Genomic DNA, 57671 nt, shown 5'->3' with positions numbered 1-57671 from the left:
CGGAGATCTACGCCGATGCGCAGGAGACCAGCTGGAAGGGCGATCCGTTGCCCGTCGAGATCACGAAGACGCTGGTCCGGCCTTCCACGCGGCTGTCGATGGCCCTGGTCGGAGGTGGTGGTCAGGCCGTCAAGCTCCGCCCGGCGACCGCGGAGGACCTGAGGACTTTGTCCTGGTACGCCCAGCCGCGGGCGGGCTTCGGTCCAGCGCAGGCGGTGCTCGATCCGGTCACCCAGCAGGTCACCGTGCAGGCTCAGCTCACCAATGCGGGCAGTACCGTGACCGAGGTCCGGGCCGGCGTGTTCGTCGACGGGCACGCCACCAGCACGATCCGGGGCGTCCGGGTCGCGGGCAACGGTTCGCGGACTGTCGAATGGACGGTGCCGGCGACCGAGGTACCTGATCAGGACTTCCAGCTCGCGGTCGGTGAGCTGGGTGGTCCTCGGGGCCGGTCGGTGCGGGTGGTCCAGCCGCGGTCGCTGGTCGACCTGGTGCGGGAGTTCCGCCGATCCGGTGCGGTATCGCCGTCCGCGGGTGCGGGCTTGCAGGCGCAGGCTCTGCGGTCCGAGGCCGCTCTGCATCGGGGCGACGTGACCGGGCGGCTCCTGGCTCTGCAGGAGTTGCGGCTGACCCTCTATGGTTCGGCGGTCACCGAGGTGACGGCTGCGGCCCGCGCTGCTCTCGACGAGGTGCTGGCCACACGGCTCGGTACTCCGCAGGGGTTGCTCTCGCTCGCGCTGAAGGTGCGCGAGGCTGCGGACGACGGCGCTGTCGAGGTCGCGTTGTCCGGCATGCTGAGCGCTGAGGTCCGGGCGGCGGTCTCTGCGGCGGTCAAGAAGGATGCCGCGGGGATGGAGGCTGCACTCAATCGGTTCACCGCGTTGGTCGAGGGTGGATCGATCCCCGGTGACGTCGCGGCCGAGCTGTTGGCGATCGGCGAGACCCTGGCCGCTGGACCGCGGACGATAGAGGCGGCGACGGCGCAACTCGTCAGCGGCGCGTGCCTGCGGACCGATCACACCGGCTACACCGGCAGTGGGTTCGTGGCTTGTCTGAAGGCGAAGGGCAGCGGCGTGCAGTTCAACGCGCCGGTGTCCGCCGAGGGGCTGTACTCGGTCCGGATCCGCTATGCGAACGCGATGGGGACCACCCAGACCATGACGCTGACCAGCGGGACCCGGTCGGTACAGGTCCAGCTGCCGACGCTGGCGAACTGGGACACCTGGTCGGACCACCAGGCGAGCCTGCCGCTCGGCCCGGGGACGCCGTTGACCTTCGCGTTCGGACCGGCCGACAACGGAAACGTCAACCTGGACTCGATCACGCTGGAGGCCGATCCAGGCGTCGTCACGGCAGCCTGACCCCGCTCGCCGGCCCGCCGATTCGGGGTGGGTCGGCGGGTTGGTTCGGGTTGAGCCGGTGGGCTTGGGACAATCCTTCGGGTGAAGTCGTCGGGGAGCGTCTGGTTCGTCTACGGAGTCGCTGTTGTCGTCACGTTCCTGATCGGGCTGGTCGCCTTCAGCGTGTTCGTGCTGTCCAAGGTCTTCGGGGGCTCCGCGCCCGAGGACCGGCCACCGGTGCCCGAGGTGACGTCCGCCGTTCCCTCGCCGACCGTCTCGCCGTCGGTCAAGGTGACCGAGGCGAAGGTGTACGCGGTCCGGCCGGTCGTCTCGAATCGCCGGCAGGTGGTGCTCGTGGTGGCGACCCCGGTCGGGTGTACGCAGTACCTGCGAGCCAGCACGTACGCCGAGGGCCCGGGCGCCGTGGCGGTACGGGTGACCCAGCTGGCCGATCGGGTCGGCTGCAAGTGGGAGCGTCGCCCGGTGCTCGCCACCGCGCGGACCCCGATCGCGGGGCGCGCTGTCATCGTCAACGACGCGGTGTGGACCGCCGACTCGGACGGGCGCTACGTACCGGCGCTGAAGTCGGGCGGGAACCCACAGCAACGCACGTCCGCCTCGCTGCAGCCGCACTAGCCCTCTTGCTTTGGTTCAAGGCATCTTGGTCAGGCCTTCGTGGCGGACGGTCCACGTCTTGGGGAAGCCCGGAGCACGCGTGCCGTCGTCGCCGTCCCAGCCTGCTGCCATCAGGGCGATCGCGGTGAGGAGGCCGCCGTTGCCGGGGAGGTAGAGCGGTAGGGACGGGTTCTGGCGGTTGTGCCCGTTGGCGAGGAACGTGTTCTTCCCGGCCGTCAGCAGCAACGCGTCGACCGCGGTCTCCCGCTCCCCCAGCCGCGCGGCCGTCATCGCGATCATCGGGTAGTCCCAGCCCCACGTACTGCCCCAGTCCCAGTCGGCCAGGACCGCGGCCAGGGTCCGCTGCATCGTCGGCTGGTCGATGTATCCGGTGTCCGGGACGACGCCGAGCGCGGCGAGCATCGACGGGTGGTCGGTCCGGATCGTCCAGGGCTCGCCGTCGATCGCGGCATACGTGTCACCTTGGAGCGGGGGTGGGGCGAGGTTGTCGGCCACCGCGGTCCAGCGGGGATCCGGGGCGAGGCCCAGCGCGGTCCGCCAGTCCTGCGCGACCTGGAGCGCCCAGCGCCAGTACGCGAGCTCGAACGTCGGGTTGACCAGGCCGGCGCGCAGCTTCCCGTACGACTCCTGCGCCGGGATCAGCGGTGGACCGAGCTGGAAGCGCCCTGCGACCGGGGTCGCGAACGACGCCATGAACTCGGCCGACGCGAACACGAGGTCGCCGTACCGCTCCAGGGCGGACTCGTCGCCGCTCCGGCGGATCAGCTCGGCCAGGTAGATCGGCGCCGGCTGCTGCCAGACCAGGAACGGCCCGATACTGCTCGGACTCTCCCGCCCGTCCGGGCCGACCTGCTTGGGCCACCGCGCCCCGGCGTACCCTTGCAGGCGCGCCGTCGCCTCGGCTTCCGGCAGGATGCGCTGGTACCAGCCGAGGCTGCGTTCGAGCAGCTCCGCCCTTCCCCACAACGGGAAATGGGCACCGTGCCACCAGTGCATCTCCAGGTGGAACCGGCCGCGCCAGCTGTTGCACGTCAGCCCGGTCTCCTGGGGAGGCAGCGAGCCGGCGCAGTTGATCGCGGTGAGGTACTGCGACAGGACGACGCGCCGTTCCAGCTCGGCGCCTCGCTCGTCCCCGCTGTCCAGCTCGACCGCGGCCCCCGATTCCCAGAACCTCTGCCAGTACGCCGTCGAGGCCCGCTCGATCTCCTCGTACGACGGGACGTGGGAGGCCGTCGGCGCGAACCCGATCCGCAGGACCAGCTCGTCGGTGGTTGCCGCGAGCACCAGTTCGTGGTCCCCCGTGATCGTCAGCCCGGCCGACGACGACGCCGCGATCGACACGGCGTACCGCGTCTCGTCGAGTGCCCGCTCGACCACCCAGCCGCCGTCGACCTCGCGGACCGTGGACGTGTGCGCCTCGGGACGGGTCCAGTCGGCCGCGTTACCCCAGGCGGCGGACCCGTACGGGAAGGCGATGCGGACTCCGAGACCGTTGCTCAGGGCCCCGGATCGGATGTGTACAGCGAGCACATCTTCGGCTGGGTGACAAAGCGTCCGTACCTCGACCGGTGCGCCGCCGACCGCGAAGGAGCTGGTGATGATCCCGGTCCACATGTCGAGTCGCTGCCGGGTGGGGCCGGTGGACGGTTCCTCGGTGAAGCCGATCCTGGCCAGGTCGAGGCGATGCGGGTTGGCGCGGAGCCATTCCTCGGCGATGCTCTGCTCGGCATCGACCGAGGACGCGAGCTCCTGCTCACCGGTCAGGTCGACGTACGGAACGGGGCCGGTCGGAGTCGCGTAGATCCGCCGAGCGTCGTCGAGCCGGTACTCGGTGCCGGTCGGCAGACTGTGCCAGCCCCAGTTCGACAAGGTGCCGAGCAGCGTGCCCGGCGGGGTACCGGGCTTGGCGTCGCCGGGCCGGGGCGCGACGGGGTACCGGTCGGGCATCGTCTGCAGGCCGGTTACGTCGACGGTGAAGCACAGCTCGCCGTTGCCGACGGACAGCGGCGACTCGGGATCCACGCTGTGCAGTTCGACCGCGTGCCGATCGACCAGGGCACGGCGGTCGATGGCGGTCTGGTGCCGCCCGGCGGCCCCGGCCGCTCGAGGGATGGTCGAGCGGCCGGGGAGCTGTTGATCGGCGGGACTCGCCTGATCGGCAGGACTCGCCTGATCAGCAGGAGTCACTTGATCGCCGAGTTGAGCCCTTTGAGGAAGCGCTTCGCGCCGTCGGCCGGGGACAGCCGGTTGAACAGCACCTCCGCGTTGACCCGCTCCAGGATCTTCACGCTCTCGGTCGACCCGGTCGGCCCGATCACCAGCGCCGGACCCACCTTCGGCGTCACCGCCGCGATGAAGTCACCGGACGCGGCCTCGTCCTTCGGCAATGAGCTCTTCACCGCCGCGAGTACGTCGGAGTTCGCCGGGATGCCGCGGTTGGCCAGCGTGATCTTGCCGGCCTCGGGGCTGTTCACCAGGAAGTCGAGGAACTTCGCCGCCTCCTTAGGGTGCTTGGTGCGCGCGCTGATCGTGTAGATCTGCGACGCCTGCAACCACATCCCCGGCTTCGTCGCCGCGCTCTCCCCCGGCGCCCGGAGCAGCCGCAGCTCCGACCCGGACGCGGACCGCAGCGAGCCGAGCTGGTTCGTCCAGTCCAGCTGCATCCCGGCCAGGCCGCGACCCATCAGCGTCTGCTCCGGCGACGGCTGACCCGCGAGCTCCGACGTCATCGCGGCCGGCGGCGCCGCTCCGGAGTCCCGCATCGCCGTGGTCATCGTGAACCAGTCGGTCAGCGTCTGCTCGGTCAGCCCGATCTTGCCGTCCTCGGTGTACAGCGACTCACCGCGCTGCCGGGCGAACAGGTCGAGCGCGTCCGAGCTGGTCGGGTCCTCCGATCCGTACGTCCCCTTCGGCGCCGCTTTGCCGACCTGCTGCGCGATCCGCTGGTAGTCGTCCCAGGTCCAGGTGTTGTCGTCCGGCAGCGGGACCCCGGCCGCCTGGAACACCTTCGGGTTCACCACCACGCCGAACGCGTTCACACCCGTCGGGACGCCGTACTGCTTGCCCTCGAAGTTGCCGTTGGACAGCGCGGCCTTGTCGATCTTGTCGGTCTTCAGCTCGCCGGACACCTCGGCCAGGTCGAGTAACGCACCACGGTCGCCGTACTCCCGCGGGTACGCGCCGCCGAGCGTGATCACGTCCGGCGCGTCGTTCGCGGCGACCCCGGTCGCGAGCTTGTCGAAGTACCCGTTGAAGTCGCTGTACTCGGGCTTGACGGTGATCCCCGGGTTCGCCGCCTGGAACGCGTCGATCGCCTTCTGGGTCAGCTTCGCCCGGTCCTCGTTGCCCCACCAGGAGAACCGCAACGTCACCGGTCCGCCGGCCTCGCCACCGCCGCCGGAGTCCCCGCCGCCGCAGCCGGGCAGCGTCAGCAGGACGCCGGCCAGCGCGAGCGCGGTCAGCCGGCCGCCGAGCCCGCGGTACCTCGTGGTCGTGAGTCTCATGCTCGATTCCCTTCCCCGCGCAGGCGGGATCACTTGAGGCCGGTGGTCGCGATACCCCGGGTGAGGTAGCGCTGGCCGGCCAGGAAGAAGCCGAAGATCGGCACCAGGGCGACGATCGACATCGCGAACAGCGGGCCCCACGAGGTCTGGCCCTGCGCGTCCATGAACGAGCGCAGCGCCACCGGCACGGTGTACTTGTCCGGGTCGGTGAGGAAGATCAGCTGGCTGAAGAAGTCGTTCCAGGTCCAGATGAAGGTGAACACCGCCGACGTCGCCAGCGCCGGCAGGCACAACGGCAGCACGATCCGGCCGAAGATCCGGAAGTGCCCGCAGCCGTCCAGCCGGGCCGCCTCGTCCAGCTCACGGGGCAGGCCGCGGATGAACTGCACCATCAGGAACACGAAGAACGCGTCGTGCGCGAGGAACTTCGGCACCACCAGCGGCAGGATCGTGTTGATCCAGTCCAGCTTCGAGAACAACACGTACTGCGGCACGATCAGCACGTGCACCGGCAGCATGATCGTGCCGAGCATGAGGGCGAACCACAGCTTCTTCAGCGGGAACTCGACCCGGGCGAACGCGTACGCCGCGAGCGAGCAGCTGAGCAGGTTCCCGACGATCGCCAGCACCGCGATCAGCGCCGAGTTCAGCAGGTAGTGCTCGAACGGGTGCGCGAGCGCGCCCCAGCCCTCGGTGTAGTTGCGGAAACTCGCCTCGCTCGGGAACAGCCCGGGCTCGCGGAAGATCAGCTCGGTCGGCTTGAACGAGCTCGACACCATCCACAGCAGCGGGTACAGCATCACCAGGCCGAAGCCGATGATCAGCAGGTGCCGGGTGAACCGGCGGATCCGGTCGTCGGGCTGCGCGGGGCGGTCGGCCCGGCGCACCCGCAGCGTTTCACTCGTCACCGTAGAACACCCATCGCTTGGCGAACAGGAAGTTGAGCGCGGTCAGCGTCGCGATGATGACCAACAGCAGCCAGGCCATCGCGGACGCGTAGCCCATGTGGAAGGAGCCGAAGCCCTCCTCGTACAGGTAGAGCGTGAACAGCAGCGTCGAGTCCGCCGGGCCGCCGGAGCCGCCGCTGATCACGAACGCCTGGGTGAAACTCTGGAACGCGCCGATCACCTGCAGCACCAGGTTGAAGAAGATGATCGGGGTCAGCAGCGGCAGCGTGACGTGCACGAACACCCGCCACCTGCTCGCGCCGTCGACCGCGGCGGCCTCGTAGTACGAGGACGGGATCTGCCGCAGCCCGGCCAGGAAGATCACCATCGGCGCGCCGAACGTCCAGCCGTTGAGCAGCACCAGGGTGCCCAGCGCGAAGTCCGGATGCGCGATCCAGCTCTGGCCCTCGATCCCGACCTTGGCCAGGACGTCGTTCACCAGGCCGTCCTGGCCGAAGATCTGCCGCCACAGGATCGCGATCGACACGCTGCCGGCCAGCAGCGACGGCAGGTAGAACACCGAGCGGTAGAAGCTCAGGCCGCGGATCCCCTGGTTCAGCACGATCGCCAGCCCGAGCGCCATCACCAACTGCAGCGGCACCGAGATGAACACATACTGGAACGTCACCCACAACGACTTGTGCAGCCGGTCGTCGGACAGCATCTCGGCGAAGTTCGCCAGCCCGACCCACTCCGGTGGCTTGAGCAGCGAATAGTCGGTGAAGGCCAGGTACAGCGACGCCAGGATCGGCCCGATCGTGATCGCGACCAGGCCGACCAGCCAGGGCGCGAGGAACACGTAACCGGTGACCCCGTCGCGAACCCGCCGGCTGTACCGCGGCCGGTCGGCGCGATCGGGCCCCGGCGGCGCGGCCGTCTCGGGGGGAACTCGGCGGCGGAGCACGGTCGTCGTCCTGCTCACGCGACACCTCCTGATCGGATCTGCGCGCGGCCGGACATATCGAACAGCCCAGTTCGACCAGCTGGGTCGAACAGGCCGGATCGAACGGCCCAGGTCGAACGGGCCGAAGTCGAACAGGCCGAGACGATCGGTCCTGGTCGAACAGCCCGGGTCGAACTGGCCCGGCCGGCAGGCGAGGGAGCGGCCCTCGCCGTCGCGAGTAACCGGTTTCTAGCAGGCCGCTTTGAAACGTGTCAACGGTTCGGGCGGCGTTGGTTGAATCTTTCGCCAACGAAAGATTTCGGTGAGTGCGCGGCTGAGAGACCGGTTTCCCAGATCGCCGTCGCCGGGTTATGGTGACGAACCGGCAAGCTAGGTCGGCGACCAGCCGGCCCGAGAACGCCGGTCGTGCGTCAGCGGCATGCCACGGGGTCGCGATGCATCGCGGGGCCGCAATTCGTCACCGGGTGGCGGTGTGTCTCCGGGTGGCGGTGCATCGTCAGGTCGCTGTGTCGTCAGGTCGCTGTGTCGTCGGGTCGCTGCGTCGCCCGATCGCGGTGCATCGCCGGGTCGGCGGTGCGTCGCGGGGTCGCGCTGCGTTGTGGGGTTGCTGTGTTGTGGGGTCGAAGGGTGGGGAGTGGCGATGAGCGAGAACGGTCGGCCGACGGCCACCATCCGGCGGGTCGCGGAGGCCGCCGGCGTCTCCCGGGCGACCGTGTCCCGGGTGATGAACGGCCGCTCCACGGTCGCGCCGGAACTGGCCGCGCGGGTCCTCGAGGCCGCCCGCGCCCTCGACTACGCGCCGAGCCCGGTCGCCCGCAGTCTCGCGCTCGGCCGGACCGCGACGATCGCGCTGATCGTGCCGGATCTGGCCAACCCGATGTTCCAGGACGTACTCCGCGGCCTCAGCCAGGCCGCCGGCGAGGACGGCCACCGCCTGATCGTCGCCGAGTCGAACGAGAACGTGGCGAACGAGGAGGTCCTCGCGGTCGAAGCCCGGCGCCGCTGCGACGGCATCGTGCTCGCCTCACCCCGGCTCCCGACCGAAGACCTCGAACGGCTCGCGCCGTTGCTGAGCCCGCTGGTACTGATCAACCGCAAACTCCCCGGCACCGGCGTACCGTCGCTTTCGGTCGACCACGGCGCCGGCATCGGCGACCTGGTCGCCCACCTGCTGTCACTCGGCCATCGGCGGATCGCGTACCTGTCCGGTCCCTCAGCCAGCATCTCGAATCAGGACCGCGTCGACGCACTCCTCCGCCTGTCCGCGGAAGGCAGGGAGTTCGAGCTCGTCCAACTCGCCTGCGGCGCAACCTTCGAGAACGGCCACGCGATGGCGGGCGCCGTCGTCGAAACCGGCGCCACGGCCGTCGTCGCCTACAACGACATGGTCGCCTTCGGAGCCCTCAGCGGCCTCCACGAACTAGGCATCCCCATCCCGGGCCGCCTGTCCATCACCGGCTTCGACGACATCCCCTTCGCCCGCTACACAACCCCACCCCTCACCACCGCCGCCGTCCCCAAGAACGTCCTCGGCCACCAAGCCTGGACCCAACTCTCCAACCAACTCCACAACAACCCCACCCAGAACCAAGCCACCTTCCGCCCCCGCCTCCTGGTCCGAGGCAGCACCGGCCGAGCCCCCACCCCCTAACAAACCTCCAGACCGCAGCCCGAGGTGCGCCCTGCGGCTGATCCTCGGCTTTCGGCTGCACACCCGGCCGCCCGAGCAAGCATTCAGCCGATCCCCACCCCCACGGCCGACCCGCCTGACCATCCGACCCGAGCCGTACCTCCCGCCCGGCAGCACGTCTCCATGCGACCTCGTGACCTCGCTCTGAAGGCACGCTCGACCACCCGAGCCCGCGCGCTGCCGCACCTGCACCAGGTTGTCTTGTTGAGCAGCGCTCGCCCAACGTGGCCCGTCAACCCAAGCCTCGACATCACCCGGCCCGCTCAGTTGTCGGAGCCGCACTCACCAATCGATCCGCGCCCTCCATCCACACCCGTGGGCTAGCCCTTCAGCCACACCCCTCTGGCACGCAAGCGGAGCCTGCGCCCCCGGCGGGCCTCACCTCGCTGAGTGGCCGGGTACCCGACGCACCTCCTGCGTGCCTCAACTCCTGCCTCGGCGTACCACCTGCCTGCACACGCCCGTGCCCGACGTACTACCCGCGTGCGTACGTGCCCGCCCGGCGTACCACCTGCCTACACACGCCCGTGCCCGACGTACTACCCGCGTGCGTACGTGCCCGCCCGGCGTACCACCTACCTGCACACGTGCGTGCCCGACGTACTACCTGCGTGCGTAGGTGCCCGCCCGGCGGACTACCTGGATGCACTTGCGTGTCTAGCCGTATGTCGGGGCCGCGGAGGGGCGTTCCGGGCGGCCTGAGGCTGGCTAGCTGCTCAGTCGGTCAGTCGGTCAGTCGGTCAGTCGTGTGACCGTGCTGATCGTCGCCATGCGACACCCGGAGAGGGTGGTTCGCAGCGTGCTGCACGCGGATGGTGCTGGTCGTCGGTTTCGGTTGGATGGGTGGGCGGTCAGCGGCCGGTGGAGCCGTCGATCAGTTCACGCAGGATGTCGGCGTGGCCTGCGTGCCGGCCGGTTTCCTCGATCATGTGGGTGAGTGCCCACCGGAGGCTCGGTGCTTTCCGCCCTGGCTGGGAATGCGGAACCGGTGCGGCGAGATCGGTACAGGTGTCGAGTAGTTCGTTCACCTGATCAACCGTCTTCCGATAGCGAGCGACGACATCGTCCACGCTGTCCTCCGGTACGGCGTGGAACGTCGAGGGCCAGTCCTTCACATCGTCGCCGAGGAAGAGCCAGCTCTCGACGGCCGTCAGGTGATTGAGCAGGCCGAGCAGATTCGTCCCCGACTGCACAGCCGCGGCCCGCGCCTCCACCTCAGGCGCACCCTCGACCTTCCCGGCAACAGACGTCCGCAGGTAGTCGAGAAACCCACGCAACGTCTCGACCTCAGTCTGCCCAGTCCGCGGCGGCGGCGTATCCCGCCGACGACGAGTCCTACCCGGCATCCAACTCTCCTCGCTCCACGCTCACGCTGCGCTCGCCCACTCACCCGGCTGGTGCGCGGCGCTCACTCGTCCAGCCTCTGCGCTTGCTCTACCTGCGGCTCAGTCTCACCGCAATCCCCCGCAACCGCACGAATACTTGCGATTCCAGCAAACCATCGGCTGCGAGCTCGGCGAGCTGATCCCCGCCGGTCAGCGCCGGCACGACGGCTTGTCCGCCCGACGGCACGACGGCACGACCCGGCGGCACGACGGCTCGGCTCGGCGGGAGGCACGGCGGCACGGCGGCACGGCGGCACGGCGGCACGGCGGCAGATTTAACAAGGCCGCCCGGTCGCGATGGTGGTCGGGACCGTGGGCGCGACACCCGCGCGTCGCCGACCTCGCGAACGCGCCGCGGCCGACCTCGTGACGCCAAGGCGATGCCTGGGGCAACGCGCGAGAGCCGAAGAGGTGGTTGGGTGTCGGTGTGGAGTCTTTGATTGCCGTCCTGGGGACCTTGCTGGGCGCCATCGTGGGTGTTGCCGGTACCTATCTGACTCAACGGAGCTCCTACCGGCGCGAGTCGGAGGAACGGCTGGCTACTGCTCGGCGGCATGCGTACGTCGACTTTCTTACTGCTGTTCACGACCTCTACACCCAGGTCGTCGAGCTGCGCCGGGTGCATCGGGAGGATGGCAGGACGCGGCAGGAAACCGTCGCCGAAGTTCGGCTCTTGTCAGCGCGGGAGGCGCAGGCTCGGCTGGAGAGTCTTCGGTTGCTGGCCAGTGAGCTGCCGGCGTCGCGGGCTGCCGCGTTGTGGGATCACCTCCGAGGTGACGGTTTGATGCGGGGGCAGGATCTCGAGGGACAACGGTTCCGGGCGTGGCGCGATACCTACTGGCTCTCGCGTCGGCGATTCATCGACGCCGCCCGCCTCGACACCGGTCTCGACGAACTCGACTGGTCCCAAGCCGCCGCCGGCCCGTCCCGGTCCGCCTAGCGCACGTGAACGTCCCGGTCCGTGCAGCGCACGTAAACCGTCCCGGTCCGTGTAGCGCACGGGAACCAGCCCGGTCGTGTCGCGCGCCTGGACCAGCCCGGTCCGGCCAGCGCACGTCAGCTCAGCAGGCCGCTCAGGTGGGATCGCCCTCTGCGGCCGAGTTCAGTGCGCTGGGCAACCAACAGCTCCGGCCAGGACGGATCCTGGCCAGTTCAGGTCCGGGTGAGTTGGAGTCTGGTCTGTTCAGGCTGTGGTGGGTTCGACGGGCTGCGGCAAGTGGCTCGCACGCGCTCGCCGGGGCCGGGAACACGCCGGACTGGTCGGGTTGGATCCGGCGAACTCCTTGGTCGGGGTCTGAGCGGCTTGTTGGAGGTGCCGGTGCTGGGTGCCTCCTGCCGGGTGGTTGCTTCCCGGCGTGGGGATTGCTCGGGCGCGGTGGGCAGGGTGGAGCGTGCGGCCGGCTCGGGGCGGGCGGTGCCGAGGGTCGCGTTGGGTGGTCAGGGTGTTGTGGGTGGGGGTGGTCTTGGGGGTTTGGTGCGGGTGGGCGGGCGGTTCCGGTGGGCTGGGTGGCTGGTTGCCGTCGCAGTGGTGGCGGCGGTTGTGGCGGCAGGCCGGCGGTTCGCGGCGGGGCGCGGGTTGGCCGTGTCCCTGCGACCGCCGGTGGGGCGTGCGTTCGCGGTGGGGCGCGAGGCGGCCGTGCGGTTGGTACCGCCGGTGGGGCTCGCGTTGGCGGTGGGGCGTGGGGTGGCCGTGCTCGTCTCACCGGCCGCGGGTTGTCGGTTGGCGGTCGGTTGTGGGGTGGGTGGGCGGTTTGGTGCTGGGGTTGTGGGGGTTGTCCAGGGGCCGGTGGTTGCTCGGGGGCGGCCTTGGTGCATTTCCAGGATGTAGTTGCCGCGGTGGACTTGGTGGTGGTCCTGCTTGCAGAGCAGGGCGAGGTTGGTGAGGGCTGTCTTGCCGCCGTTGGCCCAGTGGATCAGGTGATGAGCCTCGCACATGGCTGGTGGGGCGCCGCAGATCACGCAGCCGCGGTCGCGGGCGTTGAGGGCTTGGCGGAGGGCCGGGGTGACGAAGCGGTGCTGGGTACCGAGGTCGAGGGGTTCGGAGTTCGCGCCGAGGACGAGCGGGATGATGCCGGCGTCGCAGGCCAGGCGACGGACTGCTGCTGCCGAGAGGGTGTTGCCGTGGGCAAGGTCGCCTGTACCGGTGCCGCTGATCAGGTCGTCCAGGCTGATCGTCACGGTCACATGCGGGCGGATGCCGCCGTGGGAGGGGACGGCTGTACCGGTCGCGGCGGCCGTCGTGAGGATTGCGGTCAGGGCGTCGGCCTGGCGCTTACCGCGGGAGCGGGGATCGCGGCGGCCCTCCGGGGTCTGGTGGGGTTTGGCGCCGGCGAAGATCAGCGTTTGCAGGAGCTCGCCGTTGTCGCCGGCCAGGTAGCCGCCGAATTCGATGCCGAGGGCCCCTGGTTTGAGCCAGAGGTCCTCGGCGTCGTGGGCGCGGTCCTCGTCCGGCTCGCGGCCGTCCGGGTCGAGGGTGTCGCGGACCTTGCGGCCGAGGCGGCGGAGGTCGGCCGGGTTCAGGACGGCGGCGGCCTTCACCAGCTCGGATTCGGCGACGCGCAGGGTTTCCACCGGAACCTTCGCGGCCGTCGGCACCTTCTCCAACGCCGCCACGATCGCCTCCCCCTGCGCAGGATGGAGCTCCCCAGGACCAAGGTCAGCGTCAGCAGAAGGCAACGCGGCCCGAACCGCGTCGTACTTGGGCAACGCCAGCGCGAACCGGAGATCCCGCCGGACCTCCCGAGGATCCAGCCGATGCCGCGTCGCGATCAAGGTGGCAGTGTCGCGCGCACCGACCTCGGCTGCGTGACCGCGGGAATCCAGCTCGGCCAGAAGCTCCAGCCGGTACGTCTGCAGCCGGGCGATCTCGGCTTGCACGGCGTCGAGCGTGGACAGCAACTCGCCGCCACTCATCGACCAGCCCGGCCGCCCGCAGATCCCCTTCATGCCGACCAAGCTAACCAAGCCCACCGACAGTTCCTGCCCGAAAACCCCTTCCCAGCAAAGGATTCCGCGAATTGTCCGATTCCGGTCAGTAGTCCGTGCTCAAGGTGAGCTTGCTCCATCGGTCGATCTCCGCGCGCTCCGCCTCCAGTACGCCGGTTACCGCCCCAAGGGCATCGGACCCGAGCAACAAGAACGCAGGCAGCTCACCTGATTCGACAGCTGTGATGATCGCCGCTGCGGCCTTGGCCGGGTCCCCTGGTTGCGTGCCGTGGACGGTGTCGTTCTCCTTGCGCCGTGGGCCGGCCGTGGCCGCGTAGTCGGCCAGCGCCTCGGCCGACTGGGTCAGCGAGCGCCCGGCGAAGTCGGTACGGAAGCCACCCGGTTCCACCACGGTGACCGTGAGGCCGAGCGGCTCGACCTCCTTGCGCAGGGAGCCCGACATCCCTTCCAGGGCAGCCTTCGAGGCGGCGTAGTACCCCGAGCCAGGCGGGCAGATCCGGGCCCCTATCGAGGACACGTTCACGATCGCCCCGGTACGCCGTGCGCGCATCCCCGGCAGGACCGCCTTGATCACGGCCACGGCACCGAAGAAGTTCGTCGCGAACAACTGCTCGACGTCGGCCTCGTCCGCCTCCTCGACGGCCGCGCGGTACCCGTAGCCGGCGTTGTTCACCAGCACGTCCACCCCGCCGAACCGCGACTCCGCCTGCGACACCGTGGCCGCGATCTGGCCGCGGTCGGTCACGTCGAGCGGCAACGCCAGGGCTGTCTCCGGGTACTCTGCGGCCAGGCTGGCGAGCGTACCGGCGTCGCGGGCCGTGACGACCGCCTGGTGGCCGGCCGCGAGGACCGCTTCGGCGAGGGCGCGACCCAGGCCGGTGGAACAGCCGGTGATCAACCACGTGCTCATGTTTCGGGGTCCTTCCGATCCGGGACGATGCGACGGCACCAGCCAACCAGCCACCCCGGGCGGCCGGGAGTACCCACCCTTCCCGGTACTGCCAGACCCCCTCAGGAGCACCCCGAAATCGGCTCTTGACGGCGGCCGGGAACGGCGGAACATCGGCAGTAAGGGCGTCACTCGGGTTGTGACGCGTTGGCTGGAGGTGTTCCCCATGATCGAGCGACATGAGTTGCGGTGGGGCGGTATCGCCGGGTTGGCGTTCGTCGTCCTGGCCCTGCTCGGGAAGTTCCTGCCCGGCACCGCGCCGGGCGTCGACGAGCCGGCGGACGCGATCAGGAACTACCTGGTCGACGGCCGCGCCTCGATCCTCACCGGGGCGCTGCTGTGGAGCGCCGCGGCCGGGTTGATCATCTGGTTCGCGGCCGCCTTCGCCGAGGCGCTGCGGGAACGGGACGAGCGCAGCGACCTGCACATGGCCGTGCTGGCCGGGTCGGTCCTGGTCGGCGCCGCCATCTTCGTGAACGCGGCGGCGAGCGCGGCCGTGGCGTACGGCGTCGAGAACCGGCAGCCCGCGATGACGGTGATGATGTACCAGTGGTCGGCCGTCATCACCACGCTGATCGGATTCGCCGCGGTCCTGCCGCTCGCGGCCGCCGGGCTCGGGGTACTGCGGACCCGCCTGATGCCGAACTGGCTCGGGTACCTCGCGCTGGGTGCGGCCGTGGTGTCGTTCGCCGGTGCGTTCGGGGTGTTCGAGACCGACGGGACGTTCGCGGCCGGTGGCACCCTGATGACCACGGTGCCGCTGCTGGTGGCCGCCGTCTGGATCACCTGCGCCAGCGCGTACATGGTCCGCGAGCAGCTGCCCGAGATCAGGACCGGCGAGGCGGCGATGCCCCAGACGTAGAAGCCAGCAGACTCAGCGGACGACCGGGGCCAGGCAGCTGCTCGGCAGGTCGAACCAGCGCAGGTGGTCGAACTCGCTGTTGACGTGGCCCTCGGCCTCGGTCCCCGCGTACCGGCACGCGGCCAGCAGGTCGCGGGCCTCGGCCAGGTACTCCCGCAACGCCGACTCCGGCGCGGTCGCCCCGTGCCGCGGGTACCGGAGGCTGCCGTCGGCGTCGTACCCGACCTGGGACAGCCGCAGCGGCGGTTCGACCGGACCACGGTGGTGCCGCCACAGGCCGTTGGACGGGTCGAACCGGTAGTCGCCGAGCAGCCGCCAGCCGTGCCGCGCGACCAGCTGGACCGCCTCGACGACGTAGGCGAACACGGCCTCGGAGATGAAGTAGTTGAAGTTCACCCGGACCCAGCCCGGCTTGATCCCCTCACACCCGTGCTCGATCTCCTCGGCGAACTCGTGCGACCGTTCCAGGTCGATGCCGAGCAGGGTGTGCCCGTACGGACCCGCGCACGAGCAGCCGCCGCGGGACTGGATCCCGAACAGGTCGTTCAGCACCGCGACGACGAAGTTGTGGTGCAGGTAGCGCCCGGACGGTGCCTTCACCACGAACGACACGATCGACAGCCGCTCGGAGTCCAGGTTGCCGAGGATCTCCAGGTTCGGCTCCTGCTTCCACGCGGCCACGGCGCGGCGCAGGTACGCGTCCTCGTGCGCCCGGATCACGTCAATCCCGACCGCCTGCTTCAGCTGGAACACCAGGCCGGCCCGGATCGACCCGATGATCGCGGGCGTGCCGCCTTCCTCGCGATGGACGGGGTCGTCGAGGTACCGGTGCTCGATCGGATTCACGTACGCCACCGTGCCGCCACCCGGTACGTCGGGGACGCGGTTGCGCAACAACTCCCGCCGGGCCACCAGGACCCCGGGCGTCCCGGGACCACCGATGAACTTGTGCGGACTGAGGAAGATCGCGTCCTTGTACGCCAGCGGGTCCCGGTCGCGACCGCCGTACATGTCGATCTCCACGTACGGCGCGGCCGCGGCGAAGTCCCAGAACGACAACGCGCCGTACCGGTGCAGCAGCGCCGAGACACGGTGGGTGTTGCTGACGATCCCGGTGACGTTGCTGGCGGCCGAGAAGGAGCCGATCTTCAGCGGCCGGGCGGCGTACTCGGTCAGCTTCGCCTCGAGCATCGGGATGTCGATGTGCCCGTCGGAGTCCTGCCCGATCAGCACCACGTCGGCGATGGACTCGCGCCAGGGCAGTTCGTTCGAGTGGTGCTCGTACGGCCCGATGAAGACGACCGGGCGGTCCTGCGGCGGGATCTGGTCGCGGAAGTGGTACCGGTCGTCGAGCTCGGCCGGGATCCGCAGCCCGAGCACGCCGATCAGCTTGTCGATCGCGCCGGTCGCCCCGGAGCCGCAGAAGATCACCGCGGTCTCGTCGTCGCCGCCGACGCTGTCGTGGATGATCCGGCGGGCGTCTTCGCGCAACCGGGTGGTCTGCAGCCCGGTCCCGCTCGACTCGGTGTGGGTGTTCGCGTACCGCGGCAGCACCTCGGCGCGGAGGAAGTCCTCGAGGAACGTCAGCGCCCGGCCGCTCGCGGTGTAGTCGGCGTAGGTGACCCGGCGCGGTCCGTACGGCCCGGGCATCACCTGGTCGTCGCCGATCACGGAGGCCCGGATCCGGCGCAACAGGGGCGTGTCCGGCGGCATGGTGGGACCCACGGTGACTGGACGCTCGGTGGTCGCCGGGTCGACGGCGGCAGGACGCTCCCCCATGGTTCAGGGTAAGGCCGGGACGTGACTTTCGTCTCGTGGATCGCGCGCCCGGGCTCGTTAAGGTCGTCCCAGTCGAGCACGAGGAGCTGAGGATGACGTTTTCCGCCGACCTGTGGGAGCACGGCGCGGCCAAGGTGTACGAGGAGATCGTCCGGCATCCGTTCATCACCGGGCTGACCGACGGGACGCTCCCGCACGCGAAGTTCCGGTACTTCGTCATCCAGGACAGCCACTACCTGCGCGCGTACTCCCGCGCGCTCGCGCTGGTCGCCGCCCGCGCGACCGACGAGGACGCGGTCAGCATGTTCTGCCGGCACGCCGCAGAGGCGATCGACGTCGAGCGGGAACTGCACGCGTCTCTGCTCGGCTCCCTCGGACTCACCTCGGCCGACGTCGACACGGCCGGCTCGGGCCCGACGACCACGGCGTACATGTCGTACCTGACCGCGGTCTGCGCGACCGGTACGTACGCGGAGGCCGTCGCCGCCGTACTGCCCTGCTACTGGATCTACCGCGACGTCGGCCGCGCCCTGCTCGAGCGGTCGTCGCCGGACCCGCTCTACGCGCAGTGGATCGCGACGTACGGTTCCCCCGAGTTCGACGCGGTCGTAGAGTCGGTACTGGGGGTAACTAACCGGCTCGGCACCGAAGTCGGACCGGCCGAGCGGGATCGTTGCCTCCGGCACTTCTCCACCACCACCCGGTACGAGTGGATGTTCTGGGACGCCGCGTACCACGAACTGGAGTGGCCGGTCTGATGAGGGACTACTACGACGCCGTCATCGTGGGCGGCGGGCACAACGGTCTCGTCGCGGCCACGTACCTGGCCCGGGCCGGGCTGTCGACGCTGGTGCTCGAGCAGCAGCCGCACACGGGCGGCGCCGCGGTCAGCCAGCAGGTGTTCCCCGGCGTGGACGCGCGGCTGTCGCGGTACTCGTACCTGGTCAGCCTGCTCCCGGACAAGGTCGTGGCCGACCTCGGCCTGTCCCTCGACCTGCGGTCCCGCTCGGTCGCGTCGTACACCCCGGTCCACCGCGACGGCCGCGACCTCGGCCTGCTGGTCGAGCGGCCGGAGGGAGCCGCGACGCGTCGGTCGTTCGCGGCGCTGACCGGTAGCGACGCGGAGTACGACGCCTGGCAGTCGTTCTACGGAGCCGTCGGGGAGCTGGCTGGGGTGGTCGCGCCGACCTTGCTCGAGCCTCTGCAGTCTGCCGCTTCGCTGCGGCGGCGGGTGGACGCGGAATTGTGGGAGGAGCTCGTCGAGCGGCCGCTCGGGGAGACCGTCGAGCGCCGGTTCGCCGACGACACGGTCCGCGGCGTGGTCGCGACCGACGGCGTGATCGGTACGTTCGCCCGGTTGCAGGACGAGTCGCTGCTGCAGAACCGGTGCTTCCTGTACCACCTGATCGGCAACGGTACGGGCGAGTGGCGCGTCCCCGTCGGCGGCATGGGCGCGGTGACCGACGCGCTGCTCGCCGCGGCCCGGACGGCAGGCGCGTCGGTGGTGACCAACGCGGCCGTGTCCTCGGTCGAGGCCGACGGCCAACGCGGCTCGGTGACGTGGATGGGCGGTGACGGCGAGCGCTCGGTGGACTGCCGGTACGTCCTCGCGAACGTGGCCCCGTCCGTGCTCGACCGACTACGCGGTCGATCCGTTGGCGAAGGGCCGGAGGGTTCGCAGTTGAAGGTGAACCTGCTGCTCTCGCGACTCCCCCGGCTCAAGTCGGGCGACGACCCGCGGCGCGCGTTCGCGGGGACGTTCCACATCGACGAGGAGTACAGCCGCCTCGACACCGCGTACGCCGAGGCCGCGGCCGGCGCGCTGCCCACGGTCCCGCCCTCCGAGGTGTACTGCCACTCGCTGACCGACCCGACCATCCTCAGCCCGTCCCTGGTTGCCGCGGGCTACCACACCCTCACCGTCTTCGGCGTCCACTTCCCCGCCCGTTTGTTTGCCTCAGACAACGAAGCGGCCCGGGCCGAGTCCGTCCGCCGCGTCCTGGCCGGCCTGGACGCGTACCTGTCCGAACCCCTCGAGGACTGCATCGCCCGCGACGCCGACGGCGCCCCGTGCGTGGAGGCGAAGACGCCGTACGACATCGAGGCCTCGGTCGGGATGCCGGGCGGCCACATCTTCCACGGCGACCTCCAGTGGCCCTGGCTCGACGATCCCTCCGACGGCCTCTCGGCCCCCGAGCGCTGGGGCGTCGCGACCGATGTGGCGAACCTCATGATCTGCGGCTCCGGAGCCCGCCGAGGCGGCGCGGTCAGCGGCATAGCCGGCCACAACGCCGCCCAGGCCGTCCTCGAACAGCACCCCTGAAACCCCCGGCCCCGAGGGCCCGCCCCCGGCCCCCAGAACCGATTTCACATCTCCCCGAACACCCTGCTACGATCCTCATCGTTCGAAGGCACCACAACAGAACAAAATGCGCCGCTAGCTCAATTGGCAGAGCAGCTGACTCTTAATCAGCGGGTTCGGGGTTCGAGTCCCTGGCGGCGCACAACAGCCCAGGTCACGCAAGTGTCCTGGGCTTTGTCGTTTCTGGAGCGGACCAGAACAGTCCACTTTTCGCCCGCTCGCGCGAGGCAACGCGTGACTGTGTGTCACATCACACCGGCGTGCAGTGCCGGTCCGCTCCAGCCGTCGGGCAGCCAACTGCTGACCATCCATGAAGGATGCGAACGATCGGCGACGAGAGCTGGGCGATTCCGTGGATTTCGGAGCAGGTCGGCGCGGCTATGGACGACTCCGCATCCATCGGGGCGTTCCGTCGAGCACCTGACGGAACGCCCTGCCCCATTGCCCGATGGCTGAGGAGCTCAGCTCTTCACGGCGCCGGCGGTGAGGCCGTCGATGAGCTGTTTACGGAGCCCGATGAACAGGAGCAGGCTGGGGATCGCGGCGAGCACGGAGCCGGCCAGGACGAGGTCGTACTGGCGATTCTCGGTGGCGAAGAGGGCGCCAAGGCCGAGCGGCAGGGTGTACTGCGACGGTTCGCCCACGATGATGAGCGGCCAGAGGAACGCGTTGTAGCTGTTGATGAAACTCCAGACCGCCAGGGCCCCGAGCGCCGGTCGCAGAAGCGGCAGCACGATGGTCCAGAAGATCATGAACTCCCCGCATCCGTCGACGCGACCGGACTCCAGCAACTCGTCCGGGATGGACTGCTCGGTGAACTGCCGCATCATGAAGATGCCGAACGCCGGCGCCACCCATGGCACGATCAGCGCGAAGTACGGCGAGTTCAGGCCGGTCCGCACCAGCATGATGAACAGCGGTACGACGATGACCGCGAACGGGATCGCGAGCGACGAGAACATCACGTTGAACAGAAAATTCTTGCCCTTGAAGCGATACTTCGCGAATCCGAAGCCCGCCAGCGAACAGACGAAGACCGACACCGCGGTCGAGATGAGCGCCACGACGGTACTCATCGCGAACCAGCCCCAGAACGGTTGCTCGGCCAGCAGCGTCTGGTAGTTGTGAAGCGTCGGATGCTCCGGGAACAGCTTCGGCGGATACGCGAAGATATCGCCGCGAAGCTTGAACGAGCTGGCGGCCGCCCAGACGAGGGGCAGCACGAAGACGAGCACCAAGACGATCAGACTGAGGTACAGCAAGATCCTGCCTGGCCGGGGACCTCGGTACTCCCGGCGACCGACCGCCAACGAGCTCATCGGTCCCGTCCGATCCCGAGTACGGCGTTCGCCAGTCGCCCGATGGCGAAGACTCCGACGAACATCAGGACGCCGGCCGCCGCGGCGTATCCGAGTTGCTGGCGCATGAAGGCCTCCCGATAGATGAACATGGCAACCGAAATGGTGGCGTCGCCTGGACCACCGCGGGTGAGCAGATACGGCTCGTCAAAGATCTGAGCCGAGCCGACCATGACGGTAACGGCCACGAACGCGGTCACCGGTCTCAGCATCGGCAGCGTGACGTTGCAGAACTGGCGGACCGGTCCGGCGCCATCCAGCGATGCTGCCTCGTACAACTCGCGCGGGATGTTCTGCAGTCCGGCCAGGAAGAAGATGGTCAGGTAGCCGGTCCATCGCCAGACGATCAGGAAGGCGACAACCACCCGCGCCCACCAAGGATCACCCAGCCAGTCCACCCCACCGAAACCGAAGGTGGCCCGCAGAACCGCGTTCAGGACGCCGAACTCCCGGTCGAAGAAGAGGCTGAAGACCAGCGTGATCACGATCGGGGACAGTACGACCGGTGTGAAGTAGACCAACCGGAAGAGATCGCGCCCCCGCAACCCGCGGGCGTTCAGCGCGGTGGCCAGTAGCAAGGCCGCTGGGACCACGACAAAGACACTGATCAGGACGTACAGCACTGTGTTCATCACCGATGAGAAGAAGACCGCGTCGCCGATCAGATCCTGGTAGTTACGCAGCCCGACCCAGATCGGTGACCCGAAGCCGGCCCACGCGGTCAGGCTCAGGTAGAGCGCGACAAAGACCGGAACGATCAGGAACAGGCCGTACAGCAAGTAGAACGGTGAAATGAACAGGTACGGTGCCAGCTCCTTCTGGCGCCGAGCCCACCCCTTGGGCCCGCGTTCCTGTTGGCGACGCCCCGCCTTCGGAGACGAGGACGGCGCTGGCGCGGAGCTCCCGGATGTCGCCGCCCTGTCCGCGGAGACATCCGGGAGGTCTGGTTCGAGACTCACTTGGCGAGCGCGACCGGACACAGGATCCTCAGCCCTGGAAGCCGGCGACTGCGTCGGCGATCGCCTTTTCGGGCGTGGTCCTGCCCTTGATCGCCGCCTGGACCTGCTTTCCGAGCGCCGCGACGAGCTTGCTGAGCTCAGGGCTCTGGAAGTACGGCGGAACGTCTGCTGCCAACTCGCGGTACGTCTCGAAGACCTTCTGTCCACCCAGGTACGCGTCTTGATGGGCGAGCAGCTCGGCGTTGTCGTAGACCGACTTCAGCGTCGGCAAGTAGCCGGCCGACTTGAATCTCATGACCTGCCCGGCCTCGGTCAAGTAGGTGTACTTGAGCAGGTCGTGCGCGGCGGTCGTGTTCGGACGGTTCTTGATGACGGCGAAACCGGTGCCGCCGAGCGAGGAGGCCCGAGTACCGCCCCCGGCGAACTTCGGCATCGCGGCCAGCCGCCATTTGCCTTTCTGCTCGGGCACGTTCGCCTGCAGCCCGTAGACGTTGAACCAGTTCGGCATCGTGATCGCGATCAACTTGCCGCTCTTCAATGCCGCGTTCGCGGCCGGACCGTACGGGTCGGGAACCTCGAGCAGGAACCCGCTCTTGACGCCGTCGACCATGAACTTCAGCACCTCGACTGCCTCGGGCGTGTCCAGCGCGAGGTTGCCGTCCTTGTCGAAGAAGGACCCGCCGCGCTGGGCGAGGAACTGCAGATACTGGTTCGTTGCCGAGGTGTCGTCACCGGTACAGGCGATGCCGAGTGACTTGCCGGTGTCCTTCGACACCTTGGCGCCGACCTCGGCCATCTCCTCCCAGGTCGGGGTCGCGATGTCGATCTTCAGCGAGTCGAACAGATCCTCGCGGTAGTAGTACACCGTGGTGCAGTTGTCCGACTCGATCGCGTAGACCTTGCCGTCGAGTGTGTACGGCGCGACCCTGGACGGCAGCAGATCGCCGTCCAGTGACGAAACGTCACCCGACCAGTCGTACAGCACGTTCGGCGCGATCCCGCCGGTCATCAGCCGGTTGAAGGTGGAGATGATGATGCCGATCATGTCCGCTGTTCCCTTGCCGGCCGAGGCGTTGGAGATGAGACGCGTCACCAGCGAGTCCCCGTCGGCATTGACCGGCTTCAGCGTGTACTGGAACTGGGTGTCACCGGCCGCCTGGTAGGCCTTGGCCGCAGCCGTGAAGGTCTTCACGTAGCCCGGGTCGTGCGTCCAGAACTCCAGCTCGACCGGCCCAGAAGCTGTCGCGGAACTCTCGCTTGAGCCTCCGCTGCAGGCGGCCAACCCGCCCGGCAGCAGCAGCGCGCCACCGAGCAGGCCAGTGGTCCGCAGGAAGCTGCGGCGGTCCGTGTGCGTCATCGTTTCGTCCTTCCACACTGAACAGAGGCTTGGTACACCCCGCAGCATCGGACCTAACTATCCTACCTGTCAAGAATATAATCATACAAAATTATCTACGAGGATGATTTTATCTTGGTTGGTTACACACGACCGTGACACCCTGACCTCGTCACGGATCCTGCGGAGCGGGGCCTTCGCCTCGGACCCTGGCCTCGCTGGCCCCGGATCGTCCACTCAGCGGTCTCGGGTTCCGCCGTCGACGAGCACCAAGCCGTCCTCGCTAGCGGAAAAATCATACTTAAGCATTGACGAGTATTACAACTGTGCGCAACAGTCAGGACCGCTCCAGGACCTGACCGCCACTGCGCCTGTCCCGCAGTCGCCACCAGGCCCGTTCCGGACCCAGGAGGGAAGACATGACAGGCAGACGATGGTTCGCCGTCGCCGTGGCAGCGGCGATCACGCTAGGCGGTGCACCGCCGGCGATGGCCGACGAGGCGCCGGTTCGTCCCAGCACGGCCGTGCTCAACGGAGACTTCGAAGCCGCGGCGGGACGGCCTGATGCCATACCGGGCTGGAGAATCTCCGGTACGCCGGCAGCCGCGAAGGTCATTGCACCTGGCAACGACAGTGAGCACGCACTCCAACTCGGCTCGACTGGACGCCACGACGTCACCGTTGGCCAGACAGTGAAAGGCCTGGCCGACGGCTACTACACCGTGTCTCTGATGGCGCGCAGCAGCGGCCAGGATGCGGTGTACCTGTTCGCCGAGGGCAGCAACGGCGGTGAGGCTCGCACCGCCCTCCCGGTCCGCGCGGATTGGACCGTCGTCGTCGTCCGCGGAGTGCGCGTCGACAAGGGAACACTCCACCTAGGAGTTCGTGCCAAGAGTGCGGCCGGCGGGATGAGCACGATCGACAGCGTCACGCTCACGCGCGCGGGAGGGCCGTACGAGTTCTTGCAGGGCGGCGACATCAGCCAGCTGAATCTCGTCGAGGACGCGGGCGCGACCTTCGCCGATGAGACTGGAAAGCGTCAAGATCCGCTCCGGATCATGGCGGAGAAGGGAGTCAACATCGTCCGGTTGCGGCTGTACAACAACACCGGACCGGATCACCCGAGGATCGGCTTCCCGAACAGTTACCTTCCGGACGGGTACGGGGACCTGGCCGACAACCTGGACCTTGCCCGTCGGGCCGCTCGGTACGGCATGAAGATCCAGTTGACCTTGCACTACAGCGACTACTGGAGCAACGGCGCCATTCAGGACATCCCGAAGGACTGGCGCTCCGTCGAGAACCTCCCCGACGCGCAAGCGGTCGACGAACTCACCTCGCTGGTGGGCAACTACACCCGAGACGTGGTGAAGAAGTTCTCCGCGCAGGGCACACCCGTGGATTACGTGTCGCTCGGCAACGAGATGCAGGGCGGGCTGCTGTTTCCGTACGGCCGGGCATGGGGTGGCACGGAGACGAACCTCTTCCGCTTCCTCAAGGCGGGGTACGCCGGCGCCAAGGCCGCTGACCCGCGGACACAGGTCGTCATCCACCTCGACGACGCCGGCAACTACGACAAGTACCGTTGGTTCTTCGGCATGCTGCGCGACAACGGCGTCCCCTGGGACGTGATCGGCTCGTCGTACTACCCGTACTGGACCCAGAAGGACGTCCCGACCGTACTCCCGTTCTTCGACACGATCTCTCGGGAGTTCGGCAAGAAGATCCTGGTGACGGAGACCGGCTTCAACTGGAACCCGCTCACGTCCTACGGCGAGCCTGGCCAACTCGAGAACGGTGGCCCGGTGCCGTACCCCGACACCCCGCAGGGTCAGCGCGACTTCCTGTACGAACTGTTCGCCGGCCTGAAGTCGGTGCCGGACGGCAACGTCATCGGGGACCTGTACTGGGATCCCGTCATGATCCCGGCCGAGGGAGTGGGCTGGGAGGTCGGCCAGCCGAATGTCGTGGAGAACACCACGCTGTTCGACTTCACCGGCCGAGCCCTCCCGGGGCTCGACGCGTACCTCTACAACGTCAGCGCCGGGCAGCGTAAGACCCGACCGTAGACAACCACCAGGTGGGGGTGACGCCTTGACGACGCCACCCCCACCTTCCAGCTTCAGAAGGTCCTGCGCCCAGGAGCGCATCCGGTGGCCCCGACAGCTCGCGGCTTACGCACCATCGCGGTCACCATTCCGCGAAGGAGCCGTCGATATGACGCCACAAAGGTGCGCGCCACTTGTGTCCTCGCCGGTCGGCTTCGCGGACAGCCGCCTCGTCAACGGTGAGGCCGAGCCCCGGCCCAACGGGGCGGGCGGCGTACCCATCGACGAACGTCAGCACGGACGGGTCGACGAGATAGTCGAGGAGGTCGTTGTCGACGTTGTAATGGATGCCGAGGCTCTGTTCCTGGATCAGGAAGTTGGGTGTCGCGAACGCCACTTGCAGACTCGCCGCCAACGAGATCGGCCCCAGCGGGCAGTGCGGCGCGAGGGCCACGTCGAAGGTTTCCGCCAGCGCGGCGATCCGGCGTACCTCCGAGATTCCGCCCGCATGGGAGAGATCGGGCTGAGCAACCGCGATACCGGACTGCAGGGCAGGTAGGAAGTCCGACCGTGAGTACAGCCGTTCACCGGTCGCGATCGGAATCGACGAGCACTTCACCAGATCGGGCAGCGCGTGCGCATGCTCCGGTAAGACCGGTTCTTCCACGAAGAGAGGCTGGAACTCCTCCAGGAGTGGCAACAAGCGATGCGCCGTCGGCGCCGTGACGCGCCCGTGGAAGTCGATGGCCAGGTGACGATCCGGCCCGAGGACCTCGCGGGCGATTCCTGCACGCTCCGCCACTCCGGCGAGGTCGCGCGGGGTCGCAGCCGCCGGCATCCGGCCGCAGGCGTTCATCTTGATCGCGGTGAAGCCGGCCTCGACCTGCTCCTGGATGGCATCCACCAACTCCGCCGGCTCGTCTCCACCGACCCACGAGTACACCGGGACGCGATCGCGCACATGGCCCCCGAGCAAGGCATGGACGGGCAGACCGTACGCCTTGCCGGCGATGTCCCACAACGCCTGATCGAGTCCTGCGACCGCGCTCGACAGCACCGGGCCGCCTCTGTAGAAGCCGCCGCGCGACATCACCTGCCAGTTGTCCTCGATGCGCAGCGGATCGCTGCCGATCAGGACCTCGGCCAGCGCATGCACCGCGGCGCGGACGGATTCTGCTTGGCCCTCGACCAGTGGTTCGCCCCAGCCGACGAGTCCATCATCTGTCTGGATCCGGCAGAACAGCCACCGGGGCGGCACCAGAAACGTCTCGACATCGACGATCTTCACAGCGCGCCCTCAGGGTGGGGTCGGCGCACGGTAGAGCGGCAGGCGGTAGGCACGCGGTCTCCTCAAGGATCCAGCGGATCGGTGCTGCAACAATCTCGCGCTTTATAGTACGAGTTAAGATAATAGTATTACTGTTTTAACTGAGATCTTTCCGGGCCATGCATAGCTCCTACGCGACCGGAACCGTCACACGCCGAAACGCCGTGACGCCTCGCAGGTCCAGCGCGACACCTGATTCATAGTGCGGAACCTCCCCGGGCGACAGATAGATGGGCGGCCCCTCTGCCAGGGGGAGGACCAAGAGGCGCAGACCATCGCGAAGCACCTCTCTGCCGAGGCGGTCGAGCCCCACCTCCCAGGCCGGCCCGTACCAGAAATGATCCGCCAGCAACCGATCGCCGGCATACAGCCGCGCTACATCACCCAGGTAGTCGATCCGCAGCAGTACATCGCCGTCGTGCTCGTCGTTGTCGACGAACGCCGCGAGCTCCGAGGTATCGAGATGCCACTCTGCCGCCGCTGCGAAATCCTCGTCGACCGGCGCCGAGGCGCGCCCCAGTGAGCCGCCCCGAGGAATGTCCCGTGGTGGGCCGGCACTGCGCACCGCCCGCGACGCCACGACTTGATCTGCCGACGCTCCCTGCAGCTCGATCCCTCGCCACCCCTCGTCGGTGAGCTGGTGCACGGTCACCCGCTCCGAGGTCGTCACCACCCGCGGTCCGCCGGAGAACGAAACGACCGGATCCGCGCTGCGATAGACCTCTCTGTCGACCACGCTGACACAAAGTCGGTCAGGTGCGGCGAGGACGTAGACGTCAGTGGCCCCTTGAGGACCCGCGATGGTGACCTTGCAGTCCAATCCGGCCGTCAACTGCGTGACAGTAACCAGGCCTGAGCGCTCGCGGACCGAGGCGCCTTCGGGCAGATCCCGCACGGAACCACCCTCCACCTGCAGCTCGATCGGACTCCCGTCCACAGCAGCCAAGACGAGCGCATCGCGATCACCGACCTGAGTGCGCGCGACGACCTGAGCAGACGCCGACAAGCGAGCTCCAGAGATGTCGAGACGCAATGGCCACGCGAAGTAGGCACCACTTGGGATGTCGCACCCCGCGGTCGGGATGGTGATCGCGTCCGCACCGAGACCGGCTACCTCGAACCGGATGCCTGCCTGCTCGGCGAGGTGTTCGACCGGCTGATGATTGTTGACGAACAGGTACCCGGAGTCCCCGTCCGAACGGACTGCCCACCGCAAGGCCGCGCGGTTCTCCGGGTCTGTAGGAGCGTCGTCCGGCAGCGTCGTCACCATCCGCGCGAGCTTCGAGCCCTCGGCCGCGATCCAAGTCGCGTGCTGCCTCAGTGCGGCGAACGAGGGCCGCACTTGCCCGTACTCCGACAGTGGTGCCTGGAAGTCGTACGTGAGCAGCGGCAGGTCATTGGGGTAGCCGGTGGCGTGTGATTCCTGGGTTGTCGACAGCTCACCGATCACCTGGGTGCCGCCGTGGTACATGTAGTAGCCCTGCCACGTCGACCCTGAGCCAAGCTTCACCAGCGAGATCGCTGCGATGTCGTCGGCGGCGATCCGCGGCCGGCGATGGTAGGCGGTGTACATCCCGCCGCCCAGCTCGCACGTCGCGAACGGATACCGTTCCAACTCTGGTCCCGTGGCTCCTTCGGTGTTGCCACCGATCGCTCCGCCCCCTCCCGTGTCGGCCATCGAATCGGCCGCGGATCCGCCCTCCTGCCGCAGGTCGGATCCGATCGTGAAATCGTCGCGGACGTGGGTGAAGAAGAAGTGCAGCCGGCTCTGCTTCGCCCAGCCGGCGTCGTGCTCGTCCCACGCCGCCTCGGGATACCCACCGAACAGAGGGATGAACTCGTCGCGAGGAATGTCCGCGCGTCCCCAGCCGGTCACGGTCCAGATCGGAACGTCGAAGCCGACGTCCTTCGCCATGCGCTTGAGCGTCCGCAGATGCTCCGGCTGATCGTAGAGCTCGTTCTCGATCTGGACGGCGACCACAGGCCCGCCGTCCAGCCAGAACAGACCTTCCAGTTGCCGGGCGATCTCGCTGTACCACGGCCGCACGATGGCGAGGTAGCGCGGATCGTCCGTGCGCGCCTCCAGGTCGAGGTCCATGAGCCAGTCCGGGAAGGCCCCATTGCGCGCCTCGCCATGCCCCCAGGGACCGATGCGAGCGACGACTTCGAGGCCCACCTGGTGGCACAGCTCGACGAACCTGCGCAGGTCCCGGTCGCCATCCCACCGGTAAACGCCCTTCCGTTCCTCGTGCAGGATCCAGAAGACATAGGCGCCGACGATCGTGATGCCGCCTGCCTTTATCTTCCTCAGTTCGGACTCCCACTCCGCCCGCGGGTATCGGGAGTAATGAAACTCCCCCATCACCGGAAACCAGGGCGTCCCGTCGCGCCACAGGCTGCGGCTGTCGACCGAGATCTCGCTCCCCGACTTCGACCTGCCGCCCAGTCGCAGGTGACCCGTCAGAGCCGGCTCGGGAGCGCCGACCTTGACGCTGTGGGTGCGCACCGCTCCGCTCATCGGGACGATCCCTTCTTGAAGTCGGTGTTGATCTGTACCTGAAGGTCGAGGTCGTCCCACATCGGGTGGTGCGGAGCCGCATTGGAGCAGACCACCGCGCCCCAGGCTCCGAGCTGGCCGGCGCGTTGTACGGCGTCGCGGCACACCTGCGCCCCGATCGGCCCACCTTCGAACTCGGAGAGGAGCGGGGTGTAGCCGACCCAGCCCTCGCCGAAGACGAGCGGCACCTCATGCTCCGCCGCCCAGTCAGAGGCCGACAGCATCCATGCCTCCATGACGGCACGCATCTGGGATGCATAGCCTGCGTAGCGGCTGTAGAGCCACCGGTCGAACTTCTGCGCGTCGCACCAGTCGTGCACATAGACCTCACGCTGTGGCACGACTGTCGCCTTCAGTCGCCAGCGTGCGTCGGCAGGAAGTTCCCACGCCTCCGGCGAGGGTGCATCGTCGCGCAGCAGCTCGCTCCGCGCCCGCGCCTCGGGGAACTCTCGGTCCGGCCGACGCACCGCGAACGTCTCGTACAGCTCCTCGAGCACCCCGTAGACGTACGGATGGAAGACGGCCACATCGGCGTTCCGCGGCAGCCCTCGCATGCTGCCCACCGGCACCCGTGAATAGTTCGCTGCCACAGGACGGTTCGGCACCTGACGGTGGAAGTGGTCGATCGCCGCTTCCAATCGAGGGCGCAAGGCAACGACAGTGTCGACACCGTCCGGCACGTCGTCAGTGAGGTGGCCCGCCTGAACCTCGTTGTGGATCTCGGTGAACGCCACTCGGTGATCGAGACCGTGCTCGGCGAGGAACCGGATCATCTCGGCCAGGGCATCGGCCAGTGCGGTCGGCCGTTCCGCCGGCGGAACGGCCGCCAAGGCGTCGTACCACGACGAGTCCGCGAGGAACGCCGGGCTCTGCTGATACTCCCAACTCGACAAGATCACGAAGCAGTCGTGCCGCGCCGCCGCCTCGAACAGCTGGATCAGATGCGCACGTCCGTCCAGAACGGCATCCGCACCGACGTCGTACCACCGGGTGCGCTGGGCGTACTCGCCGCCGAGCCGCGTCAGCCGCAGCGCGGAGGTATCGAGGCCGGATCCGAAGAGCAGGAAAGGCATCGCACAGATGCGCACGGTGTTGTACCCGCGGTCGACCGCCTCGGCGAACGCCCGGTCGAGATCGTGGAACGGCTCGCCGTGGCCGGTCCGGGTGTACCACGAGAAGTCCCAGAGCGTGATCGTGAGCTTCTCGGGCAGGTGGTCAGGAATGGGGACTGGCATGGAGCACAGCGTCCTCTCCGGCATGCGGTTGAGATGATCAAGCCAACAGTATGACTTATTCTGGAGCTTGTCATACCAAAAGTCCAGGCAACCGGCCCGGCGTGCGGCGCATACGGGTGCCTCAGGAACGGCACCAACAAGTTGACCATTCAACCTGTCAACCAGATGGATAGCACGACACCTTGCGGATCGTCGGCCCACGAAACGCACTAATCGACGGATAAGTCATACTAAATCTTCGACCTGGCGCCTTGGACATGACATGATTCGGCCCATGACGGAGCACCCGCGCGCTCGAGCGCACGATCGCCTCGTGACCAGCCTCGGGACGTCGATCGTCACTGGCCGACTCGATCCCGACGCGAATCTGGACACTGTCGCGCTCGAAGCCCAGTTCGGAGTGAGCCGGACCGCGGTTCGAGAGGCCTTGCGTGTGCTGTCCGCGAAGGGGCTGGTCGGCGCCCGGCCACGGCGGGGAACCTTCGTGGCGCCCCGCGAGCAATGGTCGCTTCTGGACGCCGACGTACTCCGGTGGCGATTCGCTGATCGCGTCGACGGTCATTTCCTCGACGAACTGGGCGAAGTGCGCCTCACGGTCGAACCGACGGCAGCCCGACTGGCCGCGATACGCCGAACCGATCGAGACCTGGCAGATCTCGAGGACGCACTCACCGCGATGCGCCGGGCAGCCGGAGGAGCCGCCGAAGATCATGTGACGGCCGACCTCGCGTTCCACGATGCCATGTTGCTGGCGGCCCACAACGAACTCTTGCTGCAGATGTCGGTGGTCATCGAGGTCGGACTGCGGCTGCGTGACCAATTCGTCCACAGCATGCTGACGACCGAATCCGCTGACAAGCACGCCGAGGTCCTGCTGGCAGTCCGCAAACAGCGACCGAAAGCGGCCGAGGCCGCAATGCGATCCCTGGTCGAGAAATCTATCGACGACGTGGAGATTGCCAAGGACGCGTCATGACGGTGCCCCCGACGGATGCCGTGGCATGATGCGCGCATGACCGGTAGTCGCCAGAGCGGAGCCCATGCACGCGTGGTCAGCAACCTCGGCGTGTCCATCGTCACCGGTCAGATAGAACCAGGTCATGATCTCGACCCGATCGACCTGGGAAAGCAGTTCAGCGCGAGCCGCACTGCTGTGCGTGAGGCCCTCCGGGTTCTGATGGCCAAAGGTCTGGTCGATGCCAGGCCCCGACGCGGCACCTTCGTCACACCGCGCCGACAGTGGAACCTGCTCGACCCGGATGTGTTGCGCTGGCGCTTCGACTCAGCCGTCGACGACACCTTCCTCACCGAACTCGCCGAAGTGCGTCTGATGGTGGAGCCGATGGCTGCATCACTGGCCGCGACCCGGCGTACCGATCGAGACCTCGCGGACCTCGAAGATGCTTTGGCCGCCCTGTCCGCTTCCATCGGGCCCGACGCGACAGCGCAGGTCGAGGCCGACTTCGCATTCCACAACGCGCTGCTGGACGCGGCGCACAACGAGTTGTTGACCCGCATGGCGACAGTCATCGAGGCCGGCATGCGACTCCGGGACCGATACACGCACGGCAGCCTCGACTCCAAGGCAGTCGACTTGCACGCCAAGGTACTGCTTGCCGTGCGCAACAAGCGCCCACGCGCGGCACGCACCGCGATGGCAGCACTGATCGATCAGTCCATCGTCGACACCGCAAGCTCGGCTGCGGCGAAACGTCCCAGCGGCAAGGCACGATAGTCAGAACCTTCGGCGCCCGCTACCCCGTCCGGCCGCGGCCGCACGGCGTGGATGAGCAGTGCAACCTCACCACCGTAGGCGGATCGCGTCTGCTCCCAGGTCCTGGTCGTCGCCGACACCGACCATCCCGGCCTCGTGCTGAGCGACAATGCCGAGGCAAAGTCAGACGACAGTCGCGATCCTCACGCAGTCCGTGTTGGCTTGACGGGACAGTTGCCACGGCGCTGGTCGGCCGGTCCATCTGGATCCGGGCGAGCATGATCGTCCGCTGAAGCTCGTCTGTGTTTGCGCAGGTAGTCGGCCGGCGTCAGCCCGGTCAGCGATCGGGCGATGCGATGGAACTGCGCATAGCTCCCGAAGCCGGCCTCGAGCGCCGCCTCGAGCATCGTGATCGCCTGACCGGTGCCGTACAGGTTCAGGAAGCGGCGGAACCGATGCTCGTTACGGAACTGCGTGATACTCATGCCCATCTGCCGGGCGAACAGGCGGCTCAAGTGGGCAGGGGTCAGATCGACCGCGCGCGCCAGCATCGGAACCGTCGGCGGTGCGGTTGAATCACGGAGCAGGGCGGCAGCCTCGGCCACAGCTGGATGTACCACGCTGTCCGGCACGGTCCTCGGAGCCGCTTGGAACGCCTCCCAGGCCGCGAGGATCGCATAGCGGCGCCCGGCGAAACCGACCTCGGCGTGCACGGCGGCCTCAACCTGGCGAAACAGGGTGTCCAGGCCGGCGAACTGGTCGACACCCAGCCGTCGCACGAAGACGCCCGGCGGATCGGCGGCATACAAGGGCCGGGTCCAGCCAGTTGCGCCATCCAATCCGAGCGCTGCGGGGTCGAAGACGCAGAGCCAGTCCCGGTACCCGGGCGACGCGTCCATGAACAGATGGCCCTGGCCCGGAAACAACCAGACCAAAGTGCCGGGCCCGAGGTGATAGCGGTGCCGGTCGAGCAGGTAGACCGCGGTGCCGTCGACGACCAGGTTGAGCTCCACTCCCCGATGCCGGTGCGCGACAGTCATGACCTCGACACGATCGCGGCGCGCGAACAGCAGCCCGTCGGACGGCAGAACATCATCGATCATCAACGAGCCCCCTGCGCATGGAATGAGAACAAGCTGGCCACCACACGAGATGCGAGCGGCGACCTGTCCTTCTTACAGTCAAGGAGATCGAACACCATGTGCAAGGAGACCCTCCCATGGCCACCCCGACGGAACTGGATGACTATCTCTTCGACCTGCGCGGCTACTTGGTTCTGGAACAAGCTCTGGAACCCGACCTGGTCGACGATCTCAACACCGCCCTGGACGCGCTTCCCCGCCTGCAGCCGCAGGCCTGGTTCGGCAACGTGCAGCGCGTCGACAACAACCCCGGAGACGCGGGCCTGGAACTGCAGAACATCGTCGAAGGCGGCAGCGCGTTCGAACGGCTTATCGATCACCCGTCGTGGCTCGGCCACGTGCGCCGCTACTGTGGTGAGCAGGACAGCTACGTCGAAGGACTGTTCATCGACGAGTGCTTCGCCACCATCCGGCAACACGGTGGCTTCTTCCCGGTGCACTCCGGCGGCTACCGCGGCGCTGTTCGCGGGCAGTATCGCTACGACAACGGCCTCTTTCGCTGCGGGCAGGTCAACATCCTGATGGCCTTGACCGACATCGGCGTCGGAGACGGTGGCACCCTTGTCGTCCCCGGGAGCCACAAGTCGAACCTTCAGCACCCGTGCTTCGAGGACTACGCAACCTGGCGCACGCCCATGGACACCATGCCGGGGGTCGTCGAGGTGCACCTCCGCAAGGGAGATGCGCTGTTGTTCTGCGACGGCCTCTCCCACGGCGCGTCGACCCGCACCAACCCAGGTGAACGCCGCGCAGTGATCTACCGCTACGGCCCCTCGTGGGCAACAACCCGCTACGGCTACACGTACTCCGAAGAGTTGCTCACCCGGGTAACCCCGCAGCGCAAGGCGATTCTCCGACCCATCCCCCCTCGCCAACCGCCCACGGCCTGAGCAACCCCGAACGCACCCCACCACTGCGATCCCCACCGGCGCGACCACGTACCGCATCGCCTGGCACCTGACCGACGCCAACCAACTGCCACTCTGCGATAGACGACCTCAGATTCACCATCTGATCTTGAGATTTTAACGGCGCGTTGCGTTACGAACTCTTCTCCTGTGGTCGTTGGGCTGTTAGCGTCCTGCGCCATGACTGCCAGGACTTCGTTCCGGACGTTGCCCGCGACGGATCGCCGTCGGTTCCTCAGCCTCGCCGGTGGCAGCGCCATCGGGCTCGCGTTCGGCCTCGCGATGCCGCAGCCTGCCGCCGCGAGCAGTGGCGGCGCACTGCCGTATCCGTTCACACAGGGCGTCGCCTCGGGCGATCCGGTGGAGGACGCGGTGGTGATCTGGACCCGGATCGCGCCGGCGCCACTGCTGCCGAACGGCGGCCTGGACGCGGGCGCCCGGGTCGGCGTCGGCTGGCAGGTCGCCGAGGACGAACGCTTCCACCGCGTAGTCCGCTCCGGTACGACGACGACCAGCCCCGACACCTCCCACACGGTGCACATCGACGTCCGCGGTCTGCGCCCGGGCCGGGAGTACTGGTACCGCTTCCGCGCCGGCGGTCACCTCAGCGAGGTCGGCCGGACCCGAACGATGCCGCCACGGCAATCGACGCGCCCGCTGCGCTTCGCGGTCGCCTCCTGCCAGAACTGGCGCGCAGGCTACTTCCAGACGATGGCCGACGTCGTCGCTCGGGACGCCGAGCTGATGCTGTTCGTCGGCGACTACCTGTACGAGTACCCGGTCCAGCAGCTCGCCGTCGGGCGCCACATCGACCCGAACCTGCCCGCCGAGGTCGTCCCCACCACGATGTCCCTCGACCAGTACCGGCTGCGCTATGCCTTGTACCGAACGGATCCCGACCTCCTCGCCGCCCACAGCAGCATGCCCTGGATCGTGTCCTGGGACGACCACGAAGTCGCCAACGACTACGAGTCGTGGAGTACGCCCGACCTCGACCGCCGGGCCGCGGCCTACCGGGCCTACTGGGAGTTTCTCCCGCTCCGCTGGCCCCAGCCGCCGCGCGACGCCGACGCCCGCCTGTACCGACGGTTCCGGCACGGCAGGCTGGCCCAGATCGACGTCCTCGACACGCGCCAGTACCGCGATCCCCAGCTCGCCGGCGGAGCCGCCGCCGACCAGGGGCCACGGCGCGATCCCGCCCGGGAGATCCTCGGGGCCGAGCAGGAGCGCTAGTTCACGGCAGGCTTCGGCGCCGAGCAGGTCCGCTGGAACCTGGTAGCACAGCAGATCCTGATGGCGCGGCTGAATACCGCTGCCGACCCCGAAACACCGGCCACCTTCTCCCCCGGCACCTGGGACGGCTACCAGGCTGGACAGCAGCGGCTGTTCGACACCGTCGCCACATCCCAGGCACGCGGTACGTCGTCCAACTTCGTCGTACTCTCCGGCGACGTGCACTGCAGCTACGTCTCCGACATCTCGGCCGACACGACCGACCCGACCTCACGCGTCATCGGCGCCGAGATCACCAGTACGTCGATCACCAGCGCGCAAGACTTCAACCCGGCCGCGAACGAGGCGCGCCAGGTCCGGCGCCGGGTCAACCCGTCACTGAAGTGGGCCGACCTGCACTGCGGCTACGTCCTGTGCGACCTTGACGCGGACCGCCTGCACGCCGACATCCGCGCCGTCGACAAGGTCTCCCGCCACGACGACCCGGTCTTCACCGCGGCTTCCTTCGAGGTCTACAACGGCATCCCCGGCATCCACCGCACCACCTGACGACCGCCCGGCCGCTGCAGTCTTCAGCGGTCCGCGGAACCACCGGACCCGTTGAAGACCTTGAGTTCGCGGAAGGCCCGCGCAGGCCTCGGTGAGGAACAGCCCGATCCGGGAGTACGGCAGCCGCCACGGGCGGGAGCCGTCGGGCCTACCTCGACGGCTCCCCTCCCAGACCAGAGCTTCGTGATCGGGCGGACAGACCCTGCCATACGTCATCCTGTCGCGGCTGGGCCCGTCGAGGCGCCCTACGGTACGTCGTATTTCACTTCAAGCCGCTAGTGGCCAGCGCGGCGACGAACTGGCGCTGAAACACCAGGAAGATGATCAGGATCGGGATGACCGAGGAGACCGAGCCTGCCATCGCCAAACCGGCGGACAGACCTCCGTCCGCATCGACGAACCTCGTCAGCCCGAGCGGGACGGTGTAGAGATTCTGGTCGGACAGCATGATCAGCGGACCTTCGTAGTCGTTCCAGGATCCGACGAAGCTGATGATCGCCAGCGCGGCGAGGGTCGGCCGGATCTGCGGCAGGTACACCCGGGAGAAGACCCGCCACTCCCCTGCTCCGTCGATCCGTGCCGCCTCTCCGAGCTCGGCCGGCACCGCCAGGAACGCCTGCCGGACCAGGAACGTGCCGAAGACCGTGAAGATGCCCGGCAGGATCAACGCCCACAATGTGTTGTAGAGCCCGAGTTGCTGGAAGAACATGAACCGGGGAATGAGCAACAGTTGCATCGGCACGATGGCCGTCGCCACGTACAGGAGGAAGACCTTGTCGCGACCTCGGAAAGTCAGCCGGGCGAAGGCGTAGCCGGCCATCGCCGACGTGGTGAGGTCACCGACCACACCGATCAGCGAGACGGTCAGCGAGTTGGCGAAGAACACCGCCATCGTCACCGCGCCGCCCGTCCACACCTCGACGTAGTTCTTCCACTCCACCGGACTGGGGATCCAGCGCACCGGGATCGCGAACACGTCGAGGTTGCGCTTCAGCGACGACGAGAGCATCCAGACGAACGGCAGCAGGAACAACATCGCGAAGGCCCACAGCAGAACGGACTTGACCACATAGCCGACGCGGGACCCAGGGCGCCGGGACTGCGGCGCCCGTCGCGACCGGTTGACCGGGACCGGTCTCGCGGGCACCGGTGACGCAACGGCCCGCGGTCCGGTGACGGTCACCGGGCCGGAGTCCATCGAAGCCCCGCTCATGAGTACAGCCCTCGTCCACGCTGGAAGCGCCAGAAGAACGCGCTTAGCAGGAGTACGCCGAGGAAGCTCATGATGCCCATCGCCGCCGCGTAGCCGAAGCGGTAGTACTGGAAGCCGTTCTGGTACATCAGGTACGACAACGTGGTGGAGGAGTCACCCGGACCGCCTTGGGTGAGGAAGGCGATCAGGCCGAAGCCCTGCGAGTGCCCGATCATCGACATGATGGCCAGAAAGGTCGTGGTCGGCATCAACGACGGCCACGTGATGGCGGTGAAGCGGTGCCAGGGTCCGGCGCCGTCCAGCTCGGCCGCCTCGTAGAGGTCGGTCGGCAGCGCTTGGAGCGCGGACAGGTAGATCACGGCGTGGAAGCCCATCCCGGCCCACGACGTGATCAGGATCAACGAGGCGAGACTCCAGTCCTGGGAGACCAGCCACGTCGGCGGCTGGGCGGCACCGATCTCCTTCAGGGCCAGATTGACCAGTCCGCTGCTGGGGTGGAGCAGCAGCAACCACACGAACCCGATCGCGATCGAGCTCACGATGTGCGGGATGAAGAAGATCACCCGCAGCGCCGAGCGCCCGAAGACCGGGCCGTTCAGGCAGAGCGCGATGATCAATCCGCCCATCATCGTCAGCGGAACGCCTACGCCGGCGTACAGCCCCGTGCGGCCGACCGCCTGCCAGAACTCCGCGTCCTTGACGAGCCCGGCGAAGTTGTCCAGTCCGACGAACCGGATCCCGCTCAGCCCCGAGATCACGTTCCAGTCGGTGAACGAGATGCCGATTCCGGACACCAGCGGTACCAGGGTGAAGGCCAGGAAGCCGAGCAGATTGGGAAGGATGAACAACCAGCCCGCCGTGACGGAGGCGCCACCAGGACCACGCCGTCGTCGGCGGCCGATGGGTGCGGGGAGGACCGCGGCGCTCACTTTCCTGCCTTCGCGATCGCGGCGTCGCTCTGCCGGGTCGCCTCGGTGACCCACGACGGGACGGTGCGATCGCCGAGCAGGGTCTCGTCGGTCAGCTTGCCGGTGATCGTCGAGATCTCGGTGCCGGCGGTGAAGATCGTGTCGACCGGCAGCTTGAGATCGGTCTCGAACAGCGTGGACTTCCAGGACGCCACGTCGTAGAGCGTCTCGCGCTGCGGTCCGAGCAGCCGCTCGAGAATCTGGTCGGGCGTCGAATCGCCGGCGAGCAACGGCAGCCGGCCGCCCCGGGTCATGTACTTGCCGGCGTTGCGGGCCCAGAACTTGGCCAGCTCCCAGGCCTGGTCCTGGAACTTCGACTTCGGGCTGATCGAGATCTGGTCACCGATCTGCCCGGTGTTCCAGCCCTCGGACCCGGCCGGCACCGGGACGGGCATGCAGTAGGTGGCGAACTTGTGCGGGTACCCCTTGGTGTCGTTGATCGACCTGATGATCTGCCCGGACTGGATCAGCATCGCGACCCGCCCGGCGATGAACGGGTTCTGGCTGAACGTCTGCAGCTTCTCGGCGATGATCGTCTGGCGGTCCATCGCGATCTTGGCCTTCTGCAGCCGGAGCGCGAGCTCGAGCTCCTCGGCGAACACCTTGTTCCCGAAGTTCGACCGCTTGCCGCCGTCGGCATACAGGTAGTTCGGGCCGAGCGTCGGCCGGGCCAGCGGCGGTGCGGTCAAGGTGCCGAAGACTCCCGGCTTGGTCAGCTTGCGGGCCACCTCGTTGAATTCGTCAACGGTCCAGGTCTTGCCCAGCGTGATCCCGGCGGCGTCCAGCATCGACTTGTTGATGTAGACCTGCTGCGGCGCCCGCGCGGCCGGCAACCCGTAGAGCTTGCCGTCGAGCACGTAGTTGGACAGCGGGTCGGCATCGGGGGTCAGTGCGGCGAAGTCCTTCTCGGCCTTGATCTTGTCGGTCAGGTCCAGCGCGAGGCCGGCAGCGCTGCGCTTGAACATCGGAACCGGGCCGTAGGAGAAGTAGAGGTCGATCGGTACGCCGCCGCTGAGCGACGTGTCCAGCTTGAGGTTGCCCTGGTCGTCGTTGACGTAGCGGGTGTAGGTGACGGTCACACCGGGATGCTCGGCCATGAAGGCCTTGCACATGTCGTCCGGCCCGGACTCGTTCGGGACGCCGCCCCACACGTTCAGGGTGGCACTCGCCTTTCCGCCGGACTGACCGCCGCCGGCGCCGAGATTGCATCCGGCCAGCGAGGCGGCGCCGGCGGCGGCCGCGATGCCTAACAGGGAACGTCGGGTGATGGTGCGCGATCCGGTCATGCTCGCGTCCTCTCGGTGAGAGTTGCAGGGGGAGGTGGATCTTGCCGAGCGAGGCGTTCGCCCCGGGCGGTCAGGTCAGGAAGGATTGCTCGACCAGCCGCCGCGCCTTGTGCAACAGCAGCGCCAGCCGGTCAGGTCCGAGGGCACCCACGTCGTCCACGATCGCCAGCGCCACCGGATGCGGCTCGGGAGTGATCAGCGGAATCGCCCCACTCGTGCGCCCCTCCACGACCCAGTCCGCCATGATGAGTACGTCGTCGGCCACCGTGGCGCGGGCCTTCGCGAGCAGGCCTTCCTCGGTCGAGGGAACGATCTCGGGACGACCGCCCCACCCGTTCCGCTGCCGCGCCATCCGCAGAATGTGCAGCGCCTCCTCGTCCGGCAGGTCGACCAGAAGCCGAAGGCCAGGCGCGGAAACGTTGATCGGGAAGGCGCCGGTCCAGAACGCCAGCGGCTCCGACCCGCTGGTCTGGCGGAGCAGATAGAGCAACTCGTCTCGCCACAACATGCACATCGTCATGGTGATGTCGCCGTGCTCGGCGGTGAGCTGCTCGAAGGCGGCACGAGGCCGCTGGATCAACGGCAGCCGCGTGGTCGCCGACCCCAGTGCGAGGACCCCGTAGTCCGGCGCGAACCGGCCCTGGTCCTTGCGGACGTAGCCCACCTCGCCCAGCGTCGCGAGGATCCGGGATGCCGAGCTCTGGTGCATCCCGATCCGGCGGGCTATCTCCGTGGCCGTCATCGGTTCTCCCTCGTCGACGAGCATCCGCAGGATGTGCAGACCCCGGGCCAGAGCCTGATTGCTGCCGCTCCCCGGAGGATTGCGCTCCGAACCCGCTGCGATCGGCGCCGGTGCCGCGTCGCTCCTGAAGTCGGTCACGGCCGAACACCCCCGTGGTGACGAAGGATCCGGGCGTCCGGGTCGGAATAGCAGCGGACGGAGAAGATCGCGGCCGGTGCGGCGCCGTTCACCGCCTCCACCTCGACGATGAGCTCATCGGTACTGACCACTTCGTCGAGCACCAGAGTCCAGCGGCTCTGGTGATGATCGTGTACCTCGGCCAGGACCCGTGCACCCGACCGGACCCGGAAGTCCCGGACGCAGTGCGGCATCGCGTCCTCGGGCTGACCGTAGAGGACCGATTCCATCGCATGGTCGAAGTCGGTGTCGAACGCGAGCTCGATCCGGCCGATGTCGACCGGCTCGTCCCAGCGCACGACCAGGCTCGGGCGTCGGTCGTCGAACCCGGCGATCCAGGCGTTGGTCGCGGACGTCGGTCGGTCGACGCCGTTCGAGACGGCCGCCGGGTCACCGAGCAGGACGGGTGGATCGAGAGTCAGCGCGAGGTTCCGCCCCTTGGGCCGCCGGACCGGCGCCCAGAACTCGAAACCGGGGCATCCGGTGCCGGGGTCCTCGGCCTGGTCGCCGCGGTGGCGCAGCGGTACGAGGCCGGTGACGAGCTGGTCGGACTCGCGTACCCGCACCTGATCGTTGGCGAGCAGGCACAGGGTGACGTAGCCGGCCTCTGCCTGGTGGGCGTCGAAGTCGACCTTGATCAGCTGGTCGTCTCCCTTGTCCAACCGGACCTTCCTCCGGGAGAGCACGCGGTCCGGCGTGAAGTCGTCCGGACGGCGGCCCTGGCGGAGCTCTACCCGCAGCGTGGTCGGCTCGGACACGTCGAGGCGCAGGCCGAACTGGGGCACCGGGCCGGCGGGCAGTGGGAGCAGCTGACCGCGGTCCTCCGCCAGCGGCAGGGCGGATCCGTTGGCGGGCAACGATCCGAGTGCGAGTGCGGAAGTCGCCGACACGCGTCCACGCCGTACCAGGTCGTCGCCGTCGCTGAGCGCGTGCTGGGGGATGTGCTGCCCCAGGCGCAGGAGTTCACGCTGCAGCTCGGCCATCGACTCCGGCTCGACAAGGTCGGCCGGGCGACGACCGTCGCGCAAGCACAGTGCCGCAGCCACCGCCACGGCCTGGGCGCAGTGCGCCGACGTGCCCATCACACGGGTCGATCCGAATGCGACGTGGCTGGCACTCATCACCCGGCCCGCCAGGAACAGGTTGTCCACGTCCCGGCTGACCAAGGACCGGTACGGGATCTGGTAGGTCCCACGACTGTGCAACTGGTTGCAGCCGGGCTTCTCGCTGAAGACCCCGTCGGCCGGATGCAGGTCGATGGACCAGCCGCCGTACGCAACGGCGTCAGGATGCTGGGTCTGGCCGAACACGTCGTCCTGACGGAGCATGTAGAGCCCTTCGAACCGACGGCTCTCCCGCTTGCCGGGGATCGTCCCGACCCACTCCAGCGTCAGGTTCTCGGCCTCGGGAAACTCACCGGAGTTCTTCAGGTGGCTCCAGACGCCGTACACCACCTGCCACAACCGCCACTTGATCGTCTCGGTCTCGTGCACGGTGTCGAGGCGTCCACCCCACTCGATCCACCAGAGCCGGCAGCCGTCCTCGCTGGTGTTGAAGTTGCGCGCCCGCGGGATCGAACTCAGATCGGACAGCGCGAACGCCGGCGGTGTGAAGCGCACCGGGTGGCCGACATCCTTGCTGTAGAAGTAGATCGAGTGTCCGAGGAGGTGGCCGTAGTCGTCGGAGGGGGCGAACTTCTCGCCGAACTCCGAGCTCGCTTCGGCCCCCATCCGGAACGCCGCACCGGCAAGGAAGGCCAGCGCCCCATCGCCGCTGGAGTCCAGGAACAGGCGTCCGGCGATGTCGTACCTCGTCGAGTTCTGGCTGCAGAACGCCGCGACACGTTCGATCCGGCGGCCGGAGGCGTCGGCCATCTCCACGTCGACCAGAGCCGTGTTGAGCAGCACGGTGAGGTTCGGCTCGGCGGTCGCCTTCTCCAGCAGGACGGTGTCGAAGATCAACGGGTTGCCGTCCTGGTTGCGGTACGTGTTCTCGACCAGGATCTCGTCCACGACCCCGCCCTCGCGGGCCCACCGGTTGTTGTTGCTCATGTGCGCGGTGGCTCCGAGGACCCACAGCCGCACCTCCGACGACGAGTTGCCGCCGAGCACCGGCCGGTCGTGGACGAGGATCACCCGGACCCCCGCGCGGGCCGCCGTGATCGCGGCGCAGGTACCCGCCAGGCCGCCGCCGACGATCACCAGATCGGCGTCGCGGCGCTCGGTCCGGAAAGAACGCCGATCTTCGGCCGGGGCGACGAGCAGTCTCCCTCGATTCGAGGTGACCGTTGATGCCTCAGACTGAAGACTGCTCGTATCACGCATTGCAGGACCATAACCATGCGCCTGACGCATGACAAGAGCCCAGCTTGCACTTGGCCCGCGAATTCGATCTCGGCACACATCGCGGCTACCTCGATGACTCCGCAGCGCCGGATTCGTGACATCCCGCGCCGAAAGCCCTGCTGATTCCCTGGCGGGCTGCCGTCGCGGGTTGCTACTTTGCGGCGTGACCAGGTGGGTGGTGGGGCAGGGGTGAAGGCGGTCGTCCACGACCGCTACGGCGGTCCCGAGGTACTGCGGGTCGAGGACGTCCCGACGCCTGCTCCCGCCGCCGGGCAGGTCCGGGTCAGGGTGGTCGCGACTTCGGTGAACCTGAGCGACTGGGAGTGTCTGCGCGGATCGCCCGCCTACGCACGGATCGGCGGGCTGCGGGCGCCGGCTCGGCGTACCCTCGGGTCGGATCTCGCCGGCGTGGTCGACGAGGTCGGCGACGGGGTGACCCGGTTCCGGCCCGGTGACGAGGTGTACGGCGACAATCTGCAGCTCAAGGGTGGTTTCGCGGAGTACGCAATCGCGCCGGCGTCCGTGCTGGCTCACAAACCCGGTCAGCTCAGCTTCGCGGAAGCGTCGGCCGTTCCGCAGGCGGGCGCGATCGCCTGGCAGGGGACGGCGGGGGCCGCGGCCGGACGCAGGATCCTGATCAACGGTGCCGGTGGCGGGTCAGGGATGTTCGCGATCCAGCTCGCCCGGCGGCTCGGCGCCCAGGTCACCGGGGTCGACAACGCCGGCAAGCTCGAGTTCATGCGCTCGGCCGGCGCCGACGAGGTGATCGACTACCGCCGCGACGACTTCACCAGGACCGCCGATCCCTACGACCTGATCCTTGACCTGGTCGCACACCGGTCGGTGTTCGCCTACCGGCGGGCGTTGGCCCGCGGCGGCAGGTACCGGTGCGTGGGCGGATCGGTACCGACGCTGCTGCGCGTACTCACCGCCGGCTGGCTGGTCGGCCACCTGACCGGCCGCACGATCGGAGTCCTTGCCGTGAGGGAGGGACCGGCTCAGTTCGAGCCGCTGGCCGACCTCTGCGCGTCCGGGCAGGTCCGCATCGCCATCGACCGCACATTCGCTCTCGATCAGGTCCCCGCCGCGCTCGCCCACGTCGGCGAGGGCCGCGCGCTCGGCAAAGTGGTCATCGACCTCACTTGAACCGTGGCCGGCACGACTCAACCGTCCGGGCGCTCCCGGAGCCAGTGGTCGGCTGGACGGTTGAGCCAGGTCTTCTGGTGGGTGTCGATGATTTGGTGCAGCAGGTCGACGCCTGGGTGCTGGAAGCGGGTGCGCCACAGCATGGTCCAGGGGTACAGCGGGGTCGGGTCGACCAGGGGGCGTAGGACCGCGGACGGCACGTCGTACTGGCTGGCGAGGGTGAGGACTGCTGGTTCACCTGGGCGGATGTGGTGGGCCAGTTCGTTGACGCCGCGGACCTTCGGGTGGGTCGGCGCGGGGAGGGCGCCGGTCAGGGTGACGAGCTGGCGGGCGACCTCCTCCCACTGGTCGGTGACGTGGTCGCCGGCCAGGTAGCAGATCGGCTCGTCGCGGAGGTCTGCCAGCGGGATCGCGGGGAGCTCTGCGAAGCGATGGCCTTCGGGGACGAGCAGTGCCAATGGTTCGAGGCGGACGAGTCGGTGCTGGAGTCCAGCCGGTAGCGGGTCGGGGCCGAGGGCGGCGAACGCGACGTCCAGGGTTTGGGCGGACAGCTGGGCCAGTGACTCGGTCAGGCTGGAGTTGAAGGTGGTGTAGAACTCGAAGCCGGCTTCGTGTGGTCTCGCCTCCGCCACCAGTGAGGCGGGTGTCGTACCGTGGCCGCCGACGTCGACCACCAGCCGGTCGCTCGGTCCGCGGAGGCGTCGGAGCAGGTCGTCCTGGCGGGCGAGCAGGTCCCGGGCTCCGTCGAGCATCAGCTCGCCTTCGGCGGTCAGTTTCACTGTGCGGGTGGTCCGGTCGAGGAGGCGGACGCCGAGCTGGTCCTCCAGCTTGCGTACGTCGCGGCTCAGCACCTGCTGGGCGACGAACAACTTGGTGGCCGCCCGGCGGAAGTGGAGTTCCTCGGCGACGACGACGAAATGCCGGACCAGCCGCAGGTCGAGGTTCTTCTCCACCCGGCAAGACTGACACACGTTTCGTGTCAATCCGGGGTACGAAGGTGTTGGACGGGCGGCGCGCGTTCCGCCCAGGATCGACGGCATGAACTCTCCTGAACGCGTCATCGAGACCAACGGCATCCAGCTGTGCACGCAGACCTACGGTGCACCGGAGGATCCCGCCGTGTTGCTGGTCGCCGGCACGTCGTGCTCGATGGACTGGTGGACCCCGGACTTCTGTACCGCGCTCGCCGGCCGCGGCTTCTTCGTGCTCCGCTTCGACCAGCGCGACACGGGCCGCTCCAGCCGCGACGAGCCCGGCAACCCGACGTACTCGCTGACCGACCTGACCCGTGACGCCGTCGGAGTCCTCGACGGGTACAGCATCGACCAGGCGTACTGGGTCGGCTTCTCCCAAGGCGGTTGGGTGAGTCAGCTCGCCGCGCTCGACCACCCCGACCGCGTCGCGGCGCTCACCCTGATCTCGACCCGGCCGACCGGGCACGGACAGGCAGATCCCGATCTGCCGGAAGTCACCGCCGAACTCCTCGCCACGTGGGAGCAGTCCGGTGAACCGCTCTGGGACGACCCGGCGGCGATGATCGACTACCTGGTCGAGTCCGAGCGATCACTGGCGGCCGCACCGTTCGACGAGCAGGCCGCCCGCGCCATCGGTACGAGCTGCGTCACCCGATCAGCTGATCTCCGGTCCGCCGTCATCAACCACCCGATGGCCGACCAAGGCCCGCGGTGGCGCCATCGCCTCGAGGAGATCGCCGTACCGACGGTGGTCCTGCACGGCGACCAGGACCCGCTGTTCCCACCGGCCAACGCCACCGCCCTGACGGCCGAGATCCCGGGCGCCGTACTCCAGTTCCTCCCGGTCGGCCACGAGCTGCCACCCCGCGTCCACCCGACCGTCATCGAGGCGATCACCGGCAGCGCTCTCAACTCCCTCACCGCGGGCGGCGGAAGCAGAGAGGGTTCTGAGACCGACCGCTGATTGGCTCCTCCCATGCCCAAGACCAGATCGAGTACTGCTGACCTCCGAACCGACTCCGGCCTCCGGTTCCGTCGCGGAACTGGACTGGACCTGAACGACTCGAAGGTGACGGCATGGTGTTCCGGGTTCTGGCGATCGGCGTGGTGGTTCCCGCGCTGCTGTTGACGGCGTGCAGTTCCACCGACGACCCCAAGGAGGCTTCGACGCCTGTCAGTGCCCCGAGCACCTTGCCCAAGCTGCCTCCGGTGACTCATCCGAGCCCGAAGGTGCCGCGCGATCGGGACCTCGCCCGGGTCTTCGCGAGCCTGACAGCGCTCGACGCCTGCGCACTGCTGGCCCCTGGACGGGCGAAGGTACCGGGCCTGCGGACCGCCAAGCTCCGCCGGACCGCGCCGCACCGGTGCGAGGTCGAGGGCAAGGTCGGGGCCGGTCGGAATGTCCTGATCCGGGCTTGGCCCGCGGTCTCGAACTCGTGGTCCCAGCGGTTCCCCATGGCCACCGCCAAGTTCGGCGGCGTCAGGATCTACCAGGTGGCCACGGAGAGCACGTGCAGGGTCTTCGTGCCGGTTTCGTTCGCCTACTCGATCGCGATCTTCGGCAGGTCCAGCTCGGCCGGGAAGGAGGCTTCCTGCCGGGAGACCGAAGCGTTCGCCGCGGCCGCGATCCCCGTCCTGGCCAAAGCGTCGACGCCCACCCGCGGACGACCCGCGGGGTGGAGTGGATGCACTGCGCTGAGCGCGATCCTCGGTCAGCCGATCGGCTCGGTGGAGATGTTCGACGGCGTCGACGACTGCAGAAAGGCGGGTGTCGGACTCGGCCTCATTTACGACTCGGCGCCGGAGTACGACGGAAAGGACGAAGTGGTCCGGATCGGCGGACGGCAGGTCGAGCTGACCGGCGGCGGTGACCAGCTCTGTGTCGCCACCTGGAGCGAAGGTTCGTCCGGGCAGCCCGCACCGTACGAGAATCTCCTCGTCTCGCTCAGTGCAGCGAACTGCGCCGAGGCGAAGCGATGGACCCAGAAGGCACGGACCGTGCTCGCCGGCCCGGCGCGCAAGGGGCCGGCTCCGCAGTACCCGATCTATCTCCGCGCCGACGAGCCGCATTCCGACAAACCAGGTGGCTGCGCGGAGCTGGATGACGTGACCGGCAACCAGCACTGCCTGCCGTACGTGCCGGTCGAGGCGCCGAAGGGCGGCCAGGAGGTACTGCGGCACGTGCGCGCCGATCGCAACGTCCTTTGCGCGATCAGTGTCGCCGCAGTGCGCCGGCGGTTCGGTGCCGAGCTCCAGCCGATGACCACCCTCCCCGAGAACCCGCCCGGGCAGCTGGGCACCTGTACCTACCTCGAGCCGACGCGCGCTTTCGCGATCACGGTCGAGGTCGGCGACCAGCCGGTGCTCGGCACCCGACCGACCCCCACGACCGTCAAGCTCGCCGGACGGGACGCGGTGATCGTGAGCGACCCCGACGGCGAGCGGGCCCGACTGGAGCTGACCAGCGCCGACGGCGCCTTCCTCAGACTGACCTTCCAGACCTTCCCGCCTCGCGGCACCGACGGCCCGCCGGACACCGCCCGCATCGAGCAGTTGCAGCCCTTCGCCGAGGAGATCGCCGGCCAGTACTTCTGACCACCGGCGATGATCCAGTCAGCGCGGGTCGCGGGCCTTCTCGCGCAGCCAGGCGGGGATGTACCCGTCCCCGCGCGGGAACTCGGCGAGATCTGTCGCGTACGCCCCGGCCCGGCTGGTACATCTGCAGCCGCAGCGTCTCGAACTTCGCTCTGGGACTCAGCAGACAGTCTCAGCGCCCGACCTGCCTCAGGCCTGTCGCCACGTTCTTGCGAGCGACAGGCCTGCGGCACGTGTCCGGATCCTCACTGCCGATCGCCTTGCGCGACCGGGTGCCCAATGTTGCCGCAGGCAAGGTATTGGACGCCGCCGCACGACAGGTCGGGGCCGTTGCCGATCGGCCTGAGGTGCGTTCGACCCGATCCGGTCCGCCGCGGTGGGCAACGGCGTACCGGATCGGTCCTGCGGCTCGGCTCAGCCGACGGTGGTGGACACCGTGAACCCCGGCGGGCTCTTCACCGGGCCTTTGCCCAGGGGATCGGCGACCTTGCCCGGGAACTGCTGCAGCAGCCGACCCGATCGGTCATAGGCGAACACCCCGAAGCCGAAGGTGGACGGGTTGGTCGGTCCGGCCGCCTCCCCGGTGTACGACTCCCCCTTGAGCTTGACGGTAGCCGAGGTCCAGCCGTCGCGATGCTGTACGGCGGCGTACCAGGCCTTCGTCCCTCGGGTGAAGACCACCGTGTGCACCTTGGTCGTCGGGAAGCTGGAACTCAGCTCCGGGCCGCCAGGAGCGGGCTCCACGCGGAGCGAGGAGTGCAGCGTGTCCTTCGTACCCCGTGGCGTGACATCGGTGCGCCCGGGCACCGCGGCCGGGCGCTGGTTCTGGAACACGAACTTCGACTTCGTGGCGCCCGACGCCGGCTGCGCTTGCCGCGAGGCCGTGATCTGCTCGGTCTTCGCCGTCTCTCGCAACGGCGCGGCCTGCTCGGTTCTCGCCGCGGCGACTGCGGCGAACCCGGCCCCCGAGACTCCGGCGACCACCAGCCCCGCCATCACGATCCGGGCGGTACGGATCTTCTTCGATCGCATTGTGCTTCTCCTGCTCGTCGATTGCGTTCGGACGCGCTGTAAACGCCGCCTGCGCGGAAAAGGTTCTGCTGATCAGCACCCTCTGGTCTCGAGCGGGCACCCCGTCGGATCGACCGGGTGACGTCGCACCACCTTGCCGCCGGCATCGATCAGTTCGACCTCGGCCGGTCCGTTGCCCGACGTCTGCAGGCTCTGCATGATCCAGTAGCTTCCGACGACTTTCGCATCGGCGCGGGACCCATCCTCGAAGCGGTAGCGGATCCGCTTGATCCCGTCAGGCAGGATTCCGGCCGCCCAGTAGTAGTCCGTCAGCTTGCCGCTCACGGTGATCACGTTGAAGGCCGTTGCGAAATCTGAGCCCTGGAACGACCCGCCGCCCAGCGGCCGCGCCTGGCTGACGACAGCGCGGCCCCGATCGGCCACGGTGTCGCAGCCGAGCCAGACGTCCGGGCCCTTCAGCACCAGCACCTTCCCCGCGACGCCTGGCAGCGAACTGCCGGCAACTACCTCCATCTTCGCGGCCAAGTCGTCGGGAAGGCGGGCAGACCGCTTGGCGGAAGCGGAGATCTCCGCACGGCAGGCACGCTCTGCCGGACTCACGGATTCGGGTGACGTGGACGGCGTACTGGCCACCGGTGGCAGCGTGTCCCGGCCGGAGCCGGCCACCGTGGTGACAACCCCCGCGGCAACCAGTACCGACACGGCCGCCAAGGCGGCCGTCACCTGACGGCGTCGCCGCCTGCGATGACCGGCGATCACCGTGGCCGGGTCGAGTGGCTGGAAAGCGTTCGGCACCGACTGCAACGCCCGGGCCAGGTCCTCGGCTCTCATCTCTGCTCTCCGATCATGCTCGCGTCGAGCGACGTGGTCCGGAGTTTCCGAAGCGCCCGGAACGTCACGCTCTTCACAGTCCCGACGGCCACCCCGAGGACGGCCGCCGTCTCCTTCTCGCTCAGATCCTCGAGATAGCGCAGGACGACGACCGACCGCTCACGCTGGGTCAGAACCGTCAGCGCCTGGGTGATCGCCAGGTTTCCGGAAATTGCCTCGGCACCGTCCGGCGCCGCACCGCGCGAAGTCCGGTCGAGCTCCGGCGGGCCACCGACCGGCCGCTCCCGCCAGATCCGGCGCCGCAGCCACGACAGATGGTGGTTGGTCACCGCGCGCCGGACGTAGGCGTACGGGTCGCCCGCACGCACCCGGTCCCAGTGCGGATACACCTTCTCGAGCGCGCTCTGCACGAGGTCTTCGGCCTGGCTCTTGTCTCCGCAGAGCATCCAGGCGAACTGCAGCAACCGGGTCGAGCGAGCCTGCACGAAGTCGGTGAAATCCTCGTCCCGATCCATACCTCACCTGTCCGTCGTCGAGCCTGTCGGTGCTGGAACGCGATCAGGGCACAAAAGGTTCTTCGGTGCCTGAAACCCGTCAGGACTTCGACTCAGCTCGGACCGACTCCTGGGAGCCGGTGGTTCGCAGGGCGGGCCCAGGGGTACCCCCGAGGCAGCACAGCGGGTCAGCGCGGGTTTCGGGCCTTCTCGCGGAGCCACGCGGGGATGTACTCGTCCTCGCGCGGGAACTCGGCGAGATCGGTCGCGTAGATCTCCGCGCTGACCGGAATCGACCACGACGGTTCGCCCTCGTAGTCGAAGTCGGTCGAGAAGCGGCCCGCCCTGGTGATCGTGAGGCTCGCGGTCAGCCACGCACCCCGGCCCGGCTGGTACATCTGCAGCCGCAGCGTCTCGAACTGGCCTTCAAGCCCGTCCGGCAGCGGGTCGACCTGCTCCGACTGCCCGGCGGCGTTCACCACCGAGGCGTCGAGCTCGGCGTACGGCGCTGTCACCCGGTACGTCGCGCTGACCTCGCGCCACCCGGCCGGCAGCGCGGCCGTCAGCGCCCGGGCCATCGTGTCGATCGTGTCCATCTCGGTGGGCTTCTCGCTCATTCGTGTCCCCGGGTCGGTCGCGGCTTGGTCTCCTTGAAAATACGCCGGGGAGACCTGCTGCCTTCATGACGGTCGATGACGGCCCGGGCCGACGGCCGGCGCGACGAGGCATCGGCGTAGCGGACGTCGATGCTCGCGTGCACCTGGATCCCGGCGGCCCGCAGCGCCTGCCAGCTCTCCTCCATCCGGCGCCAGTTGTCGCTGCCCTTCACCGCCTGGTTCTGGGTCCGCGACTGCGCGGTGAGGTTGATCGCCTCACCCGGCCCGTCGAGCGACGTCGCGAACAGATGCCCACCGTCGTCCTCGCGCTGCCGATACGGCTCGCCGGCTTCGCGCTGGGCCTGGAGATTGCGCCGCTCGTCGTTCTCCGCCGACGGCAGCCACCCGAGCCACCCCTCGGCATGGGTGACCCGGCCCGCCTTGTCGGTGACGTACAGGTAGCGTTCGTCGACCACGTACACCGCGGATGGCTCGGGTTGCATCAGCTGGTCGTTCCAGCGCTCGCCCCGTCCCGAGGTCTCCTTGTGCACGACCAGCCCGGCGTACCGCTCAGGTGCCTGGGGAACATCGCGGGGACCGTACCCCACGGCCTGGACGTCGTCCGGGTCCGCAGCCTGCTCGACCCGGCCCGAACGGCCGCGAGGGTGGTTGGCCATGGCCGCCACCGTAATCAGGCGCGGCCGCTGAGTCAGTACGTCTCGCCCGCTCTCCATCGACCGTGCGCGCGCTGTTTCCCCGCGCTCCACCGGCTGGTCGCTTTGTGCCCTCAGCCGGCGAGCGGGGTGGCCGTGGTGAGTTCGATGATCGAGTACGAGCTTGCCGGGAGTTCGACGGTTCGGTCGTCGTCCAGCTTGAGTTCCTCGGAGGTCGGGGTGACCGCGTCGGGGGTGGTGACGGTGTTCTGGGTCAGCGGGTCGTCGGTGTGGAGCTGGTGCAGGCGGACGAGGTTGGTCGCCAGCGGCCGGCCGAGGTCCAGGGTGAGGTGGACCGGGGTACGGGCGCGGTTGACGACCGAGAGCCAGACGGTGGTGTCGCCCGGGTTCGTCGAGGCGCTGATGTCGACCGCGGGAAGGTCGAGCGACGTCCGTTCGAGGGTCTCGCCAGGGACGGTCGTGGTCGCCGTGTCACCGGCGAGGGAGACGGTACCGCTGTGGTGGCGTTGCAGCTTCAGGGGCCAGTAGACGGTTTCGTGGACCACCTGGTCGTCGGTGACCACGAGGGCGCCGACGACGTTGATGGTCTGGGCGAAGTTCGCCAGCGTGACGCTGTGGGACTGACGCTGCAGGACGTTCAGGAACGACGCGACCGCCAACGCGTCCACGGTCCGGTACCGCGTCTGTCCCGGCCGCCACTTCGGGCTCATCTCGAACCGGGTGGCGTCGGCGCAGTTCCACTCGGTGAAGGCGAGCTCCGGCTTCGGCGTCCCGGGCTTCTCGCGGGCGACCAGGTCGACCAGGCCCTGGATCGCGACGATGTCGGCCTCGGTGCGGTACGGGCCGCTGAGGACGCGGGCGTAGCCGCCGTCCTCGGACGCGGGGTCGAACGGCCAGTACGTGTGCAGCGTCAGGTAGTCGATGTGCTCCCACGCCTCCCGGAGCAGGGCGAGGTTCCAGTCGACCGCCTGCGCGGGCTCGAAGCAGCCGATCGCGAGCACCTTCAGGGTCGGGTCGATGCGCTTGATCGCCTTGGCCCATTCGCGGCAGCGGACGGCGTTGTCCCGCGGGCCGACCTGGCCGAGTTCCCAGGAACCCCACTCCTCGTTGCCGATCTGCCAGTACCGGACGTCGAACGGTTCCTCGTACCCGTGCGAGCGCCGCAGGTTCGCGTACACCGAGTCGCCGGTGCCGTTGCAGTACTCGACCCAGGCGAGCGCCTCGCGCAGCGAACCCGTCCCGGTGGTGAGGTTGATCTGCGGCTCGGCCCCGATCCGCCGGCAGTACGCCACGAACTCCGCGGTCCCGAACCCGTTCCCGACGTCGTACCCGAAGTGCCAGTCGACGGTCCGGTCGCGCTCCTCGCTCGGGCCGACCCCGCGCTCCCACTCGTACGACGTCCCCGTGCACCCACCCGGCCAGCGGACCACGGGCGCACCGAGACCCGTGATCGCGTCGACCACGGTCCGCCGCAAGCCGTCGGCATCCGCGTCCGGGTGACCGGGGTTGTGCAGCGCCTCGTCGGCCACCCAGCGGCGGCGGGACAGGAACTGCCCGTAGATCTCCGGCCGGATCGTCCCGTTGACGGTCCCGCGCAGCTTGAACGTCGCTCGTGTGCTCACTCCGGATTCCTTCCGCCAACTTATCTCTGAGTTGAAGTTAAATGGCCCGGTTCGGGGGTGTCAATGGACCGGACCGACCCACGGTGCTAGAACCGACGGCATGACAGCCGTCCCGCGTTCTGCCCAGCTGAGCGATATCCGGCAGCAGAACTACTCGACGATCATGCGCGAGCTGATGCGCTCCGGACCGACCGCGCGCACCGACCTCGCCACCGCGATCGGGATGTCGACCGGATCGGTCACCCGGCTGACCGGTGCCCTGGTCCGCTCCGGGCTGGTCACCGAGGTCACCGAGCCGACGCAGCGCGGGATGGGCCGCCCGAAGGTCCCGGTCGCCATCGACGGGTCGCGGTACGGCGTGATCGGGGTGCACTTCGGCCTGCACCGGACGATGACCTGCCTGATCGACCTCCGCGGCCGGCTGATCGCCGAACTCCCGACCACCGAGCGGACCACCAACCTCCGGCCGCTGGTACGGAGTGTGGCGCGCTCGGTCCACAAGATGCTCGACACGCACGACCTGACCGTGCTCGGGGTCGGCGCGAGTACCGGTGGCTGGGTCGACAGCGCGGCCGGGAAGGTGCACAGCCAGCCGGTCCTCGGGTGGCAGGACGCCCCGCTGGCGGCGATGCTCGGCGACCTGGTGGACCGGCCGATCCGGGTCGACTCGCAGGTCCGGGCACTCGCGCTGGCCGAGCACTGGTTCGGCGCGGCGACCGGCGTGGACAACTTCATCCACCTGTTCGTCGGCAACGTCATCGGCGCGGGGTACGTGTTCAACGGATCCCCGTACCGGGGCGCGCACTCGGCCGCCGGCGGTCTGGATCACCTCCCCGTCGCGGGCCGGTCCAGCGAGCCGTGCACCTGTGGCAGCCGGACCTGTTTCGCCGCGGTCGGCGGGGACCTCGAGGTCGCCCGCCGGGCCCGCGCGGCCGGCCTGATCAGCGGCGACCAGGAGGTGTACGACGTGTTCGCCCTCGCCGTGAACGGTGACGCCCGGGCCCGCCGGCTGCTCCAGGATCGGGCCGCCCTGGTCGGGACCGCGACGGCGACCCTGATCGAGCTGCTCGATCCCGAACTCGTCGTGATCGGTGGCGGGATCGCCGCTCCGGTCGACCACGTCGCGGTCCTGCGCGAGAGTGCGCGGGCCAAGCTCGCGGTCGACCGGGGCGGCGACGTCGAGGCACGGATCCGGGCCAGCGCCTTCGGCCCGCACGCCCTCGGCATCGCCGCCGCCGCGATCATGCTGGACGCCGTCTACCGCTCCCCCGAGACCTTCGTCGCCGCTCTCAGGGCGAACGCCGTCTAGGAGGAAAGCTCGATCAGGCTGACCGAGTGCGGTGGGAGTTCGGCGTCGACCTTCGGGTCGTTGGCCAGGGTTTTCGTTGCCGGCTGCACCGGTTGTGCCTGGTCGTTGTTGTACGCCGTGATGTCGTCGTCGGTCACCGTCGTCTGCCGGGCCGACTTCACCGCGGGTCCGCCGGCCGGATCGACGGTGATCGGCAGCGCCTGGTCGAGACTCCGGTTGACGACCAGCAGCTGCAACCCGTGCTTGGTCCGAGTCGCCGCGGCCACAATGGCTGTGTAGTTCTGCCCAGCCACGACCGGGTTCCCGGCGACCGTCACCTGGCGTGGTGCGGCTCCGATCATCGGCGCGGCCAGGGTGAGCGTCATCGACCGGCCGGTGATCCCGAAGCCCGGTGGCGAGGCGAGGATGTTGCCCCAGTCCCGTTTCGCCGGGTCGGCGTTCGGTCCGCCGTTCAGGTTCGAGTTGACGGAGAGCTGGACGCCGTTGCCGAGTTGCCCGATCAGCATCGTGGCCAGGTAGACGTTGTGCATCTGCATCGCCGCGAAGTTGCTCGGCGTCCCGACCCCGGTCGGCCCGTTCTGGCTGATCGTGCCGTACTCGGTGACGGTGAGATCCGGCCGCTGACGCGGATCCGGGAAGTACTTGCCGAGTTGCTTGCGGAGGTCGACGAGCTCCTGTGTCGGGCGGTCGCTCGCGTTCATCAGCTGCTGGTACAGCTCGGTCGAGTCGTACGCGCCCTCGGCGTCCCCGCCGTGCTGGTCGGTGTAGGAGTGGATCCCGAGGCAGTCGTACGGACGTTTGCCCATGGCATCGACGAACTCCGGCTTGCCCCAGCCCGAGCAGACCGTGATCCCCGGGTCGACCGCCTTCATCGCCCGGACGAAATCGAGGAACCCGTCGTGCCGCCCGGTTGTGTACTCGAGGCTCAACGTGGCGCCATTCGCCGGGATCGCGCCGTGGACACCGTCCCCGAAGGTGACCGTGCCGTCGGCCGTCCCGACCTGGTACACCTGATCGGCCGGACCCGCGGTCGCCAGCGAGTCGACCCGGGTCCAGCGCGCGCCGTTCACGGTCAGCACCGGCTCCGCGATCGGGCCGGACCCGGGCGTCGTGTCGGCCGGCAGCGCGATCGGGGGGTAGCGCGTCCGGTACGTCTGTCCGCCCGCACCCGTGCTCGTCTTGCGGTTCACCAGGTCGCAGCCGCTGAACAGCCCGTCGTCGTTCTGGTACGTCGCCGACGCCGCGGTCTGCCGGCTCCACCCGCCTTCGATGAACTGCCGTACCCGCGTCTGCTGGTCGAGGTCCCGCCAGTACCGCTGTCCGTCGAGGAACGGCTCGTTGCCGTACTCCCACGTCTTGATGCCGTACGGCGCCGGATGACCGTTCGCCGCCCGTACCTCGGCCCAGTCGGTCCCCCCGTTCGGGTTGGTCGCGGCTCCGTCGCTGGGTGCGTTCATGTACTCGACGTAGTCCGCCGCGTCCTGGGCGGTCTGGTTGATCGACGGCACCATCACCATCGTCTTCGCCCCGATCGCCTTCTTGAAGTCGAAGAAGTTCGCCACCGTCCCGCCGGGATAGCGGATCAGCTCGAGATCGGCTACCTGGGCCGCGTCCGCGAAGCCCGCCGCCGGGCCCTGGGTCGCCGGGTCCCAGGCGCCGAGTTCGTCGTCGATCCAGCGGGCGTTCGCCCCGAAGATCTCCGGCGCGATCGGCGGCGCGGGAACGCCGTCCGCCATCATCAGTGGCCCCTGATCCACCCGGATCGCGACCCGGTCACCTGGTCGCGCGTCAGCCGGCAACTGCACCTGCGTCAGGCCGGCGGCGATCAGCGCCAAGGCGATCGCCCCTGTTCGCTTCTTCATGTCCGTCGTCCTTTCAGGCGGGCTGTTTCGGCATCGACGCGCGGGCCGCGAGGACATCGCCGTACGGGATCACGCCGATCGAGTCCGCCCAGGCCTGCCATTTCGCGGCGAGGTCCTCGACCCGCTCAGGGTGCTCCGCCGCGAGGTCGTTGCTCTCACTCCGATCCGCAGCGAGGTCGTACAGCTCCCACGCGCCCTCGTACTCGCGGACGAGCTTCCAGTCGCCGGACCGGACCGCGGCGTTACCGATGTGCTCCCAGAACAGGTCGTGCTCGACGCCGGATCCACCCCGGAGCAGGTCCAGCATGCTGACACCTCGCAGGGCCGGCAAGGACTGCCCGTCCCGCTCGACGACCGCCGGGACGCCGGTTGCCTGCAGCAACGTCGGGGCGATGTCGGTCAGCTGGTGCGGTGCGTCGAACACGCCGTCGCTCAGACCGCCGGCAGGCCACGACACGATCAGCGGAGTCGCGATCCCGCCCTCATGGACCCAGCGCTTGTACAGGCGGAACGGGGTGTTCGAGAGATTCGCCCAGGCCTGGCCGTAGCTCGTGTACGTGTCCGCCGTGCCCGGCCGGATCGTGGGCGAGTTGCCCACCCGCATCGGGGTACCGTCGGGCGCGCTCGGCGGGATGATCAGGTGCTGCCGGCGGAACTGGTCCGCGGCCTCCGCGTCACTGCGCAGTTCCTCGGCGCACCCACCGTTGTCCGACAGGAACAGCACGATCGTGTTGTCCCGCTGCCCGGTCTCGTCCAGCGCGGTCAGGATCGTCCCGACGGCGCGGTCCATCGCCCGGACCTGGGCGGCGTACGCCTCCATCCGCTCCAGCTGCCACTTCTGCTCGGGCTCGTCCGCCCACGCCGGAACGGCCGGGTCCCGCTGGTCGAGTGTCGCGTCGGCGGAGCAGATCCCGGCGTCGAGCTGGCGCCGGCGACGACGGGTCCGCAGGACGTCCCAGCCCTCGTCGAACTGGCCGCGTGTCTCGACCAGATCGGACTCCTTGGCGTGCAACGGCCAGTGCGGCGCCGTGAACGCGACGTACCCGAAGAACGGCTGGCCGTCGTCGCCCTGGTCCCGGATCGCGGCCGCGGCGTGCGTCCCGATCTCGTCGGTGTAGTAGAAGTCCGGCCCGAGCTCGGACAGCGGTACCGGGGTCTCGCCGTCGTGCAACGTGGTCGTCTGGAAGTAGCTCCCGGCACCGCTGATCGTCCCCCAGAACCGGTCGAACCCGCGCCGCGTCGGCCAGCTCCCGTCCGGCCGCTCCCGCTCGTTCGACAGGTGCCACTTGCCGGTCAGGTGGGTCCGGTACCCGGCGGCGCGGAACGTCTCGGCCAGGGTGGCGGACCGCTCGGTCAGGCTGCCCGGGTACCCGCCGGGGCCGTCGTTGTTCACCAGTTCGGCGACGCCGGTCTGATGCGGGTGCAGACCGGTCAGCAGCGACGCGCGCGACGGGCTGCAGCGCGCCGTGTTGTAGAAGTTCGTCAGCCGGGCCCCGGTGGCGGCGAGGCTGTCGATCGCCGGAGTACCGATCTCGCCGCCGTAACAGCCGATGTCGGAGTACCCCATGTCGTCGACCAGGATGATCAGGACGTTCGGTCGCGCGGATCCCATGTGCGCCTCTCTGTCTGGTGTGAAGGTGGTCAGGCCCAGCGCGGGAGCATCGCGAGCATCCCGCCGTCGACCGGCAGGGCCACGCCCGTGATCGCGCGGGCCTCCGGGCCGAGGAGGAACGCGACGACCTGCGCGACGTCCTCGGCGGTGACGAAGCGGCCGAGCGGATGGTTGGCCAGCAGGTTCCCGGCCACATCGGGGTCCGACCAGCGGGCCTTGTTCCGCTCCACCGGCACGAATCCGGGGAGTACGGCGTTGCACCGGATCCCTCGCGGACCCCACTCGACCGCACCCGCCCGCACGAGTGCGTCCAGGGCGGCCTTCCCGATCGCGTACGCCGCCATACCGGCCGCTGCCCGTTGCGAGTGCACGCTGGAGATGTGCACGATCGACGACTCGTCCGAAGCGGCGGCGACGACCGCCGTACTCCACGCCCAGGCCGCGGCGACCTGTACGTCGAACACCGCGGCGAGCGCGGCCTGGTCCAGGCTGTCCAGCGCACCCCGCTGCTCGGCAAGCGTCGC

At 68.6% G+C, this 57671-nt stretch carries 45 protein-coding genes, 1 tRNA gene and 1 pseudogene (2 of these 47 only partly in view); 17 read left to right on the top strand and 30 right to left on the bottom strand.

Annotated features, from left to right (window positions below; translation table 11 throughout):
• A protein-coding gene (locus FB561_RS18470; RefSeq protein WP_170284702.1) for a glycoside hydrolase family 97 N-terminal domain-containing protein crosses the window boundary here: on the top strand, positions 1-1361 show its 3' end. It extends 1846 nt beyond the left edge of the window; only the last 1361 of its 3207 coding nucleotides appear in the window; its start codon lies beyond the left edge, outside the window; the stop codon is at positions 1359-1361.
• Positions 1362-1442: 81 nt separating this feature from the next.
• Positions 1443-1976, top strand: a complete 534-nt coding sequence (locus tag FB561_RS18465; RefSeq protein WP_145808303.1) for a hypothetical protein — start codon at positions 1443-1445, stop codon at positions 1974-1976.
• A gap of 15 nt (positions 1977-1991) precedes the next feature.
• Here the strand turns inward: FB561_RS18465 and FB561_RS18460 are convergent, their stop codons facing one another.
• From FB561_RS18460 to FB561_RS18445, 4 genes are read right to left on the bottom strand one after another with little or no spacing between them, the layout of a single operon-like run.
• A complete protein-coding gene (locus FB561_RS18460) occupies positions 1992-4163 on the bottom strand; it encodes a hypothetical protein (RefSeq protein ID WP_238334892.1) in 2172 nt (723 codons plus the stop codon).
• Positions 4160-5479, bottom strand: a complete 1320-nt coding sequence (locus FB561_RS18455) for an ABC transporter substrate-binding protein (protein WP_145808301.1) — start codon at positions 5477-5479, stop codon at positions 4160-4162. Before FB561_RS18455 ends, FB561_RS18460 begins: the two co-directional genes overlap by 4 nt.
• 29 nt (positions 5480-5508) lie before the next feature.
• A complete protein-coding gene (locus tag FB561_RS18450) occupies positions 5509-6387 on the bottom strand; it encodes a carbohydrate ABC transporter permease (RefSeq protein ID WP_238334891.1) in 879 nt (292 codons plus the stop codon).
• Positions 6377-7348, bottom strand: coding sequence for a carbohydrate ABC transporter permease (locus FB561_RS18445; protein ID WP_202880656.1), 972 nt, complete (start codon positions 7346-7348; stop codon positions 6377-6379). Before FB561_RS18445 ends, FB561_RS18450 begins: the two co-directional genes overlap by 11 nt.
• Before the next feature lie 622 nt (positions 7349-7970).
• Here FB561_RS18445 and FB561_RS18440 point away from each other — a divergent pair.
• Complete coding sequence (locus FB561_RS18440) at positions 7971-8981, top strand: LacI family DNA-binding transcriptional regulator (RefSeq protein ID WP_145808299.1); 1011 nt, start codon at positions 7971-7973, stop codon at positions 8979-8981.
• A gap of 890 nt (positions 8982-9871) precedes the next feature.
• On the opposite strand, the gene FB561_RS18435 is transcribed toward FB561_RS18440, so the two are convergent.
• Positions 9872-10366, bottom strand: a complete 495-nt coding sequence (locus FB561_RS18435; protein WP_145808297.1) for a DinB family protein — start codon at positions 10364-10366, stop codon at positions 9872-9874.
• Positions 10367-10820: 454 nt separating this feature from the next.
• Here FB561_RS18435 and FB561_RS18430 point away from each other — a divergent pair, with 454 nt between their 5' ends.
• A complete protein-coding gene (locus FB561_RS18430) occupies positions 10821-11345 on the top strand; it encodes a hypothetical protein (protein ID WP_170284701.1) in 525 nt (174 codons plus the stop codon).
• A 497-nt stretch (positions 11346-11842) separates the two neighbouring features.
• On the opposite strand, the gene FB561_RS18425 is transcribed toward FB561_RS18430, so the two are convergent.
• Both FB561_RS18425 and FB561_RS18420 read right to left on the bottom strand, forming a co-directional pair.
• Positions 11843-13351 carry an HNH endonuclease signature motif containing protein gene (locus FB561_RS18425; RefSeq protein ID WP_145808293.1) on the bottom strand — a complete coding sequence of 503 codons (1509 nt, stop codon included), beginning with the start codon at positions 13349-13351 and terminating at the stop codon, positions 11843-11845.
• Positions 13352-13436: 85 nt separating this feature from the next.
• The gene (locus FB561_RS18420) at positions 13437-14261 is read right to left on the bottom strand and encodes an oxidoreductase (RefSeq protein ID WP_145808292.1); all 825 of its coding nucleotides are present in this window, start codon (positions 14259-14261) and stop codon (positions 13437-13439) included.
• 205 nt (positions 14262-14466) lie between these two features.
• Here FB561_RS18420 and FB561_RS18415 point away from each other — a divergent pair, with 205 nt between their 5' ends.
• Positions 14467-15162 carry a DUF4386 family protein gene (locus FB561_RS18415; protein ID WP_145808290.1) on the top strand — a complete coding sequence of 232 codons (696 nt, stop codon included), beginning with the start codon at positions 14467-14469 and terminating at the stop codon, positions 15160-15162.
• A gap of 12 nt (positions 15163-15174) precedes the next feature.
• Here FB561_RS18415 and FB561_RS18410 read toward each other — a convergent pair whose 3' ends face one another.
• Positions 15175-16941 (bottom strand): aminotransferase class V-fold PLP-dependent enzyme, encoded by a 1767-nt coding sequence (locus FB561_RS18410; protein WP_202880655.1) that lies wholly within the window; start codon positions 16939-16941, stop codon positions 15175-15177.
• 92 nt (positions 16942-17033) lie between these two features.
• Between FB561_RS18410 and tenA the strand changes: the two genes are divergently transcribed.
• From tenA to FB561_RS18395, 3 genes are all read left to right on the top strand, one after another.
• A complete protein-coding gene (gene tenA, locus FB561_RS18405) occupies positions 17034-17699 on the top strand; it encodes a thiaminase II (protein WP_145808288.1) in 666 nt (221 codons plus the stop codon).
• Positions 17699-19264 carry a phytoene desaturase family protein gene (locus FB561_RS18400; RefSeq protein WP_145808286.1) on the top strand — a complete coding sequence of 522 codons (1566 nt, stop codon included), beginning with the start codon at positions 17699-17701 and terminating at the stop codon, positions 19262-19264. Before tenA ends, FB561_RS18400 begins: the two co-directional genes overlap by 1 nt.
• 108 nt (positions 19265-19372) lie before the next feature.
• A tRNA-Lys gene (locus tag FB561_RS18395) sits at positions 19373-19445 on the top strand.
• Between the two features lie 319 nt (positions 19446-19764).
• Here FB561_RS18395 and FB561_RS18390 read toward each other — a convergent pair.
• The 3 genes from FB561_RS18390 to FB561_RS18380 form a co-directional block, all read right to left on the bottom strand.
• Entirely contained in the window at positions 19765-20565 is an 801-nt protein-coding gene (locus FB561_RS18390; protein WP_202880654.1) for a carbohydrate ABC transporter permease, read from the bottom strand.
• Between the two features lie 53 nt (positions 20566-20618).
• A complete protein-coding gene (locus FB561_RS18385; protein WP_202880653.1) occupies positions 20619-21440 on the bottom strand; it encodes a carbohydrate ABC transporter permease in 822 nt (273 codons plus the stop codon).
• A gap of 208 nt (positions 21441-21648) precedes the next feature.
• Positions 21649-22977 (bottom strand): extracellular solute-binding protein, encoded by a 1329-nt coding sequence (locus tag FB561_RS18380; RefSeq protein ID WP_145808282.1) that lies wholly within the window; start codon positions 22975-22977, stop codon positions 21649-21651.
• Positions 22978-23375: 398 nt separating this feature from the next.
• Here FB561_RS18380 and FB561_RS18375 point away from each other — a divergent pair, with 398 nt between their 5' ends.
• Positions 23376-25025 carry a glycosyl hydrolase 53 family protein gene (locus FB561_RS18375; protein WP_145808280.1) on the top strand — a complete coding sequence of 550 codons (1650 nt, stop codon included), beginning with the start codon at positions 23376-23378 and terminating at the stop codon, positions 25023-25025.
• A 121-nt stretch (positions 25026-25146) separates the two neighbouring features.
• On the opposite strand, the gene dgoD is transcribed toward FB561_RS18375, so the two are convergent.
• The 3 genes from dgoD to FB561_RS18360 form a co-directional block, all read right to left on the bottom strand.
• A complete protein-coding gene (dgoD, locus tag FB561_RS18370; protein WP_145808278.1) occupies positions 25147-26292 on the bottom strand; it encodes a galactonate dehydratase in 1146 nt (381 codons plus the stop codon).
• Between the two features lie 169 nt (positions 26293-26461).
• Entirely contained in the window at positions 26462-28849 is a 2388-nt protein-coding gene (locus FB561_RS18365) for a beta-galactosidase (RefSeq protein ID WP_202880652.1), read from the bottom strand.
• Complete coding sequence (locus tag FB561_RS18360; RefSeq protein WP_145808276.1) at positions 28846-30123, bottom strand: cellulase-like family protein; 1278 nt, start codon at positions 30121-30123, stop codon at positions 28846-28848. Before FB561_RS18360 ends, FB561_RS18365 begins: the two co-directional genes overlap by 4 nt.
• 274 nt (positions 30124-30397) lie before the next feature.
• Between FB561_RS18360 and FB561_RS18355 the strand changes: the two genes are divergently transcribed.
• Together FB561_RS18355 and FB561_RS18350 are read left to right on the top strand one after the other, a co-directional pair.
• A complete protein-coding gene (locus tag FB561_RS18355; protein ID WP_145808274.1) occupies positions 30398-31099 on the top strand; it encodes a FadR/GntR family transcriptional regulator in 702 nt (233 codons plus the stop codon).
• Positions 31100-31135: 36 nt separating this feature from the next.
• Positions 31136-31858 carry a FadR/GntR family transcriptional regulator gene (locus FB561_RS18350; RefSeq protein ID WP_145808272.1) on the top strand — a complete coding sequence of 241 codons (723 nt, stop codon included), beginning with the start codon at positions 31136-31138 and terminating at the stop codon, positions 31856-31858.
• A gap of 182 nt (positions 31859-32040) precedes the next feature.
• Here FB561_RS18350 and FB561_RS18345 read toward each other — a convergent pair whose 3' ends face one another.
• Positions 32041-32940 (bottom strand): AraC family transcriptional regulator, encoded by a 900-nt coding sequence (locus FB561_RS18345; RefSeq protein WP_145808270.1) that lies wholly within the window; start codon positions 32938-32940, stop codon positions 32041-32043.
• A 116-nt stretch (positions 32941-33056) separates the two neighbouring features.
• Between FB561_RS18345 and FB561_RS18340 the strand changes: the two genes are divergently transcribed.
• Both FB561_RS18340 and FB561_RS38640 read left to right on the top strand, forming a co-directional pair.
• Entirely contained in the window at positions 33057-33869 is an 813-nt protein-coding gene (locus tag FB561_RS18340; protein WP_145808268.1) for a phytanoyl-CoA dioxygenase family protein, read from the top strand.
• A 198-nt stretch (positions 33870-34067) separates the two neighbouring features.
• Positions 34068-35669, top strand: a pseudogene (locus FB561_RS38640) (alkaline phosphatase D family protein).
• A 262-nt stretch (positions 35670-35931) separates the two neighbouring features.
• Here the strand turns inward: FB561_RS38640 and FB561_RS18325 are convergent.
• The 5 genes from FB561_RS18325 to FB561_RS18305 all read right to left on the bottom strand — a co-directional run bounded on the left by FB561_RS18325 (position 35932) and on the right by FB561_RS18305 (position 42379).
• Entirely contained in the window at positions 35932-36882 is a 951-nt protein-coding gene (locus tag FB561_RS18325) for a carbohydrate ABC transporter permease (RefSeq protein ID WP_145808262.1), read from the bottom strand.
• Positions 36879-37811, bottom strand: a complete 933-nt coding sequence (locus tag FB561_RS18320; RefSeq protein ID WP_145808261.1) for a carbohydrate ABC transporter permease — start codon at positions 37809-37811, stop codon at positions 36879-36881. Before FB561_RS18320 ends, FB561_RS18325 begins: the two co-directional genes overlap by 4 nt.
• Positions 37808-39136, bottom strand: a complete 1329-nt coding sequence (locus FB561_RS18315) for an ABC transporter substrate-binding protein (RefSeq protein WP_145808259.1) — start codon at positions 39134-39136, stop codon at positions 37808-37810. The genes FB561_RS18320 and FB561_RS18315 overlap by 4 nt, the downstream gene beginning before the upstream one ends.
• A gap of 70 nt (positions 39137-39206) precedes the next feature.
• Positions 39207-40016: an IclR family transcriptional regulator gene (locus FB561_RS18310; RefSeq protein ID WP_145808257.1), complete on the bottom strand. Its 810-nt coding sequence runs from the start codon at positions 40014-40016 to the stop codon at positions 39207-39209.
• Entirely contained in the window at positions 40013-42379 is a 2367-nt protein-coding gene (locus tag FB561_RS18305; protein ID WP_145808255.1) for an FAD-dependent oxidoreductase, read from the bottom strand. Before FB561_RS18305 ends, FB561_RS18310 begins: the two co-directional genes overlap by 4 nt.
• A 210-nt stretch (positions 42380-42589) precedes the next feature.
• On the opposite strand from FB561_RS18305, the gene FB561_RS18300 reads away from it, so the two are divergent.
• Positions 42590-43546, top strand: coding sequence for an NAD(P)-dependent alcohol dehydrogenase (locus FB561_RS18300; protein ID WP_145808253.1), 957 nt, complete (start codon positions 42590-42592; stop codon positions 43544-43546).
• A 17-nt stretch (positions 43547-43563) separates the two neighbouring features.
• Here the strand turns inward: FB561_RS18300 and FB561_RS18295 are convergent, their stop codons facing one another.
• The gene (locus FB561_RS18295; RefSeq protein ID WP_170284700.1) at positions 43564-44499 is read right to left on the bottom strand and encodes a LysR family transcriptional regulator; all 936 of its coding nucleotides are present in this window, start codon (positions 44497-44499) and stop codon (positions 43564-43566) included.
• Positions 44500-44584: 85 nt separating this feature from the next.
• Here FB561_RS18295 and FB561_RS18290 point away from each other — a divergent pair, with 85 nt between their 5' ends.
• Positions 44585-45484 (top strand): alpha/beta fold hydrolase, encoded by a 900-nt coding sequence (locus FB561_RS18290; protein WP_145808249.1) that lies wholly within the window; start codon positions 44585-44587, stop codon positions 45482-45484.
• A 113-nt stretch (positions 45485-45597) separates the two neighbouring features.
• Entirely contained in the window at positions 45598-47115 is a 1518-nt protein-coding gene (locus FB561_RS18285; protein ID WP_145808247.1) for a DUF3558 domain-containing protein, read from the top strand.
• A gap of 414 nt (positions 47116-47529) precedes the next feature.
• On the opposite strand, the gene FB561_RS18280 is transcribed toward FB561_RS18285, so the two are convergent.
• The 6 genes from FB561_RS18280 to FB561_RS18255 form a co-directional block, all read right to left on the bottom strand.
• Positions 47530-48147: a hypothetical protein gene (locus tag FB561_RS18280; RefSeq protein WP_145808245.1), complete on the bottom strand. Its 618-nt coding sequence runs from the start codon at positions 48145-48147 to the stop codon at positions 47530-47532.
• A gap of 72 nt (positions 48148-48219) precedes the next feature.
• On the bottom strand, positions 48220-48951 hold the full coding sequence (locus FB561_RS18275; protein ID WP_145808243.1) for a hypothetical protein: 732 nt from the start codon (positions 48949-48951) through the stop codon (positions 48220-48222).
• 23 nt (positions 48952-48974) lie between these two features.
• Positions 48975-49493: a SigE family RNA polymerase sigma factor gene (locus FB561_RS18270; protein WP_145808241.1), complete on the bottom strand. Its 519-nt coding sequence runs from the start codon at positions 49491-49493 to the stop codon at positions 48975-48977.
• 167 nt (positions 49494-49660) lie between these two features.
• Positions 49661-50089, bottom strand: coding sequence for a hypothetical protein (locus FB561_RS18265; RefSeq protein ID WP_145808239.1), 429 nt, complete (start codon positions 50087-50089; stop codon positions 49661-49663).
• Complete coding sequence (locus FB561_RS18260) at positions 50086-50745, bottom strand: DNA/RNA non-specific endonuclease (RefSeq protein WP_170284699.1); 660 nt, start codon at positions 50743-50745, stop codon at positions 50086-50088. Before FB561_RS18260 ends, FB561_RS18265 begins: the two co-directional genes overlap by 4 nt.
• A 110-nt stretch (positions 50746-50855) precedes the next feature.
• On the bottom strand, positions 50856-52364 hold the full coding sequence (locus FB561_RS18255; RefSeq protein WP_145808235.1) for an alpha-L-arabinofuranosidase C-terminal domain-containing protein: 1509 nt from the start codon (positions 52362-52364) through the stop codon (positions 50856-50858).
• 100 nt (positions 52365-52464) lie between these two features.
• Between FB561_RS18255 and FB561_RS18250 the strand changes: the two genes are divergently transcribed.
• Positions 52465-53673 carry an ROK family transcriptional regulator gene (locus FB561_RS18250; RefSeq protein WP_145808233.1) on the top strand — a complete coding sequence of 403 codons (1209 nt, stop codon included), beginning with the start codon at positions 52465-52467 and terminating at the stop codon, positions 53671-53673.
• Here the strand turns inward: FB561_RS18250 and FB561_RS18245 are convergent.
• The 3 genes in view from FB561_RS18245 to FB561_RS18235 are tightly spaced (at most 29 nt apart) and all read right to left on the bottom strand, a layout consistent with a single transcriptional unit that may run on beyond the window.
• Positions 53670-55535, bottom strand: a complete 1866-nt coding sequence (locus tag FB561_RS18245; protein ID WP_145808232.1) for a hypothetical protein — start codon at positions 55533-55535, stop codon at positions 53670-53672. The genes FB561_RS18250 and FB561_RS18245 overlap by 4 nt on opposite strands.
• A gap of 13 nt (positions 55536-55548) precedes the next feature.
• Positions 55549-57147: an arylsulfatase gene (locus tag FB561_RS18240; RefSeq protein WP_145808230.1), complete on the bottom strand. Its 1599-nt coding sequence runs from the start codon at positions 57145-57147 to the stop codon at positions 55549-55551.
• Between the two features lie 29 nt (positions 57148-57176).
• Positions 57177-57671, bottom strand: partial view of an SDR family NAD(P)-dependent oxidoreductase gene (locus FB561_RS18235; RefSeq protein WP_145808228.1) — the 3' portion only. Its footprint extends 243 nt past the window's final position; the window shows 495 of its 738 coding nt (coding positions 244-738); the start codon falls outside the window, past its right edge; it ends in the stop codon at positions 57177-57179.

It is taken from the genome of Kribbella amoyensis (genome assembly GCF_007828865.1).
GTDB lineage: Bacteria > Actinomycetota > Actinomycetes > Propionibacteriales > Kribbellaceae > Kribbella > Kribbella amoyensis.
This window is presented reverse-complemented; position numbering and strand designations above follow the sequence as displayed.

Excerpts from the sequence above, each read along its gene's own strand:
- FB561_RS18260 (WP_170284699.1), bottom strand. The coding sequence starts at position 50,745 with ATGGCCAACCACCCTCGCGGCCGTTCGGGCCGGGTCGAGCAGGCTGCG.
- FB561_RS18290 (WP_145808249.1), top strand. The coding sequence starts at position 44,585 with ATGAACTCTCCTGAACGCGTCATCGAGACCAACGGCATCCAGCTGTGC.
- FB561_RS18325 (WP_145808262.1), bottom strand. The coding sequence starts at position 36,882 with ATGAGCGGGGCTTCGATGGACTCCGGCCCGGTGACCGTCACCGGACCG.
- FB561_RS18410 (WP_202880655.1), bottom strand. The coding sequence starts at position 16,941 with ATGGGGGAGCGTCCTGCCGCCGTCGACCCGGCGACCACCGAGCGTCCA.
- FB561_RS18245 (WP_145808232.1), bottom strand. The coding sequence starts at position 55,535 with ATGAAGAAGCGAACAGGGGCGATCGCCTTGGCGCTGATCGCCGCCGGC.
- FB561_RS18280 (WP_145808245.1), bottom strand. The coding sequence starts at position 48,147 with ATGCGATCGAAGAAGATCCGTACCGCCCGGATCGTGATGGCGGGGCTG.
- FB561_RS18265 (WP_145808239.1), bottom strand. The coding sequence starts at position 50,089 with ATGAGCGAGAAGCCCACCGAGATGGACACGATCGACACGATGGCCCGG.
- FB561_RS18415 (WP_145808290.1), top strand. The coding sequence starts at position 14,467 with ATGATCGAGCGACATGAGTTGCGGTGGGGCGGTATCGCCGGGTTGGCG.
- FB561_RS18285 (WP_145808247.1), top strand. The coding sequence starts at position 45,598 with ATGGTGTTCCGGGTTCTGGCGATCGGCGTGGTGGTTCCCGCGCTGCTG.
- FB561_RS18355 (WP_145808274.1), top strand. The coding sequence starts at position 30,398 with ATGACGGAGCACCCGCGCGCTCGAGCGCACGATCGCCTCGTGACCAGC.
- FB561_RS18425 (WP_145808293.1), bottom strand. The coding sequence starts at position 13,351 with ATGAAGGGGATCTGCGGGCGGCCGGGCTGGTCGATGAGTGGCGGCGAG.
- FB561_RS18365 (WP_202880652.1), bottom strand. The coding sequence starts at position 28,849 with ATGAGCGGAGCGGTGCGCACCCACAGCGTCAAGGTCGGCGCTCCCGAG.
- FB561_RS18340 (WP_145808268.1), top strand. The coding sequence starts at position 33,057 with ATGGCCACCCCGACGGAACTGGATGACTATCTCTTCGACCTGCGCGGC.
- FB561_RS18350 (WP_145808272.1), top strand. The coding sequence starts at position 31,136 with ATGACCGGTAGTCGCCAGAGCGGAGCCCATGCACGCGTGGTCAGCAAC.
- FB561_RS18455 (WP_145808301.1), bottom strand. The coding sequence starts at position 5,479 with ATGAGACTCACGACCACGAGGTACCGCGGGCTCGGCGGCCGGCTGACC.
- FB561_RS18305 (WP_145808255.1), bottom strand. The coding sequence starts at position 42,379 with ATGCGTGATACGAGCAGTCTTCAGTCTGAGGCATCAACGGTCACCTCG.
- FB561_RS18435 (WP_145808297.1), bottom strand. The coding sequence starts at position 10,366 with ATGCCGGGTAGGACTCGTCGTCGGCGGGATACGCCGCCGCCGCGGACT.
- FB561_RS18315 (WP_145808259.1), bottom strand. The coding sequence starts at position 39,136 with ATGACCGGATCGCGCACCATCACCCGACGTTCCCTGTTAGGCATCGCG.
- FB561_RS18250 (WP_145808233.1), top strand. The coding sequence starts at position 52,465 with ATGACAGCCGTCCCGCGTTCTGCCCAGCTGAGCGATATCCGGCAGCAG.
- FB561_RS18240 (WP_145808230.1), bottom strand. The coding sequence starts at position 57,147 with ATGGGATCCGCGCGACCGAACGTCCTGATCATCCTGGTCGACGACATG.
- FB561_RS18345 (WP_145808270.1), bottom strand. The coding sequence starts at position 32,940 with ATGATCGATGATGTTCTGCCGTCCGACGGGCTGCTGTTCGCGCGCCGC.
- FB561_RS18360 (WP_145808276.1), bottom strand. The coding sequence starts at position 30,123 with ATGCCAGTCCCCATTCCTGACCACCTGCCCGAGAAGCTCACGATCACG.
- FB561_RS18375 (WP_145808280.1), top strand. The coding sequence starts at position 23,376 with ATGACAGGCAGACGATGGTTCGCCGTCGCCGTGGCAGCGGCGATCACG.
- FB561_RS18420 (WP_145808292.1), bottom strand. The coding sequence starts at position 14,261 with ATGAGCACGTGGTTGATCACCGGCTGTTCCACCGGCCTGGGTCGCGCC.
- tenA (WP_145808288.1), top strand. The coding sequence starts at position 17,034 with ATGACGTTTTCCGCCGACCTGTGGGAGCACGGCGCGGCCAAGGTGTAC.
- FB561_RS18270 (WP_145808241.1), bottom strand. The coding sequence starts at position 49,493 with ATGGATCGGGACGAGGATTTCACCGACTTCGTGCAGGCTCGCTCGACC.
- FB561_RS18380 (WP_145808282.1), bottom strand. The coding sequence starts at position 22,977 with ATGACGCACACGGACCGCCGCAGCTTCCTGCGGACCACTGGCCTGCTC.
- FB561_RS18400 (WP_145808286.1), top strand. The coding sequence starts at position 17,699 with ATGAGGGACTACTACGACGCCGTCATCGTGGGCGGCGGGCACAACGGT.
- FB561_RS18440 (WP_145808299.1), top strand. The coding sequence starts at position 7,971 with ATGAGCGAGAACGGTCGGCCGACGGCCACCATCCGGCGGGTCGCGGAG.